Genomic DNA, 56,400 nt, shown 5'->3' with positions numbered 1-56,400 from the left:
CCTGGACGATGTCGAACACTTCCTCGACGGCTCGCTCGACAACAACAGCACCGTCGCGCGGCACCTGCACGCGCTCAGCTCCGAACACCTCGCCGGCGGCGGGCGCGAGCCCTCGCCGCTGGCCCTGCGGGTGGCGCTCGAGTGTGCGGACGCCGTACTCAAACTCGCCTTCCAGCAGGACCGGGACGGCGATCCGACGCTGATCGCGGAGTGCAAGCTGCTGCTGCGGCGCTACCTCGCCGGGTAGTCCCGGGTAGTCGCGGGCAGGCGAAAACAGGGGAACGTCCGTTCGTCATACGGACGGCTTATCGAACTTTTCACCCCCTGAAGAGTCAATTTGCTTGCAGGAGAATGCAATTCGCCCTGCCCGCCCAGGGGTGCCTGGCTAGCTTCCTGGCATGCACGCCGACGACCCTCACGACGACGGCCACGACCCCGGGCACGACCATGACCCCGGGCACGACCACGACCACGACCATCATCACCACCACGATCCGGGCGGCTGCCACCCCACGCCGCCACCACCTCCACCCACCCCGCCCCCTCCGCCGCCGCCACCCACGCCGCCACCACCTCCACCGCCCCCACCACCTCCACCATCCCCTCCGCCACCACCGCCCGCGCCCACCCCGCACCCGGCGCCCGCCAAACCGGCCCCGCACACCGCCGCGCCGGTACGTCCGCCCGCGCCCGCCGCCCCGAAGCACATCCCGCGCCCCGTTCCACGCCCCACCCCGCACACCGCCGCCCCGCTGCCGCCCCCGCCGGCCCAGGTGCACGCCACCACCGCCATGCCGACCCGTCCGCCCGACGACAGCACGACCGTCCCCCCGGTCGGCCCGGCCGACAGTGCGTTCATGCTCGTCGCGATCACCGTCCCGGCCGTCCTCGCCGCGGCTGCCACGTTCATCAACCACACTGCAGGGAGACGTCGTTGAGTCTGGGTATCGTCATCGCCGTGATCATCGGAGGCGGGGCCGCGGTGGCCGTCCTGGCCGCCTTCGGCCGCACCGCCCGCTCACGCGAGGGCACGTTCTCCGCGGGCGCCCTCGGCTTCCTCGGATCGGCCTCGCTGTCTTCCTTCATGCTGGTCACCGCCTTCCTGATCGCGGGTTCCTGGTCCAACCTGAACACCGCGCGCGGCCACACCTGGGACGAGGCGCGCTCCCTCAACGCCGCCTACACCGACGCCGACGCCTCGACCCGTCCGCTGCTGCGCACCTATGTGACCGAGGTGATCGGCCCCGACTTCAAGGCGATGAGCCACGGCTCCGCCGACCCGGGCACCTGGACGGACCTGGACGCCGTCCGCAGCCACGTCGAGGCGCTGCCTCCCTCCGACCAACGCACCACCATGCTGAGCGACTTGTCGGACGTCTACACCAAGCGGCAGATCCGCCTGGCCGACGCGACCGTCTCGCTGCCCGCACCGCTCTACCCGGGGCTGATCGCCACCGGCCTGCTGGTGCTGCTCTACGCCCCGATCGCCGGCCTGACCTTTCACCGCCGGGAGGCGGTCGCACTCGGCCTGGTCGGCGCCGTGGTCGGGTTCGGCGTGTACCTCGTGCTGCAGATGACCCACCCGTACGCGGGCCCGGTCCATGTGACGCCCATCGCCTACCAGCAGAGCCTCGACCGCTTCAGCCAGCTCTCGCAGCAGTTGAGGCCCGCAGCGCTGACGCTGCACAGTTGACGCCGCGCAGTTGACGTCGCGGAGCTGACGCCAAGGCCCTGGGCCCTCAGACCCGGCCCAGGGCCGCCGAGCGCCGTTCGAAGACCTCCGGGCGGGCCGTGCGCAGCGCGGTGGCCAGGGCGCCGATCAGCACCGCCTCCTCGCCCAGCAGGCTGGGCGCCAGCCGCGGGCGCAGCGGAGTGAGGCGGTGCAGCGCCTGCTCGACGCGCCCGAGCAGCAGGTCGGCGCTGTGGCCGACACCGCCGCCGAGTACCACCAGGTCGGGATCCAGCACGGAGGACACCACCGCCACCGCGTAGGCGAGTTGCCCGGCCTCGTGGTCGATGGCGGCGAGCGCGGCCGGGTCGCCGGCCCGGGCCGCGTCGAAGACCTGCTTGGCCGTGGCCGCCCCGCGCAGGCCCAGCTCCTTGGCCGTGCGGACCACCGACTCCGCCGAGGCCGCCGACTCCAGCATCCCGCGCCGCTGCGCCCGTTCGTCGCCACCGCGGGAGCCCCCGTGGGGGCCACCGTGGGAGCCCTCGCCACCGCCACCGCCCGCGCCGCCGGGCAGCGGGAGGAACCCGATCTCGCCGGCCGCGCCGTGCGCACCCTGCTGCAAGCGCCCGCCGGCGACCACGCCCATGCCCAGACCGGTGCCGATCAGCAGATAGACGAAGAGCCGGCTGCCGACCCCGGCGCCGCGCGCGTACTCGCCGAGCGCAGCGAGGTTGGCGTCGTTGTGCACGCTGATCTCGGTGTCGAGGCCGGCCCGGATCCGGTCGAAGAGGGCCGCGGCGGCCCCAGCCGGGCAGGTTGGCGGCGTAGCGGACGCGTTGCTCGGACTCGTCCCAGACGCCGGGGGTGCCGATCGCCGCGTGCACCACCGCGCCGGGGCCGAGCCCGGCCTCCTCCAGCGCGGCCCGGGCCGCCGCGACGACGGCGTCCGCCACCGCGTCGGCGCTGCGGCCCCGGTTGGGCACGTCGCGGCGGGTGACGATCTCGCCCGCCAGGTCGGCGACCGCGATCCGCAGCCAGGCCCGGCCGATGTCGATGCCGAGCACGTGTCCCGCCGTCGGATCAGGCTCGTAGAGGACGGCGACCCGCCCGCGCTCGGGGGCCAGCAGGCCGGCCTCGCGGGCCAGGCCGGCCTGCTCGAGGTTGGCCAGCGCGGCGGACACCGTCGGCTTGGACAGGCCGGTGTCGCGGGCGAGTTGGGCGCGCGAGGCGGGTCCGGCGGTGCGGAGCCGCTCGAGCAGGAGCCACTCGTTGTTGCTGCGCAACCGCTGCCGGTTCCACGGCTGCTCGGTGGCCGGGTGAGAGCTCATCATCGCCTCCGTGCCCTCGTGGTGTCCGATTCGATCAGCTTTCTGCTGCCGCCACTGTATGCGCCGGCGGTAGGCCGCCGACGCCGTGGGGCTCTCCCCATAGCCCCTCGCGCCGCGCGTATTGGCTTGTTACCGGAGCGGTCTTGACGCGGAAAGTAAGGATACTTAACTTAATCACACCCCGCCTCGCGCTCTCCCCCACGCCCGGAGGTTCCCGGTGTCCCCAGGCTTCACCCGAAGAATCGGCCTCTTCCAGGCCACCGCCATCAACATGAGCCAGATGTGCGGGATCGGACCTTTCGTCACCATCCCGCTGATGGTGGCCGCCTTCGGCGGCCCGCAGGCCGTCATCGGCTGGATCGCCGGCGCGGTGCTCGCCCTCGTCGACGGACTGGTCTGGGCCGAACTCGGCGCCTCGCTCCCCGGCTCCGGCGGCAGCTATGTCTATCTGCGCGAGGCCTTCCAGTACCGCAGCGGGCGGCTGATGCCGTTCCTCTTCGTCTGGACGGCGATGCTCTTCATCCCGCTGATCATGTCCACCGGGGTGGTCGGCTTCGTCCAGTACCTCGGCTACCTGTGGCCGGGCATGACCAAGGGCCAGGGCGACCTGGTCGGACTGGCCTTCGTCGTGCTGGTCACCGTGCTGCTCTGGCGCCGGGTGGAGAGCATCGCGAAGATCACCACGGTGATGTGGGGCGTGATGATCACCTCGGTCGCCGCCGTCATCCTGGCCTCCTACACCCACTTCAGCCCATCCCGGGCCTTCAGCTGGCCCGCGCACGCCATCCAGCTGACCCACGGACAGTTCTGGATCGGCTTCGCAGCCGGACTGACCATCGGAATCTACGACTACCTCGGCTACAACACCGCCGCCTATATGGGCGCCGAGGTGAAGGACCCGGGCCGGGTGATGCCACGAGCCGTCATCTACTCGATCGTCGGCATCATGGGCATCTACCTGCTGCTCCAGATCGGCGTGCTGGGGGTGATCAACTGGCGCGACATGCTCGACCCCAACTCGATCGCCTCGCAGTCCGTCGCCTCGGCTGTGCTGCAGAAGACCTGGGGCAGGAACGCGGCCGACGTGGTCACCGTGCTCATCCTGGTCACCGCCTTCGCCTCGGTCTTCACCGGCCTGCTCGGCGGCTCCCGCGTCCCGTACGACGCGGCGCGCGACGGCGTCTTCTTCCGCTCCTACGGCAGGCTGCACGCCAGGCACCGGTTCCCGGTGCTGGGGCTGCTGACGATGAGCGTGGTCACCTTCGCCGGCTTCTACCTGAGCCGGCACGTCGGGGCCAGCGCCACGCACCCGCCGCTCACCATCCTGATCGACCTGCTCACCACCGTGATGGTGATCGTCCAGGCGTTCGCGCAGATCCTGGCCGTCACCGTGCTGCGCCGCCGGCAGCCCGCCCTGCGCCGGCCGTACACGATGTGGCTCTACCCGGCGCCGAGCATCGTCGCCGCGGTCGGCTGGCTGGTCGTCTACGGCTACGCGGACAAGAACTCGCCCGGCTTCCACCCCATCGAGTGGTCGCTGGCCTGGGTCGTGCTGGGCAGCCTGGCGTTCGCGCTCTGGGCCCGGGTGGAGGGGATCTGGCCGTTCGGACCGAACGAGATCCGCGAGGAGTACCTGGCGCCGGCCCCGTCCGACGAGGACCTGACGGCGGTCTGACGGCGGTTTGACGCGGTCCGGGACGCTCCGACGAGGCCCCGACGACGCGCGGGTACCGCCCGGCTCGGGCAGCTGTCCGAGCCGGGCGGCCCGATCATCGACAATGGTCGCCATGAGGATGATCTCCGCAGTGGCCGGCGTCCTGCTGCTCGCACTCACCGTCGCCAGCATCCTGCGCACGCTGGTGGTGCCCCGGGGGCTCTACTCCTCGCTGGTCACCCGGCTCTGGCGGCTGCTGCGTACCGTGCTGCGGCTCTGCGCGAACCCGTTCGGCACCTACCGGGCCCACGACCGCGCGCAGGCCTGGCTGGCGCCGCTGATGCTGGTCGGCATGCTGTTCTGCTGGCTCTCCGCCTTCCTGGCCGGCTTCACCATGCTGCTGTACGCCGACTCCGACCTCTCCTGGAGCGTCGCGCTGCGCGAGGCCGGCTCCAGCCTCTTCACCCTCGGCTACGCCAGCGGCGACCGGCTGCGGCTCTCCGCCCTGGACTTCCTGGCCGCGGCCAGCGGGCCGCTGGTGATCGCCCTGCAGATCGCCTACCTGCCCACCCTCTACAGCTCCTACAACCGCCGCGAGCTGGAGGTGACGCTGCTCCAGTCGCGCGCCGGAGAGCCCGCCTGGGGACCCGAGCTGCTGGCCCGTCAGTCGCTGGTCGACACCGAGACCGCGCTGCCCGCGCTCTACCGCGACTGGGAGCGGCTGGCCGCCGAACTCGGCGAGAGCCACTCCAACTACCCCGTGCTGCTCTCCTTCCGCTCGCCGCAGCCCTACCGCAGCTGGATCGTCGGCCTGATCGCCGTGATGGACGGCGCCGCGCTGCAGCTCTCGCTCAACCCGCGCACCGCGCCACCCGAGGCGCGGCTGGTGCTGCGCGCCGGGTTCACGGCGCTGCGTGACATCGCCCGGGTGCTACGGGTCCCCTTCGACCCCGACCCGCAACCGGACGGCCCGCTGCGGCTCAGCTACGCCGAGTTCGACGCCGCCGTGACGATGGTCGTCGCCGCCGGCTTCGACACCGAACGGCCGACCGTGCTGGCCTGGCCGCACTTCCGGGGCTGGCGGGTCAACTACGAGTCCATCGCCTACGAGATCTGCCGCCGCGTCGACGCCGTCCCCACCCTCTGGACCGGCCCCCGCGACTTCCCCTCCACCCCCATCCCCCCGCGCCGCCCCGCCGACCGCCGCCCGGCCTGAGCTTGATCTTTGAGGCTCCGTCACTCCCCCGGTCGGTAAGGCCGCAGTGTCGGGACGGTGCCGCAGTCCGCCCAGCCGATCTCCGCGCCGGGCAGGCCCTTGGCCCAACCGGCGGTGATCTCGGCCAACTTGGCGGCGTCGGGCGGGGTGCGGCCGAGCCCGATCGCGTAGCGGGCCAGGCCCTGCTCGCTCGCGAACGGGTGGGGCCAGGCGTGGACGTCCACCACGCCGGCGTGCTCCAGGGCGGCGAGCAGCGCGCGCAGGCGGCCGCGGACTCGGCCGAGCGTGCTGTCGAACTCCTCACCGCGCACGGCCCGGACGGTCAGCACGGCCCAGGCCGCGTGCCGGCTGTGCAGGGGCGGCGGGGAGAGCAGCTCGGGCCAGGGGTCGCCGCCGCTCTCGGCCGCCGACTCCAGCACCTCCCAGGCCTGGTAGAGCTCCTGGACCAGCAACTCCAGCCAGCCGAAGCCGACTTGCTCGGTACAGGAGCGGACCGGCGCGGTCGGCGTCATGATCGACACCGCAGCCTCGGAGCCGGCGATCGCGGGCTCGGTGCTCAGGGTGACCGGTTCGCGCCAGTCCCAGGCGGCCCAGCTGCCGAAGAAGTGCCGCAGCAGGTCGGCGGCCGACAGCTCACCTGCCCCACCTGCCCCACCGGCCTCGCGGACCGTACGGGCCGCCAGAACGGTCCAGGCCAGGCCGGGCAGTCCGCCGAAGGGCGCCGAGTCCAGCCCGCGCGCCCTCGCCCAGGCCTTCACCTGGCGGGCCAGGGCGACGAACGCGGGGCCGGCCCATCGGCCGTCCCGTCCGCCGTCCGTCGCGGCGAGCAGCGCGTCCGCGTCGCTGACCGCGCTGAGCGCCGTCGCGGCGGCCTCGCCCAACTCGCCGCGCCGGTCCACCGCCTCGGCCGGGGCGAGCTGCCCGGTGGCGACCACGGCCAGGTCGACGCTGAGCCCGCCGACCTGCCAGCGCAACCCCGGCACCCTGGCGCCGGTCACCTGGCGGAGCCGGACCGCCTCCGGCAGCGCCGCCCGCACCCGGGCCCGCAGGTGCTCCGGGTCGACGGCGCCCGGCAGCGCCACCACCAGGTCCAGGTCCGCACCGGCCGACGCGCACCCCAGGCGGCGCGAACCCACCACGTGCACGACGCCCTCGTCCAGCGCCTGCGCGAGCCGCGCCGCAACGTGCTGCGCGGCGTGCTGCGCGACCTGCTGCTCCGCGACCTGGTCCGCCTCCAGAGTGTGGACGGCCGGCTCCGGCGGCCGGCGCAGCTCGCCCGTCCCCAGCGCGACCACGGCCCGCACCCGCATCGGCTCCTCGCCCCGCCGCGAGAGCAGCACCAACTCCCCCACCTGCGCCGACATACCGCCCAGCCGCTCGGCACAGGCGGCGGCGAGGCGGTGCGGGTCGCCGGTGCGACCCAGCGTCAGATGCGGGGTGTAGCCCTCCTCGCGGCCCCGGCAGCGCGGGAACCGCTGCCGCAGCGCCCGGTGCAGCGCCGCCCACGGCGCCGGGTCGGCGGCGGCCGGGTCGAGCCAGAGTGTGGCGGCCTCGCGGTGCTTGAAGCTGCGCACCCCTTCGAGCCGGGCGGTGAACGGCGCGAGGTCGGCCACCGCCGCGGCGACCAGCGCGGCCGCCCGCTCGAAGTCGGACTCCGGTACGAAGCCGAACAGCAGGTTCACATGCGGCGGCCAGCGGTCGAGTTGCCGGTCGTGCTCGCGGCGGACCTGCTGGATCGCCGGCCACAGCTCGGCCGGTGGGATCCAGGCCAGCGCCGTGCGGGCGGTCGGCGCGGAGTCGAGCACCTCGACGTCCGACTCCGGTTCACCGCCGGAGAGTTCGGCCACCAGCTCGGCCGCCACGCCGTAGTGGTCGGAGACGAAGAGCCCGTCGGGCGTGGCCGGGGTGTCGCCGTGCAGCGCCACCGCGCTCGCCCGCAAGCGCCCGCGCAGCAGCACCCGGTCCAGCCGGGAGGCCCGGCCGGAGAGCGAGGAGACGGCAGCCAGCGGGTTGACCCGCGGGTCGAAGGTGGGTGTGCTGTCGTCGTGGCCGCGCAGCTCGCTCCAGGCGTCCCGCAGCGCGAGCGCACCGGCCGGGCCCGCACCGGCACTGTGCCTGCCATCGCCGCCGTGGCTGCCGTGGCTGCCGTGGCTGCCGTCGTTGAAGTCGCCGAGCAGCGCCACGTCACCCTCCACCTCGGCCAACCCCTGGGCCAGCCGGGCCAGTTCGGCCGTCCGCCGGTCCGCTCCGCGGTCCGAGTGGTCGCTGCTCAGGTGCGTGTTGAGCACCGTGACCGGCCCGGCGGCGCTCTGCACGGTGACCGCCGTGACGGCCTTGTGCGGGCCGAGCAGGTGCCAGGCCGCCTCCCGGACGGGCAGGCGGCTGAGCAGCAGCAGCCCGCTGTCGTCGATGTCCCGGCCGACCGGGTCGGTGCCCAGGGTGTAGCGGGCCCGGATCCAGGGCGCCGCGAGCAGCAGCGTGAGCAGCCCGGCCTCCACCTCCTGGAGGGCGATGACGTCCGCGTCGGCGCGTTCCAGGGCGGCCAGCAGCAGCGGGCGGCGGCGGGCGGTGTCGATCCGGTCGCTGTCATAGCGATCCCACAGCGTGTTCCAGGTGATCACCCGTACGGCGCCCGAGGAGGTCGACGCCGACCCGTCCCACTCGGCCGGCCGCCAGCCTGCTGCTGGGCTCCAGGCGTGCGGCGTCCTGGCGGTGAAGAACGGCGCGCGCAGCCGGCGCGGCTCCCGTACCCGGCCGAGCCCCGAGGAGTCGACCCGGTCAAGACCGGCCGCCCGGTCCCAGACCAGCTCGCCGTCCGCCTCGACGAACAGCACCCGGTGCCACGGGATGTCGCCGCCGGGCACGAAGGCGGGCAGCGGTACCCGCTTGGGGGCGCGGCCGCGCACGTTCAGCCCGAGCACGAACCGCGCCGGGTCGAACCGCTGGTCCCAGCGGATCCGGTGGTAGATCTCCTCGCTGGTGCGCATCACGCCTCCCTGACGTCGAGTGCGTGGAGTGCGTCGAATGCGTCGAATGCGTCGCGTGCGTCGAGTGTTCCGGCCGTGTCGTCGACCGTCCCGCCCGGGCCGACGTACCAGGTGCGGTGCGCCTGGCCGGGGTAGGGCGGGGCGAACCGGGCGAGTTGGGCGGCGAGCACCTCGACCGGCACCTGGTGCTCGCGGCCGGCGTTGCGCCGCGCCACCGCGTCCTCGCCGACGACCAGCACGGCGTGCGTGAGCAGCGCGTCGCGCCGGTGCGCCACCGCGTGCACCAGCGAGCGCTGCCGCTGGGTGAGCGAGGTGGCGTCCCAGACCACCGTCCGACGGCCGGTCAGGGCGGCGTCGAGCCGCTCCAGGCCCGCGCGCAGCACGTCGGGGTTGGCCCGCTGGTCGGAGCGGTCGCCACGGGCCTGGCGCAGGTCGTCCAGCGAGATCACTTCGTCGACGCCGGGCAGGCTGCGGGCGAACCGGCTCTTGCCGCTGCCGGAGGGCCCCACCGTGACGACCAGCCGGGGGAACTCCCCCGCGCGCCAGCGCCAACTCCGCGCCACCGCCTCCTCGGTGGTGGTGACCCGGCCCAGCGCGCAGCCCTCCAGGGTCTGCGCCCAGCAGCGGTCGCGCGCCTCGGTGCCCAGGCCGGTGAGTGCCTGGCGCAGGCCGGTCCGCAGCGGCTCCAACGGCTCCTCGCCGAGCAGGCCGGCCTCGTCCGCGACCAGCGCCGACCAGTCGACCTGCTCACGGGCCTCGCGGGCCTCGGCAGCCTCCGGGCCGGTCGGGCCGGTCGGGCCGGTCGGGCCGGTCAGTGCCGCGGCCGCGAGCGCGTGCAGCACACCCAGGTCGGCCGCAGCGGAGAGCCGGACCAGCCCGGCCCTGCGCTCCTCGTCGGGGAACGGGCGGTGCAGCGCGGTGTGCAGCCCGACCAGGTCGGCGACCCGGCGTGCCTGACGCATGCCGAGCGGCGCCACCAGCCTGGGCGCCAGCCGGGCCCGCCGCCCGCCGTGCAGCAGCGCCGCCAGCACGCCGGTCAGCCGGGCGGAGCCGGTCCGGCCCAGCAGGTCGAGCCGGGCGCAGACATCGGCCACCACCGCCTCAGCCCGCCCGGCGGCCCGCTCCCCACCCAAGTCGGCCGGCTCACCACCCAGGTCGACCGGCTCCAGCTCCAGCGCCGCCAGCAGCGAGGGCACGTCGACCGCCGCCCCCGAGCGGACGTCCCACAGCGCGGCGCCCGGCCGCAGGCCGTTCGGCACGACCGGCGCGTACATCCAGTGCGTGTCGGTGCTGACATGCGCCGGACGGACCCACTTGGCCACCCGGTCGGCGAACTGCCCCCGCTCGAAGCCCTCGACGCTGCGCACCACGTAGCCCTCCTGGCGCGCGGTGTCCAGCCGCAGCACGCGCAGCGACCGTACGGCCCGCTCGTCCAGCACGCCGCGCCACAGCACGGGCGGCACCGGCAGGCCCACCCGCCGGGTCCAGCGCACTGTGCGGTCCCAGTCCAGGCAGTGCTCGCCGTCCCAGACCGAGAAGGCGTAGAACCAGCTCTCCAGCTCCTGGTAGGCGATCGAGTGCCGGGCGTAGAGGTTCTCCCCGCACACCCGCCAGCCCGCCGGGATCGACCGGGCGATCCGCCCCTGCAGGGCCTTCACCCAGGCCCTGGACGGATGGTGCGCGGAGTCCAGCGAACGGGCGTGCAGGCCGTCCGGGTAGAGCGTGGTGTTCTCACCGTCGAGCTTCTCGGTGACCACCACCTCGCGCCCCAGCAGCCCTGAGAGGTCCCCACTGCGGACGTCGTCCGCGGTGGCGCCCGGCGACCAGGGCAGGTGCGGGGTGCGAGGATAGTGCGTTCGCATGGCCCGCTCCTGGTGACGACATCGTGTCCCGTCACTCTAGGTTCGCGCGGTGCGGTGATCCATCGAATAACGCCCTCAGAGCCCCCGAACTCGCAGCCCCCGAACTCAGAGCCCCCGGACCGTGGTGCCGGTGGCCAGCGCCTCCTCCGCGGCGGCCAGCAGGCGCACCACACGCAGGCCGAAGGCCGCGTCGCACGGGTGCGGCTGGTCCGCGAGCAGGGCGTCGACGGCGCGGTGGAAGGCCGCGCCGGGACCGGCGGTGGAGCCGGGCAGCCTGCTCACCCCGGCCTCCCCGCGCAGCTCGATGCCCACTCCGGCGGCCGCCGCCGGGGCCGTCAGGCTGAGGCTCGCGGTGCTGGAGGCGCCGCCGGCGTGCCGCAGGGCCAGGTGCACGGTGTCCCCGGGGCCGGCCGCCGCGGTGACCTGCTCGACCTCGCCGAGCGTGGGCAGCAGCACCGACAGCACGTGCGGGCCGACGTCCCAGAGCGCTCCCCGCTCGCGGCGCCAGGGCGAGGCCGCGTACGGGCTGTCGGTGGTGAAGACCGCGCCCAGCCACTGCGCGTGGCCGGTGAACCAGCCGCCGCTGGCCGCCTGTTGGTCCGTCCAGGCGGACTGGCCCTCGTCGAAGCGCAGCGTGAAGAAGACCTCGGCGCGCACCCGGGCCCGCTCGACCGCCGCCAGCACCGCGGCCGCCTGCTCGACGTCCAGGGCGAGTGGCTTGTCCAGCAGCAGGTGCCGACCCGCCTCGGCCGCGCGCACCGCGAGCCCGGCCTGCACGGCGGGCGGCACGGCCACCGAGACCGCGTCCACGGCGGCGAGCAGCGCGTCCAGGTCCTGGTAGGCCGTCGTCCCGTGCGCCGCCGCGAGTTCGGCGGCCGCCGCCGGGCGCCGGCCCCACACCCCGGCGAACTCCACGCCGGGGTGGGCCGCCAGCACGGGCGCGTGCACCCGCTGCGCCCACGGGCCGGTACCCAGAAGTCCGATGCGCATGCCGCGTCCTCTCGTTTCGTTGGCTCGGGGTCCCGGGGACCTCAGGGTCCTCAGGGTCCTCAGGGTCCTCGGGGTCGTCGGGGTCCTCAGGGTGTGCACATCGTCCATCTCAGCGATGCTGGGAGGGCCAGACGTTCCGCAAGGAGGCCACCCATGTCGATGCTTGACAAGCTCAAGGGATTGCTGCACGGACACGAGGACTCTGCCCAGCAGGGGGCCCAGAAGGCCGGCGACGCCCTCGACGCGAAGACGGGCAACAAGTACGAGCGCGAGGTCGACGCCGCTCAGGACAAGATGAACCAGCAGCTCGGCCAGCAGCCGCCGACCGACCCCCAGTAGGCATCGGGTCCGCCTCGCCGGCCCAGCTCACCACCGGCCGGCGGGGCCGGTCCGGATCAGCTGGTGACCCGGACCAGCGTGAAGCCGTCGTAGCCCTTGACCCCCACGGTCTGCACGGCGGTCGCCGAGACCCGCGGCTCGGCCGCGATCAGCTCGTGCATCGCGCGCACGCCCAGCACGGACGGGTCGGTGCTCGCCGCGTCGGCCACCGCGCCGCCGCGCACCACGTTGTCGATGATGATCAGCGAGCCGGGGCGGGTGAGCTTCAGCGCCCAGCGGAAGTAGTCCGGGTTGCTGGGCTTGTCCGCGTCGATGAAGACCAGGTCGAAGGGCTCGGCGCCGTCGTCCACCAGCTCGGCGAGGCTGTCCACGGCCCGGCCGGTGCGCACCTCGGCCACCTTCTCCAGGCCGGCCTCGTGCAGGTTGGCGCGGGCCACCGCCGAGTGCGCCGGGTCGATCTCCAGCGAGATCAGCCGACCGTCCGCGGGCAGCGCGCGGCCCAGCCAGATGGCGCTGTAGCCGCCGAGCGCGCCGACCTCCAGGATCCGGCGGGCACCGACGGTGAGGGCCAGCAGGTGCAGCAGCTTGCCCTGGTTGGGCGCGACCGCGATGTGCGGCAGGCCGGCCGCCGCACTGGTCGCGAGCGCGCCGGTGAGCGCGGCGTCCTCGCCGACCAGGACGCCGCTCAGGTACTCGTCCACTGCGGTCCACTGCTGCTGGGTCATCGGATCCTCCGCTTGTCTCGCCGGCCGTGCCAGGCACTGCTCCTACGGCGATCCTACGCGTGACGCTGCGTCACTCCGCGACGGGGAGCGGGCTCTGCTGGGCCGGCTCAGCCGGTTCGGCAGCAGGCTGCTCGGCGTGCATCCGGGCCGCCCGGCGCTTGAGCACCAGGCCCGAGGCCGCTCCGGCGACCACCGCGAGCGCCAGCGCGATCCAGGAGAAGTTCTGCAGGTACTTCTCCACCACCTTGCCCAGGTAGTAGACCGCGGTCGTCGTGCCACCCGCCCAGATCACGCCGCCGAGCACATTGGCGATCAGGAACTTCCAGTACGGCATCCGCAGCGCGCCCGCCAGCGGTCCGGCGAAGATCCGCAGCAGCGCGATGAACCGGCCGAAGAAGACCGCCCACATCCCCCACTTCTGGAACGCCTTCTCCGCGGTCACCAGATGGTCGGGGCCGAAGTGCTTGGGGAACCTGCGCCCGAGCTTCTCGAAGAGCGGCTTTCCGCCCTTGCGCCCGATGGAATAGCCGATCGAGTCTCCGATGACCGCGCCGGCCACCGCGCAGACCCCGACCAGGACCGGGTTGACCGTCCCATTGGACGCCATCACCCCAGCGGTGACCAGCGCGATCTCACCGGGCAGCGGGATGCCGACGCTCTCGACCCCGATGATCAGGCCGACGAGCACGTATACCGCCAGCGGCGGGACGCTCTGGATCCACGCGTCGATGTGCAAGGCCGTGATACCTCCGGAAACGGACGGGCGCGAAGAAGGCAGCCTAACGCGCTGCCCCTCCCACCAACGCTTTACCCGTCCTTTAGGTTCCAGCCTCAGCCTCTCACCGGACAGCCGGGCTCAGCCGATGCTGAACGCGCCGGCCGGTGGTGCGGGCGAGGGCCGGGCCGAGGCGTCCGTCACCGGGCGCGCGCCGCGGACCAGCCGGGCCAGCTCGTCGCCCGCCACCAGTCGGGCCGGGAACGGGTCGGCGGCCAGCCGGCGACTCAGCGCCTCGACCGGCAGCGGCCGGTCGGATCCCACCAGCAGGACGTTGCCGAAGCGCCGCCCGCGCAGCACGGACGGCTCGGCGACCAGGCAGGTCTGCGGAAAGACCGCGCGCACCGTGGCCGCCTGCGCCTTGGCGAACTCCAGCGGCGCGCCGTCCGCCAGGTTCGCCGCGTAGCAGCCGCCGGGGCGCAGCGCGGCGGCCGCCAGGGTGACGAACTCGACGGAGGTCAAGTGCGCGGGGGTGCGCGAGCCGTGGAACACGTCGGCGACCAGCAGGTCCACCGCCCCCGGCGCGGCGGCGGCCAGCGCCTCACGCGCGTCACCGACCGCGACGCTGATGTCCTGGCCCGGCCACGGCAGCACCTGCTCGACCAGCTCCATCAGCGGACCGTCCAGCTCGACCACCCGCTGCCGCGACCCGGGCCGGGTGGCGGCGAGGTAGCGGGGCAGCGTGAGCGCGCCGCCGCCCAGGTGCAGCGCGTCCAGGGCCTGCCCCTCGGGCGCCAGCGCGTCGGCGAGGTGGCCGATCCGGCGGGTGTACTCGAACTCCAGCCGGGTCGGGTCCCCGAGGTCCACGTACGACTGCGGCGTGCCGTCCAGCGTCAGCAGCCAGCCGCCCGGGCAGTCCAGGTCGGGCATCAGCTTCGCCGTCCCGAGCGCGACCTCGCGCAGCACCGGCACCGGCTCGGACGCCGGCTCGGACGCCGGCTCCTGCGGCCGGTCAGTCACCGCAGACCCGACACGCGGCACTGACCTGGGCTGCAACGGATTTTCTCAGCATGTCGGCAGCATAGGGGCCGGAGTCCGGAGCAGGCACGGCGCACCCAGCGCGGTTACCGCCCGGTATCGTCTGTCCCCTGGATCGGTGGCCCTGCCTGCGGCAGGTCGGAGCAGAGATTGGATGCGGGAGCAGACATGGAGTTCCGCGAAGACGTCCTGGGCACCCCGTACGAGGCGGCCGAGCTGCCGCTGGCCGACGACGAGGAGGGTGCCGTCAGCGCGACGCTGGTCCGACGACTGGTCCCCGGCTCCCAGCGGGCGGTGCTCTACCTGCACGGCTACACCGACTACTTCTTCCAGACCAACCTCGCCGACCACTTCGCCGCGGCCGGCTTCTCCTTCTACGCCCTGGACCTGCGCAAGTACGGGCGCTCGCTGCGCTCCCACCAGTCCCCCAACTTCGTCCGCGACCTGGCGGCCTACGACGAGGAGCTCGACGAGGCGGTCCGGATCATCCGGGAGCAGGACGGCCACACCCAGCTGCTGGTCAACGGGCACTCCACCGGCGGTCTGGTGGCCTCCCTGTGGGCCTCGCGGCGGGCCGGGCGCGGTCTGCTGGACGGCCTCTTCCTCAACAGCCCGTTCCTCGCGATGCCCACCAGCCCCGCGCTGCGCACCCTGGGCGCGCCCGCCGTCGGAGCCCTGGGCCGGCTGGCCGCCACCCGCAAGCTGCCCGCGCCGCTCAACCCGCACTACGTGCACAGCCTGCACAGCGACCACCGGGGCAGCTGGGACTTCGACCTCGCGCTCAAGCCCGCCGAGGGCTTCCCGCTGTACGCCGGCTGGCTGGCCGCCATCCAGCGCGGCCACCGCCAGGTGCGGCGCGGCCTGCACGTCGACGTCCCCGTCCTGCTGATGGCCTCCACCGCCAGCATTGTGACCAACAAGTGGGACCCCGCGATGCATCACCGCGACGCCGTCCTGCGCGCCGACGACATCGCCGCCCTCGCCCCCCGCCTGGGACCCCACGTCACCACCATCCGCATCGAGGGCGGCATGCACGACCTGGTGCTCTCCGGCGAGCAGGCCCGCACCCAGGTCTTCGCCGAGCTGGACCGCTGGATCGAGGCGTACTTCCCGGCGCCGCCCGCCTGATTCAGGGGTGTGAACGGGCCGGCGTGCGCAGTGGGCGGCCGCGTAGGACGGAGAGGATGCCGAGGGCGGCCGCGCAGAGTGGGACGGCGAGCAGGGCGCCGATGATGCCGGCGACGCCGGCGCCCGCCACCACGGCGATCATGATGGTGGCGGGGTGGAGTTCGACGGTCCGGCTCTGGATCATCGGCTGCAGGACGTTGCCCTCGATCAGCTGGACCGCCAGCACCATGCCCAGCGTCCACAGCGCCTTGCTCAGCCCGCCGTCCGCGAGCGCCACCAGCACCGCGACCGTTCCGGACAGGAAGGCGCCGACGAACGGGATGAACGCGCCGAGGAAGACCAGCGCGCCCAGCCCGGCCGCGCCGGGCACGCCCAGGATCACCAGGCCCACCGTGATGAAGGTGGCGTCGATCAGGGCGATCAGGGTGGTGCCGCGCATATAGCCGGCCATCGCGCCGAAGGCCCGCTGTCCGCAGGCGACGATGGTCTCGGCCGGCCCGGCGGGCAGCGTCGAGCGGACCAGGTCGCCGCTGCGGTGGCCGTCGCGCAGGAAGAGGAAGACCAGGGCGAGCGAGAGCACGGCGCCGGTGACCAGTTGGACGGCGATGCCGAGACCGGAGAGCACGCCGCTGGCCAGTGAGCCGGCCAGCGAGCCGGCGGCCGAGTTCCCGTAGTCGGCCGACTGGGCCAGGGCGTGCTGGAGCTTGGCGCCCACCGGGCCGAGCCAGTCGGCGAGCTGATCGCCCGCCTGCTTCAGCGACTCGGCGATCTGCGGGGCGCTGTGCACCAGGGAGTTGGTGAGCAGCGCCAGCACTCCGCAGACCACCGTCACCAGCACCGCGCAGGTCAGCCCGGCCGCCGCACCGCGCCCCAGCCCCCGGCGGACCAGCCAGGGCATCACGGGTTGCAGCAGCGCGGTGCCGAGCAACGCCACGAGCAGCGGGATGGTCGCGGCGCGCAGCGCGACGAAGGCGTAGACGACCAGCCCGGCGACAGTGATGAAGAGGATCACCACGACCGACCACGCGGCGGCGCCGCGCACCGGTGGCGGCAGCCACTCGTACGGCCTGCGGCGGTCCTCGCCCGGCCCGCCCGCCGACCCCTCGGGGGTGGGCTGCGCCGACATCCCGTCACCTCCACCACCGGTTTCGACTGATCCATCTCACCATAGGATCTAACGAAATGTCCGATATGGGGATGGCTAGCGGTCGGCGGTGACGGCGACCTCGCGGGACTCGCCGGGCGCCGCCGCGAAGTCCAGCAGTCGCTCGGCCTCCGCCTCGGCCGCGGCCCGCGTCCGGGGGGCGAGGGCGGTGAACAGGCGCAGCCGCAGCCGGGTCGTCCCGCGCTCGGCGGCCAGTTGCCAACTGCCCGCGACCAGGCCGTCGACCAGCAGGGTGCCCAGCACGATGCCGTTCTGCGTCATCACGCGCGTCCGGTAGTCCTGCGGCAGCACCCGGGTGCGGTCGGCGTGTGAGAGCAGCAGGTTGTCGAATGGGGCGACCAGGCGCACCGGGACCGGGGTGCCGGGGTCCGGGCGCGGGGCGTCGGGGAGGTCGTAGAGGGTGCGGCCGTGCTCGTCCCGGAGCCCGGTGAGCCGCTTGCCGTAGGCGCCGCGCAGGGCCTGGTCCAGGACGGGTTGCAGCAGCGGACGCAGCGTCAGCGCGTCCTCGGCGGTGACCAGGTGGATGGTGCCGCGCTGCAGGCCGATCCGGACCACCCGCCGCTGTTCGAGCAGCTCGCTCAGCTGCTCGGGGCGGAAGGTCCGCAGCCGGGACCAGAGGCCGAAGTACGGCGGGTCCACCGCCTGGGCCTGCAGCCCGACCAGGTACTCGACCAGCGCCTCGGGGGTCGTGTCGGCCGGCTCCAGCAGGTGCTGACGGGCCAGCAGGGCGCGGTTCAGCGCCCGCCCGTCGAGCACCCGCGGCTGGGGCATCAGCGGCGCTCGGCGTCGATCACCGAGCGCAGCAGGCCGATCCGGTTGGAGGTCATCGAGGCGACCCCGGCCTGCAGCATCCGGCGCATGGTGCGGCGCAGGTCCACCGTCCATACGCTGACCGCCAGGCCCTCGTCCCGGGCGCGCTCGACCAGGGCGCGGTCCACCAGGCCGAACGGCGGGTTGAGGTAGTGCGGGCGCAGCGCGTCAAGCAGCGGGCGGGCCGGCAGGTCGGGCTGCTTCCAGGTGAGCGCGATCGGCACCTGCGCGGCGACCTCGCGCACCGCGAGCATCGCCCCGGCCGGGCCGCAGAACAGCACCCGGTCCTCGGCACCCAGGTCGCTGACGGCCCGCCAGGCGGCGGCCGCCGGGCCGGGTTCGTCCAGGTCGATCATCAGCTTGGCGACCGGGGTCTCGGTCACCAGCTTGAGCGCCTCGGTGAGCAGCGGCACCCGCTGGCCGCCCTCGAAGCGCCGCGCGTCGAGCTGGGCGGCTGTCAACGCGCCGACCGGCCGCTCGAGTTCCCAGAGCCGGGTGAGCATCCGGTCGTGCAGCAGGACGGGGACGCCGTCGCGGGTGAGCTGGACGTCGACCTCCACCGCGTCGGCTCCGGCGGCGAGCGCGGCGGCGATGGCGGGCAGGGTGTTCTCGCGGTGGCGGTACGGGTCGCCGCGGTGGGCGACCGCGAGGGGGCGCGACGCACTCGACGTACTCAAGGCACTCATCGGACTCAACCCCGTTCGATCATCACATTGGTCGACTTGATCACCGCGGTCGCCCGGACCCCCGGCACCAGGCCGAGCTCCTCGGCCGACTCCCGGCTGATCAGCGACACCACCCGGAACGGCCCCGCCTGCACCTCCACCTGCGCGGCGACATCGCCCAGCACCACATGCGTGACGATGCCGGGGAACCGGTTGCGTGCCGAGGAGGGGCGGCCCTCGGCCTCCGCCGCGCCCGGCTTGGCGAGTTCCCGGGCGAAGGCCGCCAGCCGATCGCCCGGGATGATCCGGTGGCCGTGGTCGTCCCGCTCCGCCTCGACCCGCCCGGCGTCGACCCAGCGGCGCATGGTGTCGGTGCTGACACCGAGCATGGCCGCGGCCTCACCGATGCGGTAGTGGTTGACCGACCGGTCCGGCTGCCCCATGGTGCTCCCCTGCGTTCTCGTCCGACCGGGTTCTCGTCCGACCGGTTCTCGTCCGACCGTCGGGCCATCCTCTCGCATCCCGTCGCCCTTTCCCGCACCAGGACGGGCTCAGCGCCCGCCGAAGAGGTCGCGGCAGACCGCGTCGGAGGCCGTCAGTACCGCGCCGCTGAGCACCGCGCCGCCGCCGGCCGTCCCGGCCCGCACTTCGGTGCGCAGCGGCGAGAGTTCGGCCAACCGGGCGGCGACCCGGTCGGCCAGCGCCGCGCCGCCGGCCCGGCCCACCTCACCGCCCAGCACCAGGCAGCCCGGGTCGAGGATCACGCAGACCCCGGCCGCGCCCAGCGCCACCCGGCCGGCCAGCGCGTCCAGGAACGGCCCGCCCCGCTCGCCCGCCGCGACGGCCGCCAGCACCACGGCCTCGGCGGCCGACGCGTCGTCACCGCCGGCGGGAGGCTGGAGGCCGTGCTCGCGGGCCAGCGCGCAGACCGCCGCGCTGCCGGCCAGGCTGTGGAAGCCTCCCTCGCACGCGGTCGCGCTGGGCAGGCCGCCGGTGCCCGGCACCGGCAGGAAGGCGATCTCGCCGGTGCCGCCGGAGAAGCCGCGCCGCAGCCGGCCGTCCAGCAGCACGGCGGCGCCCACACCGTGGCCGAGCCAGAGCAGCACGAAGGTGTCCCGGTCGGTGGCGGCGCCGATCCGGTGCTCGGCGATCCCGGCCAGGTTGACCTCGTTCTCCAGGAGCACCTCGCCGGGCAGCCCGGTGCGCAGCGCCTCGACCAGTTCGGCATGCCAACCCGGCAGCGAGCTGGGCGAGTTGAGTGCTCCGGTGGCCGGGTCGACCAGACCGGGCGCACCGACGGCGACGGTGTGCAGCTCGCGCACGCCGACCTCGCGCGCGGTCTCCAGCAGCCGCTCCAGCACCTGCTGGGCCAGGTCGGCGGGCGGGTCGGCGGGGTCCACGGCCAGCGCGGCGGTGGCGAGCGTGCGGCCGGCCAGGTCGGCGACGGCGAGCGTGACGCCGGCGGTGCGCAGGTCGATCCCGGCGAGCTGCGCGCGGTCGTAGCGCAGCCCGTACACCCGGGCGTTGGGCCCGCGGCGCTGCTCGCCGCGCTCGCCGACGACCGCCACCAGGCCGCCGCGCTGGAGCCGTTCCAGCAGGTCGGAGACGGTGGGGCGGGAGAGGCCGGTGAGGGTGTGCAGTTCGGTGGCGGTCAGCGAGCCGTGGCTGAGCAGCAGCTCCAGGGCCAGCCGGTCGTTGATCGCACGGGCGGTGCTGGGGGTGGCCGTGCGTGCGGTGGTCATGGGCGGATCCTGCCAGATCTATCTATTAGGTTTCCTTCCTGATAATTTAACGGCCATGCCGAGCCCCTCCGCTTCACCGCGCCGTTCACCGCGCCGTTCACCGCGCCCTTCACTGCGTCGGTCGCGGATCGCCGTCGCGCTGGTGTTCGCCGTGCACGGGGCGGTCGCGGGCAGCTTCGCCACCCGGATCCCGGCCATCCAGCGCCAGTTGCAGCTGAGCCCGGGCCAACTCGGCCTCGCCCTGGTGATGCCGGCCATCGGCGCGACCCTCGCGATGCCGCTGGCCGGACGCGTCACCCACCGGCTCGGCACCCGAACCGCCCTGCGGCTGCTGCTCGCGCTCTACTGCCTGGCGCTCGCGCTGCCCGCCGCGATGCCCGGCCTGCCCGCGCTCTGCCTGGCCCTGCTGTTCTTCGGGGCGACCGCCGGTATGGCCGACGTCGCGATGAATGCCGAGGGCGTGGGGGTCGAGCAGCGGGTCGGCCGCTCGATCATGTCGGGGCTGCACGGCCTGTGGAGCGCGGGCGGCCTGGTCGCCGCGGGCTTCGGCGCGCTGGCGGCCCGTCAGCAACTGGCGGCCCGCAGCCACCTCCTGCTGGCCTCGGCGGCGCTGCTGGTGCTCGGGCAGCTGGTCTGCCGCGACGTGTCGGACGTCCGCGCCGAGCCCGAGGCAGCGGCGCCACCGCGGTTCGCGCTGCCGCCGCGCTCGGCGCTGGCGATCGGCCTGGTCGGGTTCTGCGCGGTCTTCGCCGAGGGCGCCGGGGCGGACTGGTCCGGCGTCTACCTGCGCGACGTCACCGGCGCGGCGGCCGGGACGGCGGCGACGGCGTACACGGCCTTCGCGTTCACCATGGCCGCGGCGCGGCTGGCCGGGGACGCGGTGGTGCGCCGGCTCGGCCCGGTGCGCACCGTACGTCTGGGCGGGGCGGTCGCCGCGCTCGGCGGACTGCTGGTGGTCACCGGCCGGACGCCGGCCCTGGCCGTCCCCGGCTTCGCCCTGCTCGGCATCGGCATCGCGGTGGTCGTGCCACTGGCCTTCGCCGCCGCGGGCCATCGCGGCCCCAACCCCGGCGCGGCCATCGCGGGCGTGGCCACCGTCACCTACACCTCGGGCCTGGTCGCCCCCGCCGTGGTCGGCGCCGTCGCCCAGGCCAGCTCGCTGCCCGCCTCGTTCGCGCTGGTCACGGCACTGGCGGCCACCCTGACCCTGACCGCAGGCGCCCTGCGCCCGGCCGGCTAGCGGTGGCCTACTCTCGTGTGGTGCCCCTGCTGACGTCCCTCACCACCGCCCTGCGCTCCCCCTGGGCGCGGCTCGCCCTGCTGGCGCTGATCCTGGCGGGCGCCGCGGCCTCGGTGCTGTTCTGGGACCCGCGGCACCCGTCCGCCGCCGTGCCCGGTGCCTGGCGGGCGCCGCTCTTCGCGCTGCTCTTCGCCCTGGGGACGCTGGCGTTCGTGCCCAAGCCCGCGCTCAACGTGGCGGCCGGGGTGCTGTTCGGGGCGGAGCGCGGCCTGCCGCTCGCGGTGCTCGGCACCACGCTGGGCGCCGCCCTCGCCTTCGGCCTGGGCCGCGGGCTCGGCCGCGAGGCGGTGCGCCCGCTGCTCCGCGGCAAGCTGCTGACCGGCCTGGACCGCCAGCTCACCGAGCGGGGCTTTCGCAGCGTGCTGCTGCTACGGCTGGTCCCGGGCGTGCCGTTCCAGGCCGCGAACCTGGGCGCGGCCTTCTCGGGCGTACGGCTGCGCCCGTTCCTGGCCGCCACCGGGCTGGGTGTGCTGCCGGGCACCGCGGCCTACGTGGTGGCCGGGTCGGCCGCCGGCTCGCCCGGCTCGCCGGCCTTCCTCGCCTCCACGGCGGTGATCGTCCTGATGGGCGCAGTGAGCCTGGCCGCCCTCTGGCGCTCCCGCGCAGCCCGCACCGCCTAGCAGCTAGTTCTGGCTCACAGCCCGCCGGAGATCCGCAGGTTGGCGCCGGTCGCGTAGGCCGCGTCCGGGGAGAGCAGCCAGGCCACCGCGGAGGCGATCTCCGCGGGCTCGCCGGCTCGGCGCAGCGGGATGCCCGGGGCCAGCCGGGTCGGGCGGTCGGCGTCGCCCATGTCGCGGTGCATCTCGGTGTTGGTGAGCCCGGGCGAGACGGTGTTGACCCGGATCCCGGCCGGGCCGAGCTCCTTGGCCAGCCCGACGGTGAGCGCGTCGGTGGCGGCCTTGGTCGCCGCGTAGTGCACGTACTCGCCGGGGCTGCCCAGGGTGGCGGCGGCCGAGGAGATGTTGACGATGGCGCCGCCACGCGTGAAGTCCCGTGCGGCGCGCCGGGCGCAGAGCACGTAGCCGATCAGGTTGACGTCCACCACGCGGCGCAGGTCCTCGGCGCGCAGCTCGGTGATCGGGGCCAGCGGTCCGGTCACCCCGGCGTTGTTGACCAGGTTGGCGACCGGGCCGAGTTGCTCGGCGGCGGTGTCGAAGAGCCGGTCGACGTCGGCCTCCAGCGCGGTGTCCAGCTGGACGGTGACCGCCCGCGCGCCGAGCGCCCGGGCGTCCTCGGCCACCTGCTCGGCGGAGCCGGCGTCCCGCAGGTAGCCGACCGCCAGGTCGTGGCCGTCCGCCGCGAGCCGTCGGCAGACCGCAGCGCCGATCCCGCGGCTCCCGCCGGTGACGATGGTGACGGGACGTGGCATGAGGGTGCTCCCAGGGTCGGATCGGCGGTACCGACAGCAGCCTAGACCGACAGCTCTTTGCCACCGCAAATCCCCTCGCCCGCAGGGCCCTTCTGGCGCAAAGATGGTCGGCATGACGAATCCTGCGCCCGATCCCCGGGTCGACCCGCCGCTCGCCGCCGACGAGACCACCATGCTGATCGCCTGGCTGGACTACCACCGCGAGACCCTCGCCCTCAAGTGCGCCGACCTGACGGACGAACAGCTGCGCCGGCGCTCGGTGGCGCCCTCCTCGCTGAGCCTGCTCGGCCTGGTGCGCCACATGACCGAGGTGGAGCGCTACTGGTTCCAGACCATCCTGCTCGGCAGCGAGCTCCCCGACCTCTACTGGACCGAGGAGGACGAGGACGGGGACTTCAACCAGGTCGACACCGCCGACCCCGTCGAGGCCCTGCGCATCTGGCGCGCCGAGATCGAGAGCTCCGACCGGACGATCCAGGGGCTGCCGTTGGAGACCGTGGCCAAGGCGGAGCGGCGCGGACGGCATGTGACGCTCCGCTGGATCCTGGTCCACCTGATCGAGGAGTACGCGCGGCACAACGGCCACGCCGACCTGCTGCGCGAGGTCGTGGACGGCCGCACCGGCCAGTGACGCCACGTCAACCCAGCAGCACTCGGGCGCCAGTTGGCCTGTACGCGCAACCGGCCGTCCGCCGGTGACGTCCGATCAGGGTGGGGACGGCGTGTGCCACTGGCACACGCCACAAACCCGAACGGCGTGCCCGGGCGGGCGCCGCAGGGGTGATCAGTGCGATACTCGGACAGTTCCGGCGAGTGGATGGCGCGTCAGATGGCCGCGCGACTCCCGGGACCAGACGGGGACAGGACAGGGAGGCGCGGCATGGGAGCACTTCGCGACGAGCACCACAACGGGTGGCTGATGCCCTCCGGCAACTACCCGGCCGCCGTGCAAGAGGATCCCTGGGCGATCGCGGACGCGACCCCCACCATCCCGCAGGTGGCGAAGATCGTCTCGCTGAAGCCGACCGGCTTCGAGTCCGCCCGGGCGGTCGGTGAGCACGTCCGGGCCGGGAACCCGGTGGTGATGGACGTGACCGAGATGGACGACGCCGAGGCCAAGCGCATGGTCGACTTCGCCTCCGGCCTGGTCTTCGGCACCTACGGCGGCATCGAGCGGATCGCCCGCCGGGTCTTCCTCCTCACGCCGGCCGAGGTCGAGGTCACGGTGATCGACCGGCCGCTCGACGAGAGCGGCTTCTACAACCAGAGCTGAGAGCTCCAGGGTCCGGGTAGGGGCTCCGACCGGAGGTGGCAATCGCCGCCTCCGGTTTTTTGCCGCCTTCAAATGGAGACGGAGAATCTCATATGAGACATCAATGTCTCATATGAGCTATCATCTTTTCATGGCTATTGATCGCGACTCGGTCCTCAAGGCGGCTGTCGGTGTCCTCTCCCGGCAGCCGACGGCCCACCTGGACGAGATCGCCCGGGCGGCCGGAATCAGCCGCGCCACGCTGCACCGGATCTTCCCGGGACGCGACGCGCTGATCCGCGAGGTCGGCCTGCTGGGCCTGCGCAAGTACAACGCCGCGCTGGACACCGCCACCATCGAGGTCGGCGACGCGCAAGCCGCGCTGCGCCGGCTCGCCGAGATCCTGGTCCCCGACGCCGCGCTCTGCGCCTTCCTGGCGGGCGAGAACCAGCTCTTCGACGATCCCGAGCTCTGCGCCCTCTGGGAGGACCAGGACGCCCGGGTCCGCGGGCTCTTCCTGCGCGGTCAGCAGGAGGGGGTCTTCCGGATCGAGCTGTCCGCGAGCTGGCTCAGCGAGGCCTTCTTCGACCTGCTGGCCGGCGTCGGATGGGCCGTCCAGGACGGCCGACTGGCCCCACGCGACAGTGCCTTCGCCCTCATCGAGCTCTTCCTCGGCGGAGCTCTCAGGAGACCTTCCACCCCATGAGTACCACCGCTCTGCGCACCACCCCTCTGCACAGCCCCGACAACCGCCGCTGGATCGGCCTGGGCGTCCTGGTCCTCGGCATCGTGCTGGTCGCCATCGACGCGACCGTCCTCGTCCTGGCGATCCCCTCGATCACCGAGACCCTGCACCCCAGCAGCACCCAGCTGCTCTGGATCGGCGACGTCTACTCCTTCGTCCTGGCCGGACTGCTGGTCAGCATGGGCTCGTTGAGCGACCGGATCGGGCGCAAGAAGCTGCTGCTGCTCGGCACCGCCGCCTTCGGCGCGGCCTCCCTGGTGGCCGCCTACGCCCCCGGTCCCGGCTGGCTGATCGCCGCCCGGGCGCTGCTCGGCGTGGCCGGCGCGACGATCATGCCGTCCACTCTGTCGCTGATCCGCTCGCTCTTCCCGGACGCCCGCGAGCGCGGCACCGCTATCGGCATCTGGGGCGCCGCGGCCACCGCCGGCGCGGCCGCCGGGCCGCTGGTCGGCGGGCTGCTCCTGGAGCACTTCTGGTGGGGCTCGGTCTTCCTGCTCAACCTGCCGGTGATGGTGCTGCTGCTGGTGCTCGGCGGCTGGCTGCTGCCCGAGTCGCGGGACCCCAAGCCGGGCCGCTGGGACGTGGCGAGCGTGCTGCTGTCGATGGCCGGCGTGATCGCGGTGGTCTACGCGGTCAAGGAAGCGGCGGCACACGGCGTGGACCGCTGGGACGTGCCGACCGCCGCGGTGCTCGGCAGCCTCGCGCTCGTGGTCTTCGTACGGCGCCAACTGCGGCTGGCCACACCGCTGCTGGACGTGCGGCTGTTCGCCGACCGGCGCTTCACCGCGGCCATCGTGGGCGCGCTGGTGGCGCTGATCGGGCTGGCCGGGGTGGTCTTCTTCATCTCGCAGTACCTGCAACTGGTGCGCGGTTACTCGCCGCTCAAGGCCGGGCTGGCCGAGATGCCGGCCTTCGCCGGGGCCGTGCTGGCCTCGATGCTCTGCGCCCGGTTCGCCCGCCGGGCCGGCGCCCGGACCGCGCTGGTGGGCGGGCTGCTGGCGATGGGCCTGGCGATGGGCGTCCTGGGCTGGCTGCGGCAGGACACCGCCTACCTGCTGCTGGCGGCGGTCTTCACGGTGCTCGGTGCCGGCGAGGGGCTGGTCTACACGCTCTCGGCGGACCTGGTGCTGACCGCCGCGCCCGAGCAGAAGTCGGGCGCGGCGTCGGCCGTCTCGGAGACCGCCTACGAGCTCGGCACCGCGCTGGGCATCGCGCTCTTCGGCTCGGTGCTGACCGCGGTCTACGCGGGCGGCATCCCGATGGACGCCGGGGTCGCCCCGCAGCTCGCCACCCAGGCCCGCGAGTCGCTGGGCGGCGCGGCGGAGGTCGCCGCCGCGCTGCCCGCCGGGGTCGGCGAGGGACTGCTGCAGCAGGCCCGGGACTCTTTCGTGCACGGGTTGGGCGTCGCCGCGATGCTGGCCGCCGGGCTGCTGATCGCGGGCGCGGCGCTGGCCTGGTTCCTGCTGCGCGAGCGGCCCAAGGCGGCGTAGCCGGGGCTGATGCCGGTGCCGGGGCTGGTGCCGCTGCCGGGGCTGGTCGTCAGCGGCGCCGGCGCCGGTCGTCAGCTGCCGAGCGGGAGTTCCAGTTCGGCCCAGACCACCTTGCCGTCCTTGAGCGGACGGCTGCCCCAGCGGTGGGCCAGTTCGTTGATCAGGTGCATCCCGCGGCCGCCCTCGTCCTCGGAGCCGAACGGGCGCAGCCGGGGGGCCTGCCCGGCGGAGTCGGCGACCTCCATGGTCAGCGCGCGGTCGCGGAAGAGCCGCAGCCGGCGCGGCTCCCCCGCGTGCACGAGTGCGTTGGTGACCAGTTCGCTGACCAGCAGTTCGGCGAACTCCGCGAGCGGGTTCAGGCCCCAGGCGGCGAGGGTCGCGCGGGTGAAGCGGCGGGCCAGCGCGGGCGCCCGGCGCTCGTCGCTGAGCACCAGGGTGGCGATCCGGTCGCCCGGCACCGGCAGCGCCCGCGCCATGATCATCGCTATGTCGTCCTCGGAACCGCCGCGCACCAGCGTGGAGACCACCGCGTCGCAGTGCGCCTCCAGCGTGCGGCCGCGCTCGGCCAGGGTGCGGCGCAGCTCGTCGATGCCCTGGTCGATGTCCTGGCCGCGGCGCTCCACCAGGCCGTCGGTGTAGAGCGCGAGGATGCCGCCCTCGGGCAGCGTGAACTCGACGTTCTCGAACGCCACCCCGCCGACCCCCAGCGGCACGCCCGCCGGCGGGGTGAGCACCCGCGCGGTGCCGTCCGCGTCCATCACCACCGGCGGCAGGTGGCCGGCGCTGGAGAGCGTGCAGCTGCGGTCCACCGGGTCGTAGACCGCGACGACGCAGGTGGCGAACTGGCCCTCGCCGATGCCGTTGGCGGTCTCGTCCAGACGGGTGAGCACCTGGGCGGGCGCCATGTCGAGGGTGGCCAGGGTGCGCGCGACGGTGCGCAGCTGGCCCATCGTGGCGGCCGCCCGGATGCCGTGGCCCATCACGTCGCCGACCACCAGGGCGACCCGCCCGCAGGAGAGCGGGACGACGTCGAACCAGTCGCCGCCGACCTCGCTGACCACGCTGCTGGGCAGGTAGCGGTAGGCGATCTCCAGGCCGAGGGTGCGGTGGATCTCCTGCGGCAGCAGGCTGCGCTGCAGGGTCAGCGCGGTCTCCCGCTCGCGGCGGTAGAGCCGGGCGTTGTCCATGCAGACGGCGGTGCGGGCCACCAGCTCCTCGGCGAGCGAGACGTCGGCGTCGCTGAACGGCTCTGGGTTGCGCATCCGGACGAACTCGGCGCCGCCGAGCACCTTGCCGCGGGCCATCAGCGGCACCAGCAAGTACGAGTGGACGCCCGCCTCGATCGCCGGGGCGACCCGCTCCGGCTTGGCCGCCAGCTTGCGCAGCGTCGGCTCGTCCATATGGGGGATGACCAGCGCGCGCCCGCTGCGCAGGGTCCGGGTGTACATCCGGTGCGAGTCGAAGGCGGTGGTCTCGCCGACCTGGTCGGCCAGCATCGACACGCCCGACTCGTACGCCTCGCCCGAGGCCACCGCGCGCAGCCGAACGCCCTGGTCCGGCGCGAGCAGTCCGGGCTCCTCGCCCTGCAGCACCGGGTCGAGCAGGTCGACGGTGGAGAAGTCGGCGAACCGCGGGACCACCGCCTCGACCAGCTCCTCGGCGGTGCGTTTGAGGTCCAGGGTGGTGCCGATCCGGGCGGTGGCGGCGGCCAGCATCGCCAGCCGCTCCTGGGCCCGGGAGGCGCGGGCCTCGGCCTGGAAGCGGGCGGTGACGTCGATGATCGAGGAGCTGACGCCGAGCACTCGGCCTGTCGGGTCCTCCAGCCGGAAGTAGGAGGCCGACCAGGCCCGGTCGCGGCGCGGGTCGCCGGGGGTGCGGCCGTGCGAGCGGGCGTCCACCACCGGCACGCCGGAGGCCAGCACCTTGCGCATCACCGCCTCTATCTCGCTGCCGTTGAGCCCGGGCAGCACGGCGTCGATCCGCCGGCCGAGGTGGTCCTCGACGCGCAGCCCGTTGATCCGGGCCAGCGCCTCGTTGAGCCGCACGAAGCGCATCTCGGTGTCGTAGACCGCCATGCCGATCGGGGACTGGGTGAAGAAGCCGTCCAGCACGGCGAGGTCCGCCTCGACCTGGCGCAGCGCCCGGACGTCCGAGCCGGTGGCGAGCACCAGCGGCCGGCCGTCCGGGCCCTCGATGCCGTAGGTGCGGAACTCCAGCTCGACCTCGTGGCCGTCGCGGTGGCGGACCGGGAAGACACCGGACCAGCGGCGGCCGGCCATGATGCGCTGGTAGAGCCCGAGCACCTCGGCCCGGTGGTTCTCGCCGACCAGCATGGGCGCGGCGAACTTGCCGATGATGTCGTCGGCGCTCCAGCCGAGCAGGCGCTCCGCGTCCTCGCTCCAGTGCAGGACGCGCCCGTCGGCGTCCAGCAGGGCGGTGGCGAGCGGGACCAGGCGGTGGCCGTCCAGGCGGGCCGGGGTGATGTCGGGCGGCTCGACGGCGCGCGGCCCGGCGGCATGCGGCTCGACGGAGACGTTCGGGAATGGCTCAGCGGCAGCGACGGACGGCTCGGCGGCGGCGGACCGGTCGTCCGGCCGGCCGTCCAGCCGGTCCCGCTCTTCGGTTCTCTGCTCCCCCTCGGTCGGGGGGCCGGAGTCTGGTGCGTGCATTGGTCTGGAAACCACCCAGGCGGCTCGTTCCCGGTCACGGGGGCCCTGGCCGGGCCCCCGGTACTAGCTGTACTTCTCTGATGAGCTGAACTTCCTGCTGCTGTACTTCCCTGCTGTGGGCTTCTCAGACTCAGACTGCCCGGACATCGGCACCGCGGCGACCGCTCGACAGAACGAGTAGGAGGGGAAGTTACCGCAAAGCCTCCCGTACGGCAGTGCTTCGACCAAACCTGTGGGTCTGGCGGGAGTGCGGGGACGTGTTCGGGGAGCGTCAGCGGGCGGACTGTGCCAGCGCGTCGTCCAGCAGGCGGGCCCACTGGCGGACCACGCCGGACCGGCGGGCGCCGTCGTCGGTGAGCAGATTGGCCAGACCCAGGCCGCGGGCCAGATCCATGGTGGCCTGGACGCTCTCGCGCACGCCCGGGGTGCCCTCGTCCGCGCCGAGGAACTCGACGGCGGCGCGGTGCGACTCGCGGCCGACCCGGTTCTCCAGCGCGACGATCCGCTCACGCAGCGGCTCCTCGGTCGCGGCGGCCACCCACAGTTGCAGGGCCGCGCGGAAGAGCGGGCCGGTGTAGAGCCGGACGATCAGGTCGACCACCGCCTCGGTGCGGGCCGGGCCGGGCGGCGGCAGCTCGCCGGTGTCGGCGCGGACGGCGGCCAGCCGCTCGACCGTGACGTGTTCGACGGCGGCCGTGAAGAGGTCCTCGCGGGTCGGGAAGTGGTGCTGCGCGGCGCCCCGGGTGACGCCGGCGCGTTCGGCCACCACGGCGACGGTGCTGCCGTTCCAGCCCAGCTCGGCCAGGCACTCCACGGCCGCCTCCAGCAGCCGGCGGCGGGTGGCGCGACTGCGGTCCTGCTGGGGGGTGCGGGCGGCGGTGGTCATCGGCGGTGCGCTCCGGAGTAGTGCGGGGTCTGTCCGGGTCCTCGACCCGGCCACCGTGATCCTCGCAGACGGTGACCGGGGCGGTTGGCGGGTGTGCTGGTCAGCGGGTGAGCTGGTCAGCGGGCGCGCAGCTCGCGGCGCAGGATCTTGCCGGCGGCCGACTTGGGCACGGCGTCCAGGAATTCCACCGCGCGGACCTTCTTGTACGGCGCGACCCGGCCCGCCACGAACTCCATCACCTCGGCCTCGGTGATCCCGCTGCCGGGGCTGCGCACCACGAAGGCCTTCGGCCGCTCGGTGCCGTCCTCGTCGGTGACCCCGATCACCGCCGCGTCCACCACCTGCGGGTGGGTCAGCAGCAGCGCCTCCAGCTCGGCGGGGGCCACCTGGTAGCCCTTGTACTTGATCAACTCCTTGACCCGGTCGACCACATGGAGGTATCCGCGCTCGTCGACCCGTCCGACGTCCCCGGTGTGCAGCCAGCCGTCGGGGTCGATCATCGCGTCGGTCTCGCTCTGGCGACCGAAGTAGCCCTTCATCACCTGCGGTCCGCGGAACAGGAGTTCGCCCGTCTCGCCGACCCCGAGGTCGTCGTCCGAGCCGTCCAGCGCGGCCACCCGCATCTCGGTGGACGCGATCAGCTTGCCGACCGTGCCGGGCGGGGAGTCGGTGTCCTCCAGCGGCACCAGGTGGGTGACCGGGGAGAGTTCGGTCATCCCGTAGCCCTGGCGGACGGTGTCCAGGCCCAGCCGGGCGGCGCAGGCCGCCGCGAGCGCGGCGTCCAGCGGCGCGGCGGCGCTCAGCACATAGCGCACCGAGGAGAGGTCGAAGCTGTCGACCAGCGGGTGCTTGGCCAGCGCCAGCACGATCGGCGGGGCGACGAAGAGGCCCTCGACGCGATGGTCCTGCACGGTCCGCAGGAACTGCTCCAGGTCGAAGCGCGGCAGCACCACCACCGTGCAGCCGGAACGCAGTTGGCGGTTGAGGAGGCTGGTCATGCCGTAGATGTGAAAGAACGGGAGGATCGCTATGATTCGCTCGCCCGGCTCGGGGTGGTGCAGGCCGTCGACCTGCGCGAGGTTGGTGGCGATCGAGCGGTGGGTGAGCATCACGCCCTTGGGCAGGCCGGTGGTGCCGCTGGAGTACGGCAGCACCGCGACGTCGCTGGCCGGGTCGAAGGCCACCTCCGGTGCGGGACCGGTGCAGGCCAGCAGGTCGGCGAGGGAGCGCTCCGGCCGATCCGGTCCGCCGTCGCAGACGATGATCTCGCGCAGCTCGATGCCGTCCTTGGCCAACTCCTCGGCGGCGGCGAGCGAGACGGGGAGCAGGGCGGAGACGGTGATGATCCAGCGCGCACCGCTGTCGCGCAGCTGCCCGGCCAACTCCCCCGGGGTGGCGAGCGAGCTGACCGTCGTCACGGTGGCGCCGGCCCGGCTACAGCCGTAGAAGGCGAGCGGGAAGGCGATCGAGTTGGGGCTGTGCAGCGCCACCACGTCACCCTTGCGCACCCCGGCCTCGGCCAGGCCGGCCGCCACCCGGCCGACGGAGGCTGCGAGTTGGGTGTAGCTCAGGCTCTCGCCGGTCAGCCCGTCGATCAGCGCGGGGGTGTCGCCGAACCGGGCGGCCCCACCGAGCACCGCCTCGTGGATCGGCAGGTCGAGGACGGGCACGTCGGGGTACTCACTGCGGAACACCATCGGGACTCCTGCGAGGTGGGCGAATGGTTGCCGACCGGTCTGTACCAGAGGCGGTACGCGCCGGATGCCCGGGTTGGTACCCACCGGCTCCGGCGCGCACGCCCCCGCAGCGCTCAGTACGAGCGCGGGAGCCCCAGGGTGTGCTGGGCCACGTAGTTGAGGATCATCTCGCGGCTGACCGGGGCGACCCGGCCGACCCGGGTGGCGGCGATCAGCGCGGCCAGCCCGTACTCCTGGGTGAGGCCGTTGCCGCCCAGGGTCTGCACGGCTTGGTCGACGGTGCGGGTGGCGGCCTCGCCGGAGGCGTACTTGGCCATGTTGGCGGCCTCGCCGGCGCCCTGGTCGTCGCCGGCGTCGTAGAGGTGGGCGGCCTTGAACATCATCAGGCGGGCGAGTTCGATCTCGATGGCGCACTGCGCCAGCGGGTGCGCCAGACCCTGGTGGGCGCCGATGGGGTTGTCCCAGACGGTGCGCGTCTTGGCGTACTCCACCGCGGTGTTGAGAGCCTGGCGGGCGACACCGAGGGAGAAGGCGGCGGTCATCACGCGCTCGGGGTTGAGGCCGGCGAAGAGCTGCAGCAGCCCGGCGTTCTCGTCGCCGACCAGGGCGTCCGCCGGCAGCCGGACGTCGTCCAGGAAGACCTGGAACTGCCGCTCGGGCGAGATGAGTTCCATCGGGATCGGGCGGTACTCGAAGCCCGGGGTCTGGCGCGGGACGATGAACAGGGCCGGCTTGAGCTTGCCGGTGCGGGCGTCCGCGGTCCGGCCGACCACCAGTACGGCGTCCGAGCCGTCGATGCCGGAGATGAAGACCTTGCGGCCGTTCAACACCCAGTCCCCGCCATCGCGGTGGGCGACGGTGGAGAGCCGGTGCGAGTTGGAGCCGGCCTCGGGCTCGGTGATGGCGAAGGCCATCCGGCGGGTGCCGTCGGCGAGTCCGGGCAGCCACTGCTGCTTCTGCGCGTCGGTTCCGAAGCGGGCGATGATCGTGCCGCAGATCGCCGGGGAGACCACCAGCATCAGCAACGGGCAGCCCACCGTGCCGAGTTCCTCCAGCACGATGGCCAGGTCGACGACCCCGCCGCCGCCACCGCCGTACTCCTCCGGGAGGTTGACCCCGAGGTAGCCCAACTTGCCTGCCTCGCGCCAGAGTTCGTCGGTCTGCTCACCCGCTCGGGCCTTGGCGAGGAAGTAGGCGGAGCCGTAGCGGCGACCCAGGTCTCCGACCGCCTGGCGCAGTGCGATGCGCTCGGGCGTCTCGATCAGCGGGTTCTCGGTGGTGCGCGGTGCGGACATGTCCGGTCCTCCCGGGCTTGAAGGGGCTTGGCTGGTACGGGGATTGGCTGGCGTGCGGGTTCGGGGACTACTGCGGGTCGGCCGCCTCGACGACGGCGAGGACGGCGCCCAGCTCGACCTGCTGGCCGGCCACCGCGCGCAGTTCGGTGAGCGTGCCGTCCAGCGGGGCGACCACCTGGTGCTCCATCTTCATCGCCTCCAGCCAGAGCAGCGGGCGTCCGGCCGTGACGCGGTCGCCGACGGCTGCCGCCAGCCGGACCACGGTGCCCGGCATCGGCGCGAGCAGGGCGCCGGGGGTGCGCTGCTCCTGCGGCTGCGGGAAGCGCGGCAGGACGGTCAGTGCGACGGCGCCGGCCGCCCGGTCCACGTGCACGGTGTCGCCGTAGTCGGCCACCCGCAGGGTGTGGCGCAGGCCGTCCAGCTCCAGCACCACCTGCTGCGGCTCGGCGCTCAGCAACCGCACGCCCGGGTGGCCCTCGGCCCGCAGGCCATCCCGGGTCAACCGGTAGCGGACCTCCAACTCGCTGCCGTCGGCGGCCAGATAGCGCTTGACCTGGGGCTGCGAGGGCAGGTTGCGCCAGCCCGAGGGCAGCGCGCCCGGGTGCGCCGAGGCGTCCGCGAGGGCGGCGGCCAGCGCGGCGAGCGACAGCAGCTGCTTGTCCTGCGGCGCCGCCAGCAGATCGGCGGCGTGCTCGGTGAGGAAGCCGGTGTGCACCCGGCCGGCCAGGAACGCCGGGTGGCGCAGCGCGCGCACCAGCAACTCCCGGTTGGTGACGAGTCCGTGGATCCGGGCCTGGGCCAGCGCGGCGGACAGCCGGCGGGCGGCGGCGGCCCGGGTGGGCGCCCAGGCGATCACCTTGGCGAGCATCGCGTCGTAGTGGATGCCCACTGCCGAGCCGTCGGCGACTCCGGAGTCGACCCGCAACCCGGTTGGCGCCTCGCCCGGTTCGAAGCGTATGCCGTCCAGCTGGAAGCGCCGCAGGGTGCCGGTCTGCGGCTGCCAGTCCTGCGCCGGGTCCTCGGCGTAGAGGCGGGCCTCGATCGCGTGACCGCGTACCGGCGGCGGTGTGGCGCGAAGCAACCCGCCCTCTGCGACCTCGAGTTGCAGGGCCACCAGGTCGAGCCCGGTGACGCACTCGGTGACCGGGTGCTCCACCTGGAGGCGGGTGTTCATCTCCAGGAAGAAGAACCGCCCGTCCGGGGCGAGCAGGAACTCCACGGTGCCGGCGCCGGTGTAGCCGATCGCGCGGGCCACTGCCGTTGCGGCGTCGCAGAGTTGGGCGCGCAGGGTGTCGTCCAGGCCGGGCGCCGGGGCCTCCTCCAGCACCTTCTGGTGGCGCCGCTGGAGCGAGCAGTCGCGCTCGCCGAGCGCCCAGACCGTGCCGTGCGCGTCCGCGAGCACCTGGACCTCGACATGCCGGCCGGTGGGCAGGTACGGCTCGCAGAACACCTCGCCGGAGCCGAAGGCGGCTGCCGCCTCGGCCTGCGCCGCCGCCAACTCGCCCGGCAGATCCGACAGTTCGCGCACCACTCGCATACCTCGCCCGCCGCCGCCGGCCGCCGCCTTCACCAGCAGCGGCAGGTCCGCCTCGGTGGCCTCGGCCGGGTCGACGGCGCCCAGCACCGGGACCCCGGCCGCCGACATCAGCCGCTTGGCCGCGGTCTTGGAGCCCATCGCGGCCATCGCCTGCGGCGGTGGGCCGACCCAGGTCAGCCCCGCGTCCAGCACCGCCTGTGCGAACGCCGGGTCCTCGGAGAGGAAGCCGTAGCCCGGGTGGACGGCGTCCGCGCCCGCCTCCAGCGCGGCCCGGACCAGCAGGTCCGCCCGCAGGTAGGTGTCCGCGGGCGCCGCGCCCGGCAGTCGGACGGCGGTGTCGGCCTCGCGGACGTGGAGGGCGTCCGCGTCCGGGTCCGAGTACACCGCCACCGTGGCGATGCCGAGGTCGCGGCAGGTCCGCAGGACCCGCCTGGCGATCTCCGCCCGGTTGGCGACCAGCAGGGTTGTGATCATCCGTTGCTCCCTCACACGCTCTCTCACATCCGGAAGACGCCGTAGCCGCGCGCGCCCTGCACCGGCGCGCGGTGGATCGCGGAGAGGCACAGGCCCAGCACGGTGCGGGTGTCGCGCGGGTCGATCACACCGTCGTCGTAGAGCCGCCCGGAGAGGAAGGCCGGCAGCGACTCCGCCTCGATCTGCTGCTCCACCATGGCCCGGATCGCGGCGTCGGCGTCCTCGTCGTACGGCTGCCCCTTGGCCGCGGCCGACTGCCGGGCGACGATGGAGAGCACCCCGGCCAGCTGCTGGGGTCCCATCACCGCCGACTTGGCGCTCGGCCAGGCGAACAGGAAGCGCGGGTCGTAGGCCCGCCCGCACATGCCGTAGTGCCCCGCGCCGTAGGAGGCGCCCATCAGGACGGAGATGTGCGGCACCGTGCTGTTGGCCACCGCGTTGATCATCATCGCGCCGTGCTTGATGATGCCGCCCTGCTCGTAGTCCTTGCCGACCATGTAGCCGGTGGTGTTGTGCAGGAAGAGCAGCGGGATGTCGCGCTGGTTGGCCAGCTGGATGAACTGGGCGGCCTTCTGCGACTCGGCCGAGAAGAGCACGCCCTGCGCATTGGCCAGGATGCCGACCGGGTAGCCGTGCAGGCTGGCCCAGCCGGTGGCCAGGCTCGACCCGTAGAGGGGTTTGAATTCGTCGAAGTCGGACCCGTCGACGACTCGCGCGATCACCTCGCGCGGGTCGAAGGGCACCTTGAGGTCGCCCGGAACGATGCCGAGCAGCTCCTCCTCGTCGTACTTCGGCGCCGGCGCGAGCGGGTCGGGCGCGGCGCCGACCCGGCGCCAGTGCAGGCGGTGCACGATCCGGCGGGCCAGTCGGCAGGCGTCGCGCTCGTCGGCGGCGAAGAAGTCGGCCAGGCCCGAGGTGCGGGCGTGCATCTCGGCGCCGCCGAGCGACTCGTCGTCGGACTCCTCACCGGTGGCCATCTTGACCAGCGGCGGGCCGCCGAGGAAGACCTTGGCCCGCTCCTTGACCATCACGGTGTGGTCGGACATGCCCGGCACATACGCGCCGCCGGCGGTGGAGTTGCCGAAGACCACCGCGACGGTCGGGACCCCGGCCGCCGACAACCGGGTGAGGTCGCGGAAGAGCGCGCCACCCGGGATGAAGATCTCCTTCTGGCTGGGCAGGTCGGCGCCGCCGGACTCGACCAGGTTGATCAGCGGCAGCCGGTTGCGCAGCGCGATCTCATTGGCCCGCAGCGCCTTGCGCAGCGTCCACGGGTTGCTCGCGCCGCCGCGCACCGTCGGGTCGTTGGCGGTGATCACGCACTCGGTGCCCTCGACCACGCCGATGCCGGTCACCAGGGCGGCGCCCACCGGGTAGTCGCTGCCCCAGGCGGCCAGCGGGGAGAGCTCCAGGAACGGCGAGTCGGGGTCGAGCAGCAGCTCGATCCGCTCGCGCGCCAGCAACTTGCCCCGGGCGCGGTGGCGTTCCACGTACTTGGGTCCGCCGCCGGCCAGCGCCTTGGCGTGCTCGGTGTCCAGATCGGCCAACTTGCCGAGCATCGCGGTACGGTGCGCGGCGTAGTCCGGCGAACCCGGGTCCAGGCGGGAGGTCAGGACGGTCACAGCAGGGCCTCCGGGATGTCGAGGTGACGCGAGCGGAGCCACTCCCCCAGCGCCTTGGCCTGCGGGTCGAACCGGGCCTGCGCGGCCACGCCTTCGCCGAGCAGGCCGGTGATCACGAAGTTGACCGCCCACAGGTTCGGCAGCAGGTGCCGGGCCACCGGCAACTCGGCCACCTCGGGCAGCAGTTCGCGCAGCCGCTGAACGGTGAGGGTGTGCGCCAGCCAGCGCCAGCCGTCCTCACTGCGGGCCCAGAGGCCGACGTTGGCGTCGCCGCCCTTGTCGCCGCTGCGCGCGCCGACCAGCAGGCCGAGCGGCGCCGACCTGGTCGGGCCCTGCGGCAGCGGCTCGGGGAGCTCGGGCTGCGGGAGGTCGGCCAACTCTCGGGTCACCGCGGCGGGTGCGATCGCCATGCGGGCGCCGTCCGGGAGCACGGCCCAGTGCTCGACCAGCTTGGCGTCCAGGTACGCGGCCTCGAACACCCCGTACGGCGCGCCCGGCCCGGGCGGCGCGGTGAGGTGGAAGCCCGGGTAGCCGGCCAGGCCCAGCTCGACGGCGGCCGCGCCGACGGGCCTGCCGACCTTGCCGGCGTCCTGGTCGCGCACGGTCAACTGCAGTAGCGCACTGGCCTGTTGCTCGGTCGGGGCGTCGGGCTGGTCGGTGCGGGCTAGCGTCCAGCGGACCTCCGCCGGGCGGCGCTCGCCCTCCAGCGCCTGCTCCAACTGGCTGCGGACCAGGGCGGCTTTGGCCTCGATCTCCAGGCCGGTGAGCACGAAGACCACCTCGTTGCGCCAGCCGCCGATCCGGTTCAGCCCGACCTTGAGGGTCGGCGGCGGGGCCTCGCCGCGCACGCCGCTGATCCGTACCCGGTCGGGGCCGTCCTGCGCCAGCCGTACGGTGTCAAGCCGGGCCGTCACGTCCGGCCCGGCATAGCGGGCGGCGCCGGTCTCGTAGAGCAGCTGGGCCGTGACGGTGCCGGTGGTGACGGCGCCGCCGGTGCCCGGGTGCTTGGTGATCACGCAGCTGCCGTCCGCGAAGACCTCGGCGAGCGGGAAGCCGGGACGGGCCATCTGGTGCTCGGCGTGCTCGGCTTCGGCGAAGAAGGCGTAGTTTCCGCCGGTCGCCTGCGCCCCGCACTCCAGCACATGGCCGGCCACGACGGCCCCGGCGAGAGCGTCCAAGTCCTGTGGCCCCCAGCCGAAGTGGGCGGCGGCGGGCCCGGCCACCAGCGCCGCGTCGGTCACCCGGCCGGTCACCACCAGCTCGGCGCCGGACCGCAGGCACCGGGCGATCCCCCAGGCCCCGAGGTAGGCGTTCGCAGCGAGCAGCCCGGTCGTCGCATCGGTGAACTCGCCCGCCCGGGGCAGCAGATCGTCCCCCTCGACGTGCGCGACCCGCAGCGCCAGCCCCTGCGCCTGCGCCAACTCCCGGATCGCCTCGGCCAGTCGACCCGGGTTCAGCCCGCCCGCGTTTACCACGATGCGCACCCCGCGCTCGACGGCCAGCCCCAGGCACTCCTCCAGCTGCCGCAGAAAGGTCTTGGCATACCCCGCCCGCGGGTCCTTCAGCCGGTCCCGCGCCAGGATCAGCATGGTCAGCTCGGCGAGATAGTCCCCGGTCAGCACGTCCAGCGGCCCGCCGGTCAACATCTCCCGCACCGCCGAGAACCGGTCCCCGTAAAACCCCGAGGCATTGCCGACCCGCAGCATCTGCCCTTGCCCCGACCCGAGTTCGCCCACCACGCACCCCTTCGTCCGCTCGTGGGAAGCGTGGCAGCGATGAACGAAAAAAGCAATCATGCATGCTTGTTCTCCAGCCCGCAGCCGCCGGCGGTGTCGAAACTCGCATGCGCTTCCGCCAGGGCATGTGCCACTCTCCGGTGCATGCCAGCTCGTAACCGCAGACTGCCACGCCACCTGTCGTGGCCGCTCACGCCGACGGACATCCGCGCGGTGCTGGGCGAGCCGCTGATGGATGAGGTCCGTCTCAGCTTCTACGAGCATCCTCAGCACGACAGCACGCTCCTGCAGGTCTCACGGAACAGCGTGACCTTCTCGAACTACGGATACAGCAGGTCCCCAGCCGAGTTGTCGCCTGTGCGGATCAGCATCACCCCGCTCCCGGCCGGCGAACGGGCCCACGCCCGCGGCATCCTGCGTGAGCACGCGCTCCCCGAACTCCGGGACTGGCTGGATCGGCTCCGACGAGCACCCGAAACGTGGGCCCTGACCTGCCACAGCCTCGCCTGGCGCGTCACGGGCCACGGTCTGGCCCGCCGCGAGGACGAACAGCCGTACCCGCCGACCGAACCCAGCTGAGGCGGGTCGACAACCCGCGCTCCGGTTGGCCGAAAACCTACGGGTCTTCGGCCGATTCCACCCTGCTGCCCGACTTCCCGAGCCCCTAGCCTTCGTGATCAGCACGGGTGGGCCCCGCCAGGGGTCCGCCACATGGACACGGGGATACGGGGGCACCACCTTGAAGGCGATACGACGACGGCTGGCCGGGCTCGGCGCGGCGGTGGCGGTGACCGCTGCACTGACGGTCAGTCTGCCGACCGCCGCCCAGGCGGCGAACGGCTACTGCAACGGGAACGTCATCGCGCAACACGACGCCAACGGCTTCAGCACGCGCCTGATCCGCTCGTACGACGGCGGAAGCCTCTGCGTCAACACGTGGAACCAGACCGGCCACCAGGCCTGGACCATGGCGGAGCTCTACAACCCGTCCGGCTTCCCGGACGGCGGCGACTACCAGCCCTACTACCAGTACGCGTCCACCGGCTGGAGCCCCCTGTCCAGCGGCTGCTGGCGCTGGCGCGGCACCCCGAACGGCTCGGGCGACTGGACCAGCTACTGGAACTGCTTCTAGGTCCTCGCGTTCGGATCACAGCGGAGCAGCGGTCGACGTCGGAGCACCCGGCGTCGGCCGCCCGGCCCCGAGGGTGACGAGCGCGTCTCTCTGCTGCTTCGCGGCGTGGAGCAGGGCCAGGTCGCGCCAGGGTCTCTGCTGCGAGGCCGCGCGCGCGAGGGCTCGCTACGGTGGGGCGCATGACTGAGCACTCGTACCTGGCCGCCACTCGGGCGTCCTACGACACCGTCGCCGCCGACTACGCGGAGCTGAACAGGGACTGGCTCGCGGGCAGTCCGCTGGACCGTGCGGTGCTGACGGCGTTCGCCGAGCTCGTCCAGCGCGCCGGGGACCGGCCGGTCGCTGATCTTGGTTGCGGGCCGGGCTACTTGACGGCGTACCTGGACGGGCTCGGCGTGCCGGCGTTCGGCGTCGACCTCTCGCCCGCGATGGTCGAGGTGGCCCGGCGCGGCTATCCTCACCTGCGGTTCCGTACGGGCTCGATGGCGGCGCTGGATCTCGCGGACGGCGAACTCGGCGGCATCCTCGCCTGGTACTCCACCCACCACACCCCGCTGGAGCACCTGTCCGCGGTGTTCAGCGAGTTCCACCGGACGCTGGCACCGGGCGGTCACCTCCTGCTGGGGACGCACGTCGGCGACGAGCTGCGGCAGCTGCGGCACGCGTACGGCCACCCGGTGTCCCTCGAGTCCCACCTGCTGCCTCCCGACCGTGTCGCCGAACTGCTGGGCGCGGCCGGGCTGGTCGTCACCTCACGGCTGCTGAAGGAGCCCACCGGCACGCAGACCAGGCAGCACGTCAGCTTCCTGGCGCACAGACCCGGTGCACCCGCGGCCGACGCCCCGCAGTAGTTCGCGGTCGCGGTGATCCCAGCCATTCGGGCACCTATCGGGCACGTGATCTTCTTGCCAGACCCATGCCGGCGCAAAGCTTCCACCTCCATCGACCACGAAGAGGCTGGGAGTTCGATGACAGCGGCATCAGAACGAGTCGATCAGAAATCCGACATAACGGCACACATCATCGCTATCCGCACTCATGATCGATCAATGCGGACGCCCTAGATCCCAGCGAATTCCCAGCAAGGCCCAGGGATCCTAAACGACGGTGCGGTTCAGTCAGAGGGCCGTCGGCGCTGCGTCCCCGCAAGGCGCCGGCGGCCTATCCGTTTCCCTGTATCTAGGAGGCACCGGCCTTGTCCCGGACCACCATCCGTACCGCCGGCGCTGGCGCCGTCCTCGTCTCGGGCCTGCTGCTGCTCACCGGCTGCTCCTCGTCGTCGACTGCGACCGCGAGCTCGTCCAGCTCCCCGTCCCCGTCCACCTCCGCCTCGGGCAGCCGCGGCGCGGCGATGGCCGCGTACACCAGCTGCCTGTCCCAGCACGGCGTGACCCTGCCGGCCCGGCCCAGCGGACGTCCGAGCGGCCGGCCCAGTGGTGCGCCCAGCGGCGGCACCGGCGGTGGCGGGTACGGCGGCGGTTTCGGCGGCGGCTACCCGGGCGCGGGCGCCTCCGCGAACCCGGCGATGAAGGCCGCGATGGACGCCTGCGCCTCGCTGCGCCCCAAGGGCGGCCAGGGCCGTGGCGGCAACGGCGGTCTCAACAGCACCGCGATGCAGGCTTTCACCAGCTGCATGAAGGACCACGGCGTGACCCTGCCCGCCACCGGCGGCCTGGGCGCGCTGAACACCGCGGACCCGGCCACCGCCACCGCGTACAAGACCTGCGCGCCGCTGCTTCCGGCCCGCGGCTCGGGCCAGCCCTCCGCGGGCGCGACCGACAGCCCCAGCGCGTAAGCACGCAGGCACGGAGGCACGACCTGACCCCCCGGCCGGGGTGAGGGCGAGGACTCGCGCGCGACGAGGCGCATCGGCGAGGGCTCCCGCCCGGGTCTCAGGACCCGGGAGGCCATGAGGTGAGGGCGGCCCGCTCATTCGAGCGGGCCGCCCTCACCCTTTGCCGGTCACCCGGTCACCCGGTCACCCGGTCACGTGGTCACCCGGTCACCCGATCCGCTCGACGATCAGCTCGCACAGCTCGTGGGTGCGCAGCGCATCACGCGCGTCGATGGTCTTGCCGGCCCGGACGGCGTCGAGGAAGTTGACCACGATCTGCTCGATACCGCGCTGACGGGCCACCGGTACCCAGTCACCGCGCCGGCGCACGGTGGGCTGGCCCCGGTGGTCGATCACCTCGGCGAGATTGCGGACCTCGCGCTTGGAGTCGCCGCCGGAGACCTCCAGCACCTCCTCCGTGGAGCCGCTCATCCGGTTCATGATGCCCAGCGCGGTGAATCCGTCGCCGGCCAGGGTGAGGACCACATGCTCCACCAGCCCGTCGCGGGTCCGGGAGCGAACGTCCACGTGCTCGATCTCGCCGGGGACGAGGAAGCGCAGCGAATCCACCACGTGGATGAAGTCGTCGAACACCAGGGTGCGGGCGGCTTCCGGCAGACCCTCGCGATTCTTCTGAAGGATGATCAGATCGCGCGGCCGCTCCTTGGCCTGCACATAGCTCGGGGCGTAGCGGCGGTTGAAGCCGACCATCAGCGAGCGGCCCAGGTTCTCGGCGAGATCGGTCAACCGGCGTGCGCCGTCAAGGCGGTAGTCGAGCGGCTTGTCCACGTAGACGTCGATGCCGGCGGTCAGCAGCCGCTCGGCGATGGTCACGTGCTGGTCGGTGGCCGCGTGCACGAAAGCGGCTCTCACACCGCTGTCGATCAGCTCGCCGAGGTCGGTGAAGCGCTCGGCGATCCGGTAGGCGTCGCCGATCCGGTCCAGCTTGGCCCGATTGCGGGTCATCAGCCGCAGATCGAGCCCCGGCAGCGCGGCGAGGACCGGCAGGTACGCCTTCTGGGCGATGTCGCCGAGTCCGATCACCGCCACCGGCAACAGGTCTTGCGCGGGGTCGTACGCGTCCGGGTGCTCGGGGGTGGCGTCACTCAACGGTCGCTCCTACGGGTGCTACTGGCGGCTGCGGAGGGTGGAGCCCCGCCCGCCTGGTCACGGGTCCGGGCCGTCTCGCAGCATATGCCAGTGGCCTGACCCAAGGTCAGGAACGGACCGCCAGCTCGTCCGCGGCCGCGGCCAGCGCACCCAGCACCGGCCGGATCAACGGGTGCCGCTCGGCCCCGCTGCGCACCGCGGCGAAGACCTTGCGGGTCGCCAACTCGCTGTCCACCGGCCGCACCGCGACCTGCCCGAGGTCGACGCCGGTCAGCGCGGAGCGCGGCACCAGCGCCACCCCGGCGCCCGCCGAGGCGAGCGCGACCACCGCGCGGAAGTCGTCCGAGGAGTGCATCAGGCGCGGCGTGAAACCCGCGTGCTCGCAGGCCAGCAGCACCACGTCATGGCACGGGTTGCCCGGGTAGGGGCCGATCCACGCCTCGTCCGCCAGCTCGGCCATCGCGACCGGCCCGGGCCCGGCCGCCAGCCGGTGCCCGGTGGGCAGCACGGCCTCGAACGGCTCGGCGTAGAGCGGGAACCGGGTGAGCCGGCGGTCGTCCGCGCGGGGCGCGCCGCGGTACTCCACGGCGACTGCCAGGTCCGCCTGGCCGTCCAGCAGCATCGGCAGGCTGGCGTCGCCCTCGGCGTCCAGCACGCGCAGCCGCACACCCGGCGCGACGGCGGCCAGCGTGGTGATCGCCGGGGCGAGCACCAGCGTGATGCCGGTGGCGAAGGCGGCGACGGTGACCTGCCCCTGCGCGCCGGCCGCGTACGCCGCGAGGTCCGCCTCGGCCCGTTCCAACTGGGCGAGGACCGCGTCGGCGTGGGTGACCAGGATCTCCCCCGCCGCCGTCAGCCGCACGCCCCGGCCGTCCCGGGCCAGCAGCTCGTGCCCGGTCTCCTGCTCCAGGGCGGCGAGCTGCTGGGACACCGCGGAGGGGGTCAGGTAGAGCGCGGCGGCCGCGGCGGTCACCGTCCGGTGGTCCGCCACGGCGCGCAGGGTCCGCAGTCGTCTCGCGTCGATCACTTACCCATTCTGCCAGCGTGCGCAGGTGCTACAGAGCCGCCCGGGCGTCGACGAACGCGGCGACGGCCTTCTCGACGTCCGCCGTGGAGTGCGCGGCCGAGAGCTGCACGCGGATCCGCGCCTTGCCGTGCGGCACGACCGGGAAGGAGAACCCGATCACGTACACCCCGCGCTCCAGCAGCAGCTCGGCGAGCCGGCCGGCCTCGGCCGCGTCGCCGATCATCACCGGGGCGATCGGGTGGTCGCCGGGCAGGATCTCGAAGCCGGCCTCGGTCATCTTGGAGCGGAAGAGCGCCGTGTTGGCGTTCAGCCGCTCGCGCAGCTCGTGCGAGGTCTCGATCAGGTCGAGCACGGTGAGCGAGGCGGCCGCGATCACCGGGGCCAGCGAGTTGGAGAAGAGGTACGGGCGCGAGCGCTGGCGCAGCAGCGCGACGATCTCCTTGCGGGCGGCGACGTAGCCGCCGGAGGCACCGCCGAGCGCCTTGCCCAGGGTGCCGGTGATGATGTCGACCCGGTCCATCACGCCGTGCAGCTCGGGGGTGCCGCGGCCACCGGGGCCGACGAAGCCGACGGCGTGCGAGTCGTCGACCATCACCATGGCGTCGTAGCGGTCCGCCAGATCGCAGATCTCGCGCAGCGGGGCGACGTAGCCGTCCATCGAGAAGACGCCGTCGGTGACGATCAGGCGGCGGCGGGCGTCCTGGGTGTCCTTGAGCTGCTGCTCCAGATCGGCCAGGTCGCGGTTGGCGTAGCGGTGCCGGCGGGCCTTGCTGAGCCGGATGCCGTCGATGATGCTGGCGTGGTTCAGCGCGTCCGAGATGACCGCGTCGCGCTCGTCGAGCAGGGTCTCGAAGACACCGCCGTTGGCGTCGAAGCAGGAGGAGTAGAGGATCGTGTCCTCCTGGCCGAGGAAGCCGGAGAGCCGGTCCTCCAGCTGCTTGTGGACGTCCTGGGTGCCGCAGATGAAGCGGACCGAGGCCATCCCGTAGCCCCAGCGGTCCAGCGCGTCCTTGGCGGCGGCGAGCACGGCGGGGTGGTCGGCCAGGCCGAGGTAGTTGTTGGCGCAGAAGTTGAGCACCTCTCCCGGGCGGCCGCCGGCGGTGACGGTGACGGACGCGTTCTGCGGGCTGCCGATCACCCGCTCGGGCTTGAAGAGACCGGCCTCGGTGATCTCGACGAGGGTGGCGGCGACGTCTTCGCGGACGGAGTCGAACACAAGGGCTCCTAAAAGGGGGAAGGTCAGACGGTCCAGTCGAGGATGATCTTGCCGCAGCGGCCGCTGGCGGCCTCGTCGAACGCGGCGTCGAAGTCGGCGGCCGGGTAGCGGTTGGTGATCACCGGGCTGAGGTCCAGGCCGCCCTCGAGCAGCACCGACATCGCGTACCAGGTCTCGAACATCTCGCGGCCGTAGATGCCCTTCAGGGTGATCATCGAGGTGACGATCCGGGCCCAGTCCACCGGGAAGTCCTCGGCGGGCAGGCCGAGCATGGCGATCTTGCCGCCGTGCGTCATGTTGGCGATCATCGACTGCAGCGCCTCGGGGCGGCCGGACATCTCCAGGCCGACGTCGAATCCCTCGCGCATGCCGAGCTTCTGCTGGCCCTCCTCGATGCTGTGCTCGGCCACGTTGAGCGCGAGCGTCACGCCGACCTCGCGGGCCAGGTCGAGGCGGTACGGGCTGACGTCGGTGATCATCACGTGCCGCGCGCCGGCGTGCTTGGCGACGGCCGCCGCCATGATGCCGATCGGGCCCGCGCCGGTGATCAGCACGTCCTCGCCGACCAGCGGGAAGGAGAGCGCGGTGTGCACCGCGTTGCCGAACGGGTCGAAGATGGCCGCCACGTCCAGGTCGACCGGCACCCGGTGCACCCAGACGTTGGAGGCGGGCAGCGCCACGTACTCGGCGAACGCGCCGTCCCGGCCGACGCCCAGACCGATGGTGTTACGGCACAGGTGGCGGCGGCCGGCCAGGCAGTTGCGGCACTTGCCGCAGACCAGGTGGCCCTCGCCGCTGACCAGGTCGCCGACGGCGATGTCCGCGACGGCCGCACCGATCGAGACGACCTCGCCGACGAACTCGTGACCGAGCGTCAGCGGCGTCTTGATGGTCTGCTGCGCCCAGCCGTCCCACTTGCGGATGTGCAGGTCGGTGCCGCAGATGCCGGTGCGCAGGACCTTGATCAGCACGTCGCCGGGGCCGGTCTGCGGCTCGGGGACATCGGTCAGCCACAGTCCGGGCTCGGCCAGCTTCTTGACGAGTGCCTTCACGGCGACTGCTCCTGACACATGGGGTGACACAACGGGAGGTGAGCGAGCCCGGCGGCGCCATTCCACCCCGGGCACCTGCAATCTGCCTGGTGGGAGGGGGTCTGGTCCATCGAGGAATTCTTAACGGCAGCGACAGCAGGGCTTCACGATCGTGCCCGAGCAGGTCCGGCCCGGCCCGGAACCATGCCGGTTGCCACCCGTTCGGCGGATTTCCACGGGCCCCGGGCCGGACCGTGCCGGAGCGTGGCACGACACGCCGCCGACCGGTGGAAGGTCCGCAACCTCCGTGATCCCGAACCCTACTGTCGGCATACGCACAGTCAAGGGACCGTACAAGAAAGGCAATTCCATGAACCGAACCCTCAAGTGGGCTCTCGTCGCGTTCGCGGCCGCCGGTATCGCCGCGATGCCCGGCGTCGCCTCGGCCGGTGTCCCGAGCTCCGGTGGGGCGGTGGTGATCGGTGACGACAACCAGATCGCCGGCCAGGACATCTTCGACGCGGGCCACAACAACACGGTCGGCTCGCACAACGGCACGGACGCCGGCGTCGGGGACAACGTCTCCGGGGACACCTCGCCGGGCGCCAACGGCATGGTCCTGATCGGCGACCGCAACCAGGTGGCCGGGGACGACCTCTTCAACGCCGCCAACGACAACACCGTCGGCTCGCACAACGGCAGCAGCGCCGGGGTGGGCGACGAGGGCGTCGCCACCGCGCCGATGGACAACCTGATGAACGGACTGGTCGACCTGTAGGCGGCGGCTTGCGGCGAAGGGGCGGCGGATCCGCGATCCGCCGCCCCTTCGGCAGGTCCGGGCCCTATCGGGCGACGCCGACGGTCTGCCCGACCGTGTCGGGCCGCTCCAGGGCGGCCAGCATGCAGTGGGCCACGTCGGCGCGGGAGATCACCAGGCCGTGGCGCAGGTTGCGGCCGCGAGCCGTGCGGTAGTGGCCTGTCAGCGGCTTGTCGGTGAGCCGGACCGGGCGGACCGCCGTCCAGTCCAGGCCGCTGTCGCGCAGGGCGTCCTCCATATGGGCGACGTCGGCGTAGTGCTCGCGCAGGGCGGCCTTGAGCAGCGGGTAGGCCAGGTGGCGCAGGACGAAGCCGTCGCCCGGGTCGTGCCTGGGCGGGTGCGGGCGGCCGGGCGAGCGGACGGTACCGACCGGCGCGGCGCTGACCACGACGAGCCGCCGCACGCCGGCCTCGCGCATCGCCGCGATGACGGCCGTGGTGCCCTGCCAGGCGACGCCGGCCTCGGACTTCGAACGGGGGCCGAGGCCCGAGAGCACCGCGTCGGCCCCAACGATCGCGCCGCGCAGGGCCGCCGGGTCGGCGTCGTTCAGGTCGGCGGTGACGACCCGGGCCCGCGTGGGCGGGAGCTTGTGCGGGCTGCGGACCACCGCGGTGACCTCATGGCCGGCCGCGAGGGCCTGCTCCAGGAGCTGGCGCCCGATGCCGCCGGTCGCGGCGACGACGGTGAGTCTCATCTGATTGCCTCCTCTTGCGGGTTGCCCGTCACATCGGCCGGGCTTCATCCGTCACAGCACTGACGGAACACGATGGGAGGGTGTGACCGATGGACGACGAGAGTTTTCTCGCGGAGCGCTTCGAGGAGAACCGCGCCAGCCTGCGCGCGGTGGCCTACCGGATGCTCGGCTCGCTGAGCGAGGCGGAGGACGCCGTCCAGGAGGCCTGGCTGCGGCTGAGCCGCTCCGACACCAGCGACGTGCACAACCTGGGCGGCTGGCTGACCACGGTGGTCGGGCGGATCTGCCTGGACATGCTGCGCACCCGCAGGTCGCGGCGTGAGGAGCCGATGGACGGCGACGACGTGCATGTGCCCGACCCGGTCGTCAGCGGCTCGGAGGGCGGGAGCGACCCCGAGGCCCAGGCGCTGCTGGCCGACTCGGTCGGGCTGGCCCTGCTGGTGGTGCTGGAGTCGCTGCCGCCGGCCAAGGGGGCACCTCCCGGCCGAAGGCTGGGGGCGGCTGGCCTTCGTGCTGCACGACATGTTCGCCGTGCCCTTCGAGGAGATCGCCCCGATCGTGCAGCGCTCCCCCGCCGCCGCGCGCCAACTCGCCAGCCGGGCGCGGCGCCGGGTGCAGGGTGCCGCCACGCCCGACGCGGACCTCGCCCGGCAGCGCGAGGTGGTCGACGCCTTCCTCGCCGCCTCGCGTGGCGGTGACTTCGAGGCGCTGGTCGCGGTGCTCGACCCGGACGTGGTGCTGCGCGCCGACACCGGCGCCGGGCTCGCGGGCCCGTCCCGCCTGGTGCGCGGGGCGCGGGCGGTGGCCGAGCAGGCGCTGACCTTCTCGCGGTTCGCCGCGTTCGCCCGGCCGGCGCTGGTCAACGGCTCCCCCGGCCTGGTCACCGCGCCGGGCGGGCAGCCGTTCTCGGTGCTGGGCTTCACGGTCGCGCGCGACCTGATCGTCGAGATCAACCTGCTGGCCGACCCCGAACGCCTGAGCGGGCTGGATCTGACCATTCTCGGGGACTGACCCGGCGCCCGCTCGTACAGTAGTGATCATGAGCAAGCAGACCATGGCCGGGATCCTGGACAACGCCGCGCGCGGGATCTTCCCGCCCTCGGACGGCACGGTGACGGTGCTGCCGCAGCCCTCGCACCGGGACGCCGGCGTGCTCTCGTTCAGCGCGCACGCGGTGGTGTTCACGGACGAGGACCCGGCCTGGGTGCGCGAGACGCTGGCCGCGGCGGTCGTCGATCCGCTGGCCGCGCCGCTCAGCCCGGGCTTCCTCACCGCGTTGGAGCAGCGGACCGGGCGGTTGGTGACCAACATCGACCTGCTGACCGTCGCCGGGCGGTTGGCCGGAGAGCCGCCGCTGCCCCTGCAGGAGATCCAGGACCGCGAGCACCCGCGGATCGTCCGGGCGCTGCGCTACCGCGACGCGGTCCGGGCCTGGACGGTGCCCGGCGGGCTGCTGGTGCTCGGCCGCGCGGTGGCGGGCCGGTGGGAGGCCGCGATCGAGGTCGAGCCCGAGGGACGCGGCCGGGGCCTGGGCCGGGCGCTGGCGCTCAGCGCCCGGCACCTGCTGCCCGAGGGCGACGCCCTGTGGGCGCAGCAGGCGCCGGGCAACGCGACCAGCGTCCGGGTCTTCCAGGCCGCCGGCTACCGCCCGGTGGGGGCGGAGGCACTGCTGGTCGCCGGCTGAGCGGCAAGCGGTCGGGCTTAGGCGAACTTGGCCTTGCCCGGGCCGTCTTCGACGAAGCTGCGCATGCCGGTGTCGCGGTCCTCGGTGGCGAAGAGGCCGGCGAAGAGGGTGCGCTCCAGGGCGAGGCCGGTGTCGAGGTCGGTCTCCAGGCCGCGGTCGACGGCCTCCTTGGCCGCGCGCAGGGCCCAGGCCGGGCCGCCGGCGAGGCGGCCGGCCCAGTCGAGGGCTGCGGAGTAGACCTCGTCGGCCGGGACCACGTGGTCGACCAGGCCGATCCGCAGCGCCTCGTCGGCGCGCACCATCCGGCCGGTGAAGATCAGGTCCTTGGCCTTGGCCGGGCCGACCAGGCGAGCCAGCCGCTGGGTGCCGCCGGCCCCCGGGATCAGGCCGAGCAGGATCTCCGGCTGGCCGAGCTTGGCGTTCTCGCCGGCGATCCGGATGTCCGCGCAGAGCGCCAACTCGCAGCCGCCGCCCAGCGCGTAGCCGGTCACTGCGGCGACCACCGGCTTCGGGATCCGGGCCACCGCCGTGAACGCGTCCTGCAGGGCTCCGCCGCGCTGCACCATGTCGGTGTACGACATGCGCTGCATCTCCTTGATGTCGGCGCCGGCCGCGAAGACCTTCTCGCCGCCGTAGATCACCACGGCCCGCACGTCCGCCCGGGCGGCGGCCTCCTCGGCGACCTCCTTGAGCTGGTCCTGCATGGCCGCGTCGAGAGCGTTCATCGGCGGCCGGGCCAGCCGGATGGTGCCGACGGCGTTCTCGACGTCCAGGGTGACGAACCGCGTCATGGCGAGTCCTCCAGAGGTGTTAACGATCGTAAACACCGAGACTAGCGGTCCATCAATGGCTAATGTGAGCCCCATGTTCCTCCCTCGTGCGTAGAGCGCCGATCGGACCGCACCTGGCCGGTGCGGCACTTCGGCGTCCCCGCACCCTCTCCACTCTTCGAGGAACATCCCCATGCCTACGTCCTATCGCGCCGTGCTGCGCACCCCGCAGGCCGCACGCACCTTCTCGGCCGCGCTCGTCGGGCGGCTCTCCTACGGGACGGTCAACCTCTCCCTGGTGCTGACCCTCACTCGCTCGACCGGCTCATACGCCACCACCGGCGGCGTGCTGGCGCTCTTCGGGCTCACCGTCGCCGTGCTCTCGCCGGTCCGAGCTGGTCTGATCGACCGCCACGGACCGCGCCGGGCGCTGCCGCCGATGGCCCTGCTGTACGCGGCGGCACTGGTCGGGCTGGTCGTGGCGCACGGCGTACTGCCGCTGTCGTTGCTCGCCCTGGCCGCCGGTGCCTGCGCTCCCCCGCTGGGCCCGGTGATGCGCGGGCTGTGGAGCGAACTGCTGCCGGGAGAAGCCGAGTTGCAGCGCGCCTACAGTCTGGACACGGTCGCCGAGGAGCTGCTCTACGTCGGCGGCCCGCTGCTCGTCGGCCTGATCGGGCCCACCCCGGGGCTGCTGCTGAGCGCCGCGCTGGTGCTCGCGGGGACGCTCGCGCTGGTCTGCGCGCCCGTCGCCGGGGTCCGCAAGGCACGAGCGGCGACCGCGGGCAGAGGCGGCCTGGTGCCCGGGATCGGACGGCCGGTGCTGGTGACGGCCGCGCTGGGGCTGAGCCTGGGCGCGCTCGGCCTGCTGATCGTCTCCGCCGGGCAGGGGCGCCCGGGCGCCGTCGCCTGGCTGGAGGCGGCGATGGCCACGGGCAGCGCGCTGGGCGGCCTGGCGTACGGCGCGGTGCGCTGGCGGCGACCGGCCCGGGTGCGGCTGAGCCTGGTGGTCAGCGGGCTGGGCACGGTGGTGGCGGTCAGCGGACTCGCCCCGGGGCTGGGCGGCCTGGCGGTGCTGGTCGGCCTGGCCGGGCTCTTCGTCAGCCCGGCGCTGGCCACCGGCTACCTGCTCGCTGACGAGTGCGCCGCGCCCGAGCGGCGTGTCCGGGCGGGCGCGTGGCTGAACACCGCGTTCAACGCGGGTTCGACGGCGGGCACCGCGGCCGCCGGGCTGGCGACGGGTGCCCTCCCGCCGGCCGTCTGCTTCGTGCTCGCCGCCGCCCCGCTGCTGGCGGTCGGGGTGCTGCCCGTCCTGGCCGGGGCGGGGCTGCGGCGCGGCCGGGAGGCTACGGCGCTGTCGTCGTGAGGACCCGCACCGCGAAGCTGATCTGCTCGTCGGTCAGGTCCCCGCGTGCGGTGAGGCGCAGGCGCGAGTGGCCGTCCGGGACGGAGGGCGGGCGGAAGCAGCCCACCGCCAGGCCGGCGCGGCGGCAGTCGGCGGCCCAGGCCACCGCCTGCTCCGGGCCCGGTGCGCGGACCGAGACCACGGCGGCGTCCGGGCTGCTGGCCGGCAGGCCGGCGGCGGTGAGCCGGTCGGCCAGCGTGCGGGCGACCTCGCGGGCGCGCTCGGCGCGGTGCGGCTCGGCGCGCAGCAGGCGCAGCGCGCCGAGCGCGGCGCCGACGGCGGCCGGGGCGAGGCCGGTGTCGAAGATGAAGGTGCGGGCGGTCTCGGTGAGGTGGCGGATCACCCGGCGCGGGCCGAGCACCGCGCCGCCCTGCGAGCCCAGCGACTTGGAGAGCGTCACGGTGGCCACGGTGTCCGGTGCGCCGGCCAGGCCCGCCGCCGCGAGCGCTCCGCTGCCGCCGGGGCCGAGCACGCCGAGCCCGTGCGCGTCGTCCACCAGCAGGGCGGCGCCGTGCGCGCGGGCGGCGGCGGAGAGCTCGCGCAGCGGGGCGGCGTTGCCGTCCACCGAGAAGAGCGAGTCGGTGACCACCAGGGCGCGCGGCCGGCTGCGTTCGGCCAGCGCCGCCGCCACCGCCTGCGGGTCGGTGTGCGGGGCGCGGTGCACGTCGCCGCGGGAGAGCCGGCAGCCGTCGATCAGTGAGGCGTGGTTGTAGGCGTCGGAGACGATCAGCGTGTCGGGGTCGGTGAGCGCGGTGAGGGCGGCCAGGTTGGCGGCGTAGCCGGAGGAGAAGACCAGGGCGGCCTCCACTCCGCAGAAGTCGGCCAGCTCGACTTCCAGCTCCGTGTGCAGCTCGGTGGTGCCGGTGACCAGACGCGAACCGGTCGCGCCGCCGCCCCAGCGCAGCGCGGCGTCGGCAGCCGCGCGGGTGACAGCGGGGTGGTGCACCAGGCCCAGGTAGTCGTTGCTCGCCAGGTCGAGCACCGGGTCGTCGGCCGGGCGGCTGCGCAGCGTACGGGTGAGACCGGCCTGGGCGCGCAACTCGGCGGCCTCGTCGAGCCAGTCGAAGACGGCGGCGGGGGCGACGGCCCGGGCGGGCGCGGAGGGGTACGGGACCATGGGCGGCAGCCTGGCACGTGCCCCGGCGAGGGGGCAACGTGGTCCCGGGCACACCGTTCTTTGCCGTGCGGCCGCGCGAGCAGGCAAGATGGGCCGGTGACCCTCCTAGATCTGATGCCCAGGCCGGCCGACCCCGATGCGCTGTACACCACCTTCGCGGGCTGGGCGGAGGAACGGGGCATCACGCTCTACCCGGCCCAGGAGGAGGCGCTGATCGAGCTCTTCACCGGCGCGAACGTGATCCTGGCGACCCCCACCGGCTCGGGAAAGAGCCTGGTGGCGGCCGGTGCGCACTTCGCGGCGCTGGCGGAGGGCAAGCGGACCTTCTACACCGCGCCGATCAAGGCGCTGGTCTCGGAGAAGTTCTTCGACCTGTGCAAGATCTTCGGCACCGAGCAGGTCGGCATGATGACCGGCGACGCCAGCGTGAACCCGACCGCGCCGATCATCTGCTGCACCGCCGAGGTGCTGGCGAACATCGCGCTGCGTGACGGCGAGCGGGCCGACATCGGCCAGGTCGTGATGGACGAGTTCCACTTCTACGCGGAGCCCGACCGCGGCTGGGCCTGGCAGATCCCGATCCTGGAGCTGCCGCACGTGCAGTTCCTGCTGATGTCGGCGACGCTCGGCGACGTCCGCCGCTTCGAGGAGGACCTCAAGCGCCGCACCGGCCGCCCGACCACCGTGGTCCGCTCCACCACCCGCCCGGTGCCGCTGTTCTACGAGTACCGCCGCACCACCCTGCACGACACCCTGGAGGAGTTGCTGACGACGGGTCAGGCCCCGGTCTACGTCGTGCACTTCACCCAGAAGGAGGCGGTGGAGCGGGCCCAGTCGCTGATGAGCATCAACATGTGCTCCAAGGCGGAGAAGGACGCCATCGCCGACCTGATCGGCCACTTCCGCTTCACCACCAAGTTCGGCCGCAACCTCTCCCGGTTCGTCCGGCACGGCATCGGCGTGCACCACGCCGGCATGCTGCCCAAGTACCGCCGACTGGTCGAACGTCTGGCGCAGGCAGGCCTGTTGAAGGTGATCTGCGGGACGGACACGCTCGGCGTCGGGGTCAACGTGCCGATCCGCACGGTGCTCTTCACCGCGCTCTCCAAGTACGACGGCGTCAAGGTGCGCACGCTGCGCGCCCGGGAGTTCCACCAGATCGCCGGCCGCGCCGGACGAGCCGGCTTCGACACCGTCGGCCAGGTGGCGGCGCAGGCCCCCGAACACGTGGTGGAGAACGACAAGTTGATCGCCAAGGCCGGCGACGACCCCAAGAAGAAGCGCAAGGTGGTCCGCAAGAAGGCCCCGGAGGGCTTCGTCAGCTGGAGCGAGGAGACCTTCGAGCGGCTGATCGCCGCCGACCCCGAACCGCTGGTCTCGCGCTTCCGGGTCAGCCACGCGATGCTGCTCTCCGTCATCGGCCGCCCGGGCAACGCCTTCGAGGCCATGCGCAAGCTGCTCACCGACAACCACGAGGAACGCAGCTCGCAGCGCCGGCACATCCGTTCGGCCATCGCGATCTACCGCTCGCTGGTGGCGGGCGGCGTGGTCGAGCGGCTGGAGGAGCCGGACGCGGAGGGCCGCATCGTGCGCCTGACCGTCGACCTGCAGGAGAACTTCGCGCTCAACCAGCCGCTCTCCACCTTCTCGCTGGCCGCCTTCGAGCTGCTGGACCCGGAGTCGCCGACGTACGCGATGGACGTGGTCTCGGTGGTCGAGGCGACCCTGGACGACCCGCGCCAGATCCTGGCCGCGCAGCAGAACAAGGCGCGCGGCGAGGCGATCGGCGAGATGAAGCGCGACGGCGTCGAGTACGAGGAGCGGATGGAGCGCCTGCAGGAGGTGACCTACCCGAAGCCGCTGGAGGAGCTGCTCACCCACGCCTACGAGGTCTACCAGCGGGCGCACCCGTGGATCGGCGACTACCCGCTGCGTCCCAAGTCCGTGGCGCGCGACCTCTTCGAGCGCGCGATGACCTTCGTGGACTACGTCGGCCACTACGACCTGGCCCGCACCGAGGGCATCGTGCTGCGCTATCTCGCGGGCGCCTACAAGGCGTTGGAGCAGACCGTCCCCGAGGACGCGAAGACCGACGAGCTCAAGGACGTGATCGCCTGGCTGGGCGAACTGGTCCGCCAGGTGGACTCCAGCCTGCTGGACGAGTGGGAGCAGCTGGCCAACCCGACCGACGACGGCGCCCCGGCCGTCGCACTGGACGAGAAGCCGCTGCCGGTCACCGCCAACGCCCGTGCCTTCCGGGTGCTGGTGCGCAACGAGATGTTCCGCCGGGTCGAGCTCTGCGCGCTGGAGCACTACAACGTGCTGGGCGAGCTGGACGGCGAGTACGGCTGGGACGCGGACCGCTGGGGCGACGCGATGGACGCGTACTACGAGGAGCACGAGGACCTCGGGACCGGTCCGAACGCCCGCGGCCCGAAGATGCTGCTGATCGAGGAGGACGAGGACTCCTGGCGAGTGCGGCAGATCTTCGACGACCCGGCGGGCGACCACGACTGGGGCATCAGCGCCGAGGTCGACCTGCACGGCTCCAACGAGGAGGGGCGCGCCGTCCTGCGTGTCACCTCGGTGGACCGACTGGGCTGAGCATCGTGACCGAGGAGCTCCTGACGATGTGTCAGGAGCCCCTCGGTCAGTCCCAACAGCCCCATCAGCCCCAGATAAAGGCCGCCTCGGCGGTGTAGGAGGCGGCCCAGGTGGCGTCCACCAGCTGCGGGTCAGGCGTGCTCGCACCGCCGGCGCCGACGGTGCCGTCCACGAACCGCGAGGTCGCCACGGTCACGTAGTGGTGCACCGCCTCCACCCGCGAGGCCGACTTGACGGGCGCGCCGGCGGCCGGCGACGGGTCGGCGATGGTGGTGTCCGGCTGCATGAACGCCAGCAGGCCGGGCTGCGCGTTCAGCTCGGCGGCCACCTTCTGGCCGGTGGCGTCGTCCGCGAACCGCAGGATGGTGACGCTGGACTGCACCTTGCCGTCGGTCCGGCTGAAGCTGACCGTCAGATAGCCCTGGCAGCCGGCGCCCTGCAGGATGGTCCTGGTCCGGTCCTGCAGCGTCTCGGTGCAGTCGTTGCCCTGCCGGGCGCCCGAGCGCTTGGCGTGGTAGCCGTTGAGGTCGATCAGCCGAGTGGCCGGGAAGTAGCGGTCCGCGGTGAACGGGTTGGGGTCGGCGAGCGAGGTCGCCGGCGGGTTGCCGACCACCGGGGGCGTCCGGTCGGCGTCCTTGCTGGACGGGCCGAGGCCGGGCAGCCAGTCGCCGGGGTGCGGCCTGGTGATCACGAAGACGACCGCGCCGATCGCCAACACCGCTGCGCCGAAGCCCAGTACACGCCGCGAGCTGCTGCGCAGGCCCGCTCTCCCGGCTCTGCCGCGCGCCTGGGAGAGTTCCCGGGTGAGTGCCTGGCCGCTGCTCGGACCGGGCACCTGACGGTGCCCCAGCCCGTCTCCCGGTCCGTCCTCGGCGCCTGCGGGTATCGGGTGGGATTCCCCCTGCGTGGTCATGGCGCAGATTGTAGGGGTGGATCCGAGAGGCCAGGTCAGCGGCCCTGGTCTGGAGGACGGCGAGCCGCGCCGCGGCCGTCATATGCAGGAACTGTGACAACTCGCACACCGCTGGAGCGATCTTCTGGCGGTTTCCCTCTGGCGCCACTCAAGGTTCCCCGGGCAGGATCAGACGCATGGATCTGCTTGACACCCTCACCGCCAAGGGCCTGCGCCGGGAGCTCCCCACCCGGGAGGAGGCGCTCGCCGTGCTTGCCACCACCGACGACGAGCTGCTGGACGTGGTCGCGGCCGCCGGGCGGGTGCGCCGGCAGTGGTTCGGCCGCCGGGTCAAGCTCAACTACCTGGTCAACCTGAAGAGCGGCCTCTGCCCCGAGGACTGCTCCTACTGCTCGCAGCGCCTCGGCTCCAAGGCCGAGATCCTCAAGTACACCTGGCTGAAGCCGGATCAGGCCGCCGAGGCGGCCGCCGCCGGGGTGGCCGGCGGGGCCAAGCGGGTCTGCATGGTGGCCAGCGGGCGCGGTCCGACGGACCGCGACATCGACCGGGTGACCGACACCATCGCCGCCATCAAGGACCAGGACCCGGCGGTCGAGATCTGCGTCTGCCTGGGCCTGCTCTCCGACAACCAGGCCGAGCGGCTGGCCGCGGCCGGCGCCGACGCCTACAACCACAACCTGAACACCTCCGAGAGCACCTACGGCACGATCACCAAGACCCACACGTACGCCGACCGGGTGGACACCGTCAACAAGGCGCACGGCGCCGGGCTCTCCGCCTGCTCCGGCCTGATCGCCGGGATGGGCGAGAGCGCCGAGGACCTGGTGGACGTGGTCTTCTCGCTGCGGGAGTTGAACCCGGACTCGGTGCCGGTGAACTTCCTGATCCCGTTCGAGGGCACCCCGCTGGCCAAGGAGTGGAACCTCACCCCGCAGCACTGCCTG

General features: G+C 73.3%; 49 protein-coding genes and 2 pseudogenes (2 of these 51 running past the window's edge). 23 read left to right on the top strand and 28 right to left on the bottom strand.

Features of this window, described 5'->3' with window-relative positions; all coding sequences use genetic code 11:
* The 3 genes from P3T34_RS35120 to P3T34_RS35110 form a co-directional block, all read left to right on the top strand.
* Positions 1 to 247, top strand: partial view of a TetR family transcriptional regulator gene (locus P3T34_RS35120; RefSeq protein ID WP_280670165.1) — the 3' end only. 401 nt of this gene lie to the left of the window's left edge; only the last 247 of its 648 coding nucleotides appear in the window; the start codon falls outside the window, past its left edge; its stop codon occupies positions 245 to 247.
* Positions 248 to 398: 151 nt separating this feature from the next.
* Positions 399 to 938, top strand: a complete 540-nt coding sequence (locus P3T34_RS35115; protein WP_280670163.1) for a hypothetical protein — start codon at positions 399 to 401, stop codon at positions 936 to 938.
* On the top strand, positions 935 to 1,693 hold the full coding sequence (locus P3T34_RS35110; RefSeq protein WP_280670161.1) for a hypothetical protein: 759 nt from the start codon (positions 935 to 937) through the stop codon (positions 1,691 to 1,693). The genes P3T34_RS35115 and P3T34_RS35110 overlap by 4 nt, the downstream gene beginning before the upstream one ends.
* A 46-nt stretch (positions 1,694 to 1,739) precedes the next feature.
* Here P3T34_RS35110 and P3T34_RS35105 read toward each other — a convergent pair.
* Positions 1,740 to 2,997 (bottom strand): annotated as a pseudogene (locus P3T34_RS35105) (ROK family transcriptional regulator).
* Between the two features lie 217 nt (positions 2,998 to 3,214).
* Between P3T34_RS35105 and P3T34_RS35100 the strand changes: the two are divergent.
* Both P3T34_RS35100 and P3T34_RS35095 read left to right on the top strand, forming a co-directional pair.
* The gene (locus P3T34_RS35100; RefSeq protein ID WP_280670159.1) at positions 3,215 to 4,672 is read left to right on the top strand and encodes an APC family permease; all 1,458 of its coding nucleotides are present in this window, start codon (positions 3,215 to 3,217) and stop codon (positions 4,670 to 4,672) included.
* Positions 4,673 to 4,784: 112 nt separating this feature from the next.
* Entirely contained in the window at positions 4,785 to 5,867 is a 1,083-nt protein-coding gene (locus P3T34_RS35095) for a hypothetical protein (protein WP_280670157.1), read from the top strand.
* A 20-nt stretch (positions 5,868 to 5,887) separates the two neighbouring features.
* Here the strand turns inward: P3T34_RS35095 and P3T34_RS35090 are convergent, their stop codons facing one another.
* From P3T34_RS35090 to P3T34_RS35080, 3 genes are all read right to left on the bottom strand, one after another.
* Positions 5,888 to 8,854, bottom strand: coding sequence for a poly(A) polymerase (locus P3T34_RS35090; RefSeq protein WP_280670155.1), 2,967 nt, complete (start codon positions 8,852 to 8,854; stop codon positions 5,888 to 5,890).
* Positions 8,854 to 10,716, bottom strand: coding sequence for an RNA ligase family protein (locus P3T34_RS35085; protein WP_280670153.1), 1,863 nt, complete (start codon positions 10,714 to 10,716; stop codon positions 8,854 to 8,856). The genes P3T34_RS35090 and P3T34_RS35085 overlap by 1 nt, the downstream gene beginning before the upstream one ends.
* A 105-nt stretch (positions 10,717 to 10,821) precedes the next feature.
* The gene (locus tag P3T34_RS35080) at positions 10,822 to 11,706 is read right to left on the bottom strand and encodes a Gfo/Idh/MocA family oxidoreductase (RefSeq protein ID WP_280670151.1); all 885 of its coding nucleotides are present in this window, start codon (positions 11,704 to 11,706) and stop codon (positions 10,822 to 10,824) included.
* A gap of 153 nt (positions 11,707 to 11,859) precedes the next feature.
* Here P3T34_RS35080 and P3T34_RS35075 point away from each other — a divergent pair, with 153 nt between their 5' ends.
* Positions 11,860 to 12,045 (top strand): antitoxin, encoded by a 186-nt coding sequence (locus tag P3T34_RS35075; RefSeq protein WP_280670149.1) that lies wholly within the window; start codon positions 11,860 to 11,862, stop codon positions 12,043 to 12,045.
* Positions 12,046 to 12,101: 56 nt separating this feature from the next.
* Here P3T34_RS35075 and P3T34_RS35070 read toward each other — a convergent pair whose 3' ends face one another.
* From P3T34_RS35070 to P3T34_RS35060, 3 genes are all read right to left on the bottom strand, one after another.
* Entirely contained in the window at positions 12,102 to 12,770 is a 669-nt protein-coding gene (locus P3T34_RS35070) for an O-methyltransferase (RefSeq protein ID WP_280670148.1), read from the bottom strand.
* 70 nt (positions 12,771 to 12,840) lie between these two features.
* Entirely contained in the window at positions 12,841 to 13,506 is a 666-nt protein-coding gene (locus P3T34_RS35065) for a DedA family protein (RefSeq protein WP_280670146.1), read from the bottom strand.
* Positions 13,507 to 13,626: 120 nt separating this feature from the next.
* Positions 13,627 to 14,415, bottom strand: a complete 789-nt coding sequence (locus tag P3T34_RS35060) for a fused MFS/spermidine synthase (RefSeq protein ID WP_280672574.1) — start codon at positions 14,413 to 14,415, stop codon at positions 13,627 to 13,629.
* A 276-nt stretch (positions 14,416 to 14,691) separates the two neighbouring features.
* On the opposite strand from P3T34_RS35060, the gene P3T34_RS35055 reads away from it, so the two are divergent.
* Positions 14,692 to 15,651 carry an alpha/beta hydrolase gene (locus P3T34_RS35055; RefSeq protein ID WP_280670144.1) on the top strand — a complete coding sequence of 320 codons (960 nt, stop codon included), beginning with the start codon at positions 14,692 to 14,694 and terminating at the stop codon, positions 15,649 to 15,651.
* Between the two features lies 1 nt (position 15,652).
* Here P3T34_RS35055 and P3T34_RS35050 read toward each other — a convergent pair whose 3' ends face one another.
* The 5 genes from P3T34_RS35050 to P3T34_RS35030 form a co-directional block, all read right to left on the bottom strand.
* A complete protein-coding gene (locus P3T34_RS35050) occupies positions 15,653 to 16,777 on the bottom strand; it encodes an AI-2E family transporter (protein WP_280670143.1) in 1,125 nt (374 codons plus the stop codon).
* Between the two features lie 75 nt (positions 16,778 to 16,852).
* Entirely contained in the window at positions 16,853 to 17,587 is a 735-nt protein-coding gene (locus tag P3T34_RS35045) for a crosslink repair DNA glycosylase YcaQ family protein (protein WP_280670141.1), read from the bottom strand.
* Positions 17,587 to 18,303 (bottom strand): glycerophosphodiester phosphodiesterase, encoded by a 717-nt coding sequence (locus P3T34_RS35040; RefSeq protein WP_280670139.1) that lies wholly within the window; start codon positions 18,301 to 18,303, stop codon positions 17,587 to 17,589. Before P3T34_RS35040 ends, P3T34_RS35045 begins: the two co-directional genes overlap by 1 nt.
* A 14-nt stretch (positions 18,304 to 18,317) precedes the next feature.
* Positions 18,318 to 18,734 carry a helix-turn-helix transcriptional regulator gene (locus P3T34_RS35035; RefSeq protein WP_280670137.1) on the bottom strand — a complete coding sequence of 139 codons (417 nt, stop codon included), beginning with the start codon at positions 18,732 to 18,734 and terminating at the stop codon, positions 18,318 to 18,320.
* A gap of 108 nt (positions 18,735 to 18,842) precedes the next feature.
* Entirely contained in the window at positions 18,843 to 20,033 is a 1,191-nt protein-coding gene (locus P3T34_RS35030) for an ROK family transcriptional regulator (RefSeq protein ID WP_280670135.1), read from the bottom strand.
* A gap of 55 nt (positions 20,034 to 20,088) precedes the next feature.
* Between P3T34_RS35030 and P3T34_RS35025 the strand changes: the two genes are divergently transcribed.
* Positions 20,089 to 21,273, top strand: coding sequence for an MFS transporter (locus P3T34_RS35025; RefSeq protein ID WP_280670133.1), 1,185 nt, complete (start codon positions 20,089 to 20,091; stop codon positions 21,271 to 21,273).
* 20 nt (positions 21,274 to 21,293) lie between these two features.
* On the top strand, positions 21,294 to 21,953 hold the full coding sequence (locus P3T34_RS35020) for a TVP38/TMEM64 family protein (protein ID WP_280670131.1): 660 nt from the start codon (positions 21,294 to 21,296) through the stop codon (positions 21,951 to 21,953).
* Between the two features lie 14 nt (positions 21,954 to 21,967).
* Here the strand turns inward: P3T34_RS35020 and P3T34_RS35015 are convergent, their stop codons facing one another.
* Positions 21,968 to 22,702 carry an SDR family oxidoreductase gene (locus P3T34_RS35015; protein ID WP_280670130.1) on the bottom strand — a complete coding sequence of 245 codons (735 nt, stop codon included), beginning with the start codon at positions 22,700 to 22,702 and terminating at the stop codon, positions 21,968 to 21,970.
* Between the two features lie 112 nt (positions 22,703 to 22,814).
* On the opposite strand from P3T34_RS35015, the gene P3T34_RS35010 reads away from it, so the two are divergent.
* From P3T34_RS35010 to P3T34_RS34995, 4 genes are all read left to right on the top strand, one after another.
* Positions 22,815 to 23,333 carry a DinB family protein gene (locus P3T34_RS35010; RefSeq protein ID WP_280670126.1) on the top strand — a complete coding sequence of 173 codons (519 nt, stop codon included), beginning with the start codon at positions 22,815 to 22,817 and terminating at the stop codon, positions 23,331 to 23,333.
* A 249-nt stretch (positions 23,334 to 23,582) separates the two neighbouring features.
* Positions 23,583 to 23,975 (top strand): cell division protein SepF, encoded by a 393-nt coding sequence (locus P3T34_RS35005; RefSeq protein WP_280670124.1) that lies wholly within the window; start codon positions 23,583 to 23,585, stop codon positions 23,973 to 23,975.
* A 130-nt stretch (positions 23,976 to 24,105) separates the two neighbouring features.
* A complete protein-coding gene (locus P3T34_RS35000; RefSeq protein ID WP_280670122.1) occupies positions 24,106 to 24,660 on the top strand; it encodes a helix-turn-helix domain-containing protein in 555 nt (184 codons plus the stop codon).
* On the top strand, positions 24,657 to 26,189 hold the full coding sequence (locus P3T34_RS34995; protein ID WP_280670121.1) for an MFS transporter: 1,533 nt from the start codon (positions 24,657 to 24,659) through the stop codon (positions 26,187 to 26,189). Before P3T34_RS35000 ends, P3T34_RS34995 begins: the two co-directional genes overlap by 4 nt.
* A 71-nt stretch (positions 26,190 to 26,260) precedes the next feature.
* Here P3T34_RS34995 and P3T34_RS34990 read toward each other — a convergent pair whose 3' ends face one another.
* From P3T34_RS34990 to P3T34_RS34960, 7 genes are all read right to left on the bottom strand, one after another.
* On the bottom strand, positions 26,261 to 28,858 hold the full coding sequence (locus P3T34_RS34990; protein ID WP_280670119.1) for a SpoIIE family protein phosphatase: 2,598 nt from the start codon (positions 28,856 to 28,858) through the stop codon (positions 26,261 to 26,263).
* A gap of 271 nt (positions 28,859 to 29,129) precedes the next feature.
* Complete coding sequence (locus P3T34_RS34985) at positions 29,130 to 29,744, bottom strand: TetR/AcrR family transcriptional regulator (protein ID WP_280670117.1); 615 nt, start codon at positions 29,742 to 29,744, stop codon at positions 29,130 to 29,132.
* 116 nt (positions 29,745 to 29,860) lie between these two features.
* Entirely contained in the window at positions 29,861 to 31,441 is a 1,581-nt protein-coding gene (locus P3T34_RS34980) for an AMP-binding protein (RefSeq protein WP_280670115.1), read from the bottom strand.
* 113 nt (positions 31,442 to 31,554) lie between these two features.
* Entirely contained in the window at positions 31,555 to 32,736 is a 1,182-nt protein-coding gene (locus P3T34_RS34975) for an acyl-CoA dehydrogenase (protein ID WP_280670113.1), read from the bottom strand.
* A 67-nt stretch (positions 32,737 to 32,803) separates the two neighbouring features.
* On the bottom strand, positions 32,804 to 34,747 hold the full coding sequence (locus P3T34_RS34970) for a biotin carboxylase N-terminal domain-containing protein (RefSeq protein ID WP_280670111.1): 1,944 nt from the start codon (positions 34,745 to 34,747) through the stop codon (positions 32,804 to 32,806).
* A 23-nt stretch (positions 34,748 to 34,770) separates the two neighbouring features.
* Positions 34,771 to 36,369 carry a carboxyl transferase domain-containing protein gene (locus P3T34_RS34965; protein ID WP_280670109.1) on the bottom strand — a complete coding sequence of 533 codons (1,599 nt, stop codon included), beginning with the start codon at positions 36,367 to 36,369 and terminating at the stop codon, positions 34,771 to 34,773.
* Complete coding sequence (locus tag P3T34_RS34960) at positions 36,366 to 38,075, bottom strand: DUF1446 domain-containing protein (RefSeq protein ID WP_280672572.1); 1,710 nt, start codon at positions 38,073 to 38,075, stop codon at positions 36,366 to 36,368. The genes P3T34_RS34965 and P3T34_RS34960 overlap by 4 nt, the downstream gene beginning before the upstream one ends.
* 174 nt (positions 38,076 to 38,249) lie before the next feature.
* Here P3T34_RS34960 and P3T34_RS34955 point away from each other — a divergent pair, with 174 nt between their 5' ends.
* The 4 genes from P3T34_RS34955 (at position 38,250) to P3T34_RS34940 (ending at position 41,032) form a co-directional block, all read left to right on the top strand.
* Positions 38,250 to 38,684: a hypothetical protein gene (locus P3T34_RS34955; RefSeq protein ID WP_280670107.1), complete on the top strand. Its 435-nt coding sequence runs from the start codon at positions 38,250 to 38,252 to the stop codon at positions 38,682 to 38,684.
* A gap of 160 nt (positions 38,685 to 38,844) precedes the next feature.
* Positions 38,845 to 39,237, top strand: coding sequence for a hypothetical protein (locus tag P3T34_RS34950; RefSeq protein ID WP_280670105.1), 393 nt, complete (start codon positions 38,845 to 38,847; stop codon positions 39,235 to 39,237).
* Between the two features lie 179 nt (positions 39,238 to 39,416).
* A complete protein-coding gene (locus P3T34_RS34945) occupies positions 39,417 to 40,088 on the top strand; it encodes a class I SAM-dependent methyltransferase (protein WP_280670103.1) in 672 nt (223 codons plus the stop codon).
* Between the two features lie 344 nt (positions 40,089 to 40,432).
* The gene (locus tag P3T34_RS34940; protein WP_280670101.1) at positions 40,433 to 41,032 is read left to right on the top strand and encodes a hypothetical protein; all 600 of its coding nucleotides are present in this window, start codon (positions 40,433 to 40,435) and stop codon (positions 41,030 to 41,032) included.
* Between the two features lie 207 nt (positions 41,033 to 41,239).
* Here P3T34_RS34940 and P3T34_RS34935 read toward each other — a convergent pair whose 3' ends face one another.
* The 4 genes from P3T34_RS34935 to tdh all read right to left on the bottom strand — a co-directional run bounded on the left by P3T34_RS34935 (position 41,240) and on the right by tdh (position 45,476).
* The gene (locus tag P3T34_RS34935) at positions 41,240 to 42,127 is read right to left on the bottom strand and encodes a Gfo/Idh/MocA family oxidoreductase (RefSeq protein ID WP_280672570.1); all 888 of its coding nucleotides are present in this window, start codon (positions 42,125 to 42,127) and stop codon (positions 41,240 to 41,242) included.
* Positions 42,128 to 42,287: 160 nt separating this feature from the next.
* The gene (locus P3T34_RS34930) at positions 42,288 to 43,208 is read right to left on the bottom strand and encodes a LysR family transcriptional regulator (RefSeq protein ID WP_280670099.1); all 921 of its coding nucleotides are present in this window, start codon (positions 43,206 to 43,208) and stop codon (positions 42,288 to 42,290) included.
* Between the two features lie 28 nt (positions 43,209 to 43,236).
* Positions 43,237 to 44,424 carry a glycine C-acetyltransferase gene (locus P3T34_RS34925; RefSeq protein ID WP_280670097.1) on the bottom strand — a complete coding sequence of 396 codons (1,188 nt, stop codon included), beginning with the start codon at positions 44,422 to 44,424 and terminating at the stop codon, positions 43,237 to 43,239.
* Positions 44,425 to 44,447: 23 nt separating this feature from the next.
* A complete protein-coding gene (tdh, locus tag P3T34_RS34920) occupies positions 44,448 to 45,476 on the bottom strand; it encodes an L-threonine 3-dehydrogenase (protein ID WP_280670095.1) in 1,029 nt (342 codons plus the stop codon).
* 349 nt (positions 45,477 to 45,825) lie between these two features.
* On the opposite strand from tdh, the gene P3T34_RS34915 reads away from it, so the two are divergent.
* Complete coding sequence (locus P3T34_RS34915; protein ID WP_280670093.1) at positions 45,826 to 46,233, top strand: hypothetical protein; 408 nt, start codon at positions 45,826 to 45,828, stop codon at positions 46,231 to 46,233.
* 64 nt (positions 46,234 to 46,297) lie between these two features.
* On the opposite strand, the gene P3T34_RS34910 is transcribed toward P3T34_RS34915, so the two are convergent.
* A complete protein-coding gene (locus tag P3T34_RS34910) occupies positions 46,298 to 46,966 on the bottom strand; it encodes an NAD(P)H-binding protein (RefSeq protein ID WP_280670091.1) in 669 nt (222 codons plus the stop codon).
* Between the two features lie 89 nt (positions 46,967 to 47,055).
* On the opposite strand from P3T34_RS34910, the pseudogene P3T34_RS34905 reads away from it, so the two are divergent.
* Positions 47,056 to 47,977, top strand: a pseudogene (locus P3T34_RS34905) (sigma factor).
* 28 nt (positions 47,978 to 48,005) lie between these two features.
* Complete coding sequence (locus P3T34_RS34900; protein ID WP_280670089.1) at positions 48,006 to 48,650, top strand: GNAT family N-acetyltransferase; 645 nt, start codon at positions 48,006 to 48,008, stop codon at positions 48,648 to 48,650.
* A gap of 17 nt (positions 48,651 to 48,667) precedes the next feature.
* On the opposite strand, the gene P3T34_RS34895 is transcribed toward P3T34_RS34900, so the two are convergent.
* Positions 48,668 to 49,441, bottom strand: a complete 774-nt coding sequence (locus P3T34_RS34895) for an enoyl-CoA hydratase-related protein (RefSeq protein WP_280670087.1) — start codon at positions 49,439 to 49,441, stop codon at positions 48,668 to 48,670.
* Positions 49,442 to 49,613: 172 nt separating this feature from the next.
* On the opposite strand from P3T34_RS34895, the gene P3T34_RS34890 reads away from it, so the two are divergent.
* The gene (locus P3T34_RS34890; protein WP_280670085.1) at positions 49,614 to 50,783 is read left to right on the top strand and encodes an MFS transporter; all 1,170 of its coding nucleotides are present in this window, start codon (positions 49,614 to 49,616) and stop codon (positions 50,781 to 50,783) included.
* Here the strand turns inward: P3T34_RS34890 and P3T34_RS34885 are convergent.
* Positions 50,764 to 51,939 carry an 8-amino-7-oxononanoate synthase gene (locus P3T34_RS34885; RefSeq protein ID WP_280670083.1) on the bottom strand — a complete coding sequence of 392 codons (1,176 nt, stop codon included), beginning with the start codon at positions 51,937 to 51,939 and terminating at the stop codon, positions 50,764 to 50,766. The genes P3T34_RS34890 and P3T34_RS34885 overlap by 20 nt on opposite strands.
* Positions 51,940 to 52,035: 96 nt before the next feature.
* On the opposite strand from P3T34_RS34885, the gene P3T34_RS34880 reads away from it, so the two are divergent.
* Positions 52,036 to 54,543 carry a DUF3516 domain-containing protein gene (locus P3T34_RS34880; RefSeq protein WP_280670081.1) on the top strand — a complete coding sequence of 836 codons (2,508 nt, stop codon included), beginning with the start codon at positions 52,036 to 52,038 and terminating at the stop codon, positions 54,541 to 54,543.
* Positions 54,544 to 54,607: 64 nt separating this feature from the next.
* On the opposite strand, the gene P3T34_RS34875 is transcribed toward P3T34_RS34880, so the two are convergent.
* A complete protein-coding gene (locus P3T34_RS34875) occupies positions 54,608 to 55,456 on the bottom strand; it encodes a hypothetical protein (protein WP_280670079.1) in 849 nt (282 codons plus the stop codon).
* A 176-nt stretch (positions 55,457 to 55,632) separates the two neighbouring features.
* Here P3T34_RS34875 and bioB point away from each other — a divergent pair, with 176 nt between their 5' ends.
* Positions 55,633 to 56,400 carry the 5' portion of a biotin synthase BioB gene (bioB, locus tag P3T34_RS34870; protein WP_280670077.1) on the top strand. 498 nt of this gene lie beyond the right edge of the window, so the window shows 768 of its 1,266 coding nt (coding positions 1–768); the start codon lies at positions 55,633 to 55,635; its stop codon lies beyond the right edge, outside the window.

Source organism: Kitasatospora sp. MAP12-44 (assembly GCF_029892095.1).
GTDB lineage: Bacteria > Actinomycetota > Actinomycetes > Streptomycetales > Streptomycetaceae > Kitasatospora.
Note: the sequence above shows the minus strand (reverse complement) of the source record. Positions and strands in the feature narration are given on the sequence as shown.

Excerpts from the sequence above, each read along its gene's own strand:
- P3T34_RS35115 (WP_280670163.1), top strand. The coding sequence starts at position 399 with ATGCACGCCGACGACCCTCACGACGACGGCCACGACCCCGGGCACGAC.
- P3T34_RS35095 (WP_280670157.1), top strand. The coding sequence starts at position 4,785 with ATGAGGATGATCTCCGCAGTGGCCGGCGTCCTGCTGCTCGCACTCACC.
- P3T34_RS35090 (WP_280670155.1), bottom strand. The coding sequence starts at position 8,854 with ATGCGCACCAGCGAGGAGATCTACCACCGGATCCGCTGGGACCAGCGG.
- P3T34_RS35085 (WP_280670153.1), bottom strand. The coding sequence starts at position 10,716 with ATGCGAACGCACTATCCTCGCACCCCGCACCTGCCCTGGTCGCCGGGC.
- P3T34_RS35080 (WP_280670151.1), bottom strand. The coding sequence starts at position 11,706 with ATGCGCATCGGACTTCTGGGTACCGGCCCGTGGGCGCAGCGGGTGCAC.
- P3T34_RS35075 (WP_280670149.1), top strand. The coding sequence starts at position 11,860 with ATGTCGATGCTTGACAAGCTCAAGGGATTGCTGCACGGACACGAGGAC.
- P3T34_RS35070 (WP_280670148.1), bottom strand. The coding sequence starts at position 12,770 with ATGACCCAGCAGCAGTGGACCGCAGTGGACGAGTACCTGAGCGGCGTC.
- P3T34_RS35060 (WP_280672574.1), bottom strand. The coding sequence starts at position 14,415 with ATGCCCGACCTGGACTGCCCGGGCGGCTGGCTGCTGACGCTGGACGGC.
- P3T34_RS35055 (WP_280670144.1), top strand. The coding sequence starts at position 14,692 with ATGGAGTTCCGCGAAGACGTCCTGGGCACCCCGTACGAGGCGGCCGAG.
- P3T34_RS35050 (WP_280670143.1), bottom strand. The coding sequence starts at position 16,777 with ATGTCGGCGCAGCCCACCCCCGAGGGGTCGGCGGGCGGGCCGGGCGAG.
- P3T34_RS35045 (WP_280670141.1), bottom strand. The coding sequence starts at position 17,587 with ATGCCCCAGCCGCGGGTGCTCGACGGGCGGGCGCTGAACCGCGCCCTG.
- P3T34_RS35035 (WP_280670137.1), bottom strand. The coding sequence starts at position 18,734 with ATGGGGCAGCCGGACCGGTCGGTCAACCACTACCGCATCGGTGAGGCC.
- P3T34_RS35030 (WP_280670135.1), bottom strand. The coding sequence starts at position 20,033 with ATGACCACCGCACGCACGGCCACCCCCAGCACCGCCCGTGCGATCAAC.
- P3T34_RS35025 (WP_280670133.1), top strand. The coding sequence starts at position 20,089 with ATGCCGAGCCCCTCCGCTTCACCGCGCCGTTCACCGCGCCGTTCACCG.
- P3T34_RS35015 (WP_280670130.1), bottom strand. The coding sequence starts at position 22,702 with ATGCCACGTCCCGTCACCATCGTCACCGGCGGGAGCCGCGGGATCGGC.
- P3T34_RS35010 (WP_280670126.1), top strand. The coding sequence starts at position 22,815 with ATGACGAATCCTGCGCCCGATCCCCGGGTCGACCCGCCGCTCGCCGCC.
- P3T34_RS35005 (WP_280670124.1), top strand. The coding sequence starts at position 23,583 with ATGGGAGCACTTCGCGACGAGCACCACAACGGGTGGCTGATGCCCTCC.
- P3T34_RS35000 (WP_280670122.1), top strand. The coding sequence starts at position 24,106 with ATGGCTATTGATCGCGACTCGGTCCTCAAGGCGGCTGTCGGTGTCCTC.
- P3T34_RS34995 (WP_280670121.1), top strand. The coding sequence starts at position 24,657 with ATGAGTACCACCGCTCTGCGCACCACCCCTCTGCACAGCCCCGACAAC.
- P3T34_RS34990 (WP_280670119.1), bottom strand. The coding sequence starts at position 28,858 with ATGCACGCACCAGACTCCGGCCCCCCGACCGAGGGGGAGCAGAGAACC.
- P3T34_RS34985 (WP_280670117.1), bottom strand. The coding sequence starts at position 29,744 with ATGACCACCGCCGCCCGCACCCCCCAGCAGGACCGCAGTCGCGCCACC.
- P3T34_RS34980 (WP_280670115.1), bottom strand. The coding sequence starts at position 31,441 with ATGGTGTTCCGCAGTGAGTACCCCGACGTGCCCGTCCTCGACCTGCCG.
- P3T34_RS34975 (WP_280670113.1), bottom strand. The coding sequence starts at position 32,736 with ATGTCCGCACCGCGCACCACCGAGAACCCGCTGATCGAGACGCCCGAG.
- P3T34_RS34970 (WP_280670111.1), bottom strand. The coding sequence starts at position 34,747 with ATGATCACAACCCTGCTGGTCGCCAACCGGGCGGAGATCGCCAGGCGG.
- P3T34_RS34960 (WP_280672572.1), bottom strand. The coding sequence starts at position 38,075 with ATGCTGCGGGTCGGCAATGCCTCGGGGTTTTACGGGGACCGGTTCTCG.
- P3T34_RS34955 (WP_280670107.1), top strand. The coding sequence starts at position 38,250 with ATGCCAGCTCGTAACCGCAGACTGCCACGCCACCTGTCGTGGCCGCTC.
- P3T34_RS34945 (WP_280670103.1), top strand. The coding sequence starts at position 39,417 with ATGACTGAGCACTCGTACCTGGCCGCCACTCGGGCGTCCTACGACACC.
- P3T34_RS34915 (WP_280670093.1), top strand. The coding sequence starts at position 45,826 with ATGAACCGAACCCTCAAGTGGGCTCTCGTCGCGTTCGCGGCCGCCGGT.
- P3T34_RS34910 (WP_280670091.1), bottom strand. The coding sequence starts at position 46,966 with ATGAGACTCACCGTCGTCGCCGCGACCGGCGGCATCGGGCGCCAGCTC.
- P3T34_RS34900 (WP_280670089.1), top strand. The coding sequence starts at position 48,006 with ATGAGCAAGCAGACCATGGCCGGGATCCTGGACAACGCCGCGCGCGGG.
- P3T34_RS34895 (WP_280670087.1), bottom strand. The coding sequence starts at position 49,441 with ATGACGCGGTTCGTCACCCTGGACGTCGAGAACGCCGTCGGCACCATC.
- P3T34_RS34890 (WP_280670085.1), top strand. The coding sequence starts at position 49,614 with ATGCCTACGTCCTATCGCGCCGTGCTGCGCACCCCGCAGGCCGCACGC.
- P3T34_RS34885 (WP_280670083.1), bottom strand. The coding sequence starts at position 51,939 with ATGGTCCCGTACCCCTCCGCGCCCGCCCGGGCCGTCGCCCCCGCCGCC.
- P3T34_RS34875 (WP_280670079.1), bottom strand. The coding sequence starts at position 55,456 with ATGACCACGCAGGGGGAATCCCACCCGATACCCGCAGGCGCCGAGGAC.